52 protein-coding genes, 2 tRNA genes and 2 pseudogenes (1 of these 56 running past the window's edge) are annotated in these 55,535 nt (G+C 65.4%); 23 read left to right on the top strand and 33 right to left on the bottom strand.

Features of this window, described 5'->3' with window-relative positions; genetic code table 11:
* Nucleotides 1-73 precede the first annotated feature (73 nt).
* Nucleotides 74-1,384, bottom strand: coding sequence for a trigger factor (gene tig / locus KHY18_RS09565; RefSeq protein ID WP_213298563.1), 1,311 nt, complete (start codon nt 1,382-1,384; stop codon nt 74-76).
* 423 nt (nt 1,385-1,807) lie between these two features.
* Here tig and KHY18_RS09570 point away from each other — a divergent pair.
* A tRNA-Pro gene (locus tag KHY18_RS09570) sits at nt 1,808-1,884 on the top strand.
* A gap of 129 nt (nt 1,885-2,013) precedes the next feature.
* Here KHY18_RS09570 and KHY18_RS09575 read toward each other — a convergent pair.
* From KHY18_RS09575 to KHY18_RS09585, 3 genes are all read right to left on the bottom strand, one after another.
* Nucleotides 2,014-2,661, bottom strand: a complete 648-nt coding sequence (locus tag KHY18_RS09575; RefSeq protein ID WP_213298566.1) for a hypothetical protein — start codon at nt 2,659-2,661, stop codon at nt 2,014-2,016.
* Between the two features lie 95 nt (nt 2,662-2,756).
* Nucleotides 2,757-2,957: a hypothetical protein gene (locus tag KHY18_RS09580; protein ID WP_213298749.1), complete on the bottom strand. Its 201-nt coding sequence runs from the start codon at nt 2,955-2,957 to the stop codon at nt 2,757-2,759.
* A gap of 503 nt (nt 2,958-3,460) precedes the next feature.
* Complete coding sequence (locus KHY18_RS09585; protein ID WP_213298567.1) at nt 3,461-3,601, bottom strand: hypothetical protein; 141 nt, start codon at nt 3,599-3,601, stop codon at nt 3,461-3,463.
* A 256-nt stretch (nt 3,602-3,857) separates the two neighbouring features.
* On the opposite strand from KHY18_RS09585, the gene KHY18_RS09590 reads away from it, so the two are divergent.
* The gene (locus tag KHY18_RS09590) at nt 3,858-4,265 is read left to right on the top strand and encodes a hypothetical protein (RefSeq protein WP_213298570.1); all 408 of its coding nucleotides are present in this window, start codon (nt 3,858-3,860) and stop codon (nt 4,263-4,265) included.
* A gap of 78 nt (nt 4,266-4,343) precedes the next feature.
* On the opposite strand, the gene KHY18_RS09595 is transcribed toward KHY18_RS09590, so the two are convergent.
* From KHY18_RS09595 to KHY18_RS09605, 3 genes are all read right to left on the bottom strand, one after another.
* A tRNA-Leu gene (locus tag KHY18_RS09595) sits at nt 4,344-4,430 on the bottom strand.
* 89 nt (nt 4,431-4,519) lie between these two features.
* Nucleotides 4,520-7,741 (bottom strand): efflux RND transporter permease subunit, encoded by a 3,222-nt coding sequence (locus KHY18_RS09600; protein WP_213298572.1) that lies wholly within the window; start codon nt 7,739-7,741, stop codon nt 4,520-4,522.
* A gap of 7 nt (nt 7,742-7,748) precedes the next feature.
* Entirely contained in the window at nt 7,749-8,933 is a 1,185-nt protein-coding gene (locus KHY18_RS09605) for an efflux RND transporter periplasmic adaptor subunit (protein WP_213298575.1), read from the bottom strand.
* Between the two features lie 137 nt (nt 8,934-9,070).
* On the opposite strand from KHY18_RS09605, the gene hpnC reads away from it, so the two are divergent.
* From hpnC to hpnE, 4 genes are all read left to right on the top strand, one after another.
* Nucleotides 9,071-10,006 (top strand): squalene synthase HpnC, encoded by a 936-nt coding sequence (gene hpnC / locus KHY18_RS09610; RefSeq protein ID WP_213298579.1) that lies wholly within the window; start codon nt 9,071-9,073, stop codon nt 10,004-10,006.
* 139 nt (nt 10,007-10,145) lie between these two features.
* Nucleotides 10,146-11,429, top strand: a complete 1,284-nt coding sequence (locus tag KHY18_RS09615; protein ID WP_213298582.1) for a DEAD/DEAH box helicase — start codon at nt 10,146-10,148, stop codon at nt 11,427-11,429.
* 88 nt (nt 11,430-11,517) lie between these two features.
* Nucleotides 11,518-12,357, top strand: coding sequence for a presqualene diphosphate synthase HpnD (hpnD, locus tag KHY18_RS09620; protein ID WP_213298585.1), 840 nt, complete (start codon nt 11,518-11,520; stop codon nt 12,355-12,357).
* Nucleotides 12,354-13,640: a hydroxysqualene dehydroxylase HpnE gene (hpnE, locus tag KHY18_RS09625; RefSeq protein ID WP_349630267.1), complete on the top strand. Its 1,287-nt coding sequence runs from the start codon at nt 12,354-12,356 to the stop codon at nt 13,638-13,640. Before hpnD ends, hpnE begins: the two co-directional genes overlap by 4 nt.
* 21 nt (nt 13,641-13,661) lie before the next feature.
* On the opposite strand, the gene KHY18_RS09630 is transcribed toward hpnE, so the two are convergent.
* Nucleotides 13,662-14,480, bottom strand: coding sequence for an IclR family transcriptional regulator (locus tag KHY18_RS09630; protein WP_213298588.1), 819 nt, complete (start codon nt 14,478-14,480; stop codon nt 13,662-13,664).
* A 153-nt stretch (nt 14,481-14,633) separates the two neighbouring features.
* On the opposite strand from KHY18_RS09630, the gene KHY18_RS09635 reads away from it, so the two are divergent.
* Both KHY18_RS09635 and KHY18_RS09640 read left to right on the top strand, forming a co-directional pair.
* Nucleotides 14,634-15,662: a TRAP transporter substrate-binding protein gene (locus KHY18_RS09635; protein ID WP_213298591.1), complete on the top strand. Its 1,029-nt coding sequence runs from the start codon at nt 14,634-14,636 to the stop codon at nt 15,660-15,662.
* Nucleotides 15,663-15,686: 24 nt separating this feature from the next.
* The gene (locus KHY18_RS09640) at nt 15,687-16,373 is read left to right on the top strand and encodes a hypothetical protein (RefSeq protein WP_213298594.1); all 687 of its coding nucleotides are present in this window, start codon (nt 15,687-15,689) and stop codon (nt 16,371-16,373) included.
* Here KHY18_RS09640 and KHY18_RS09645 read toward each other — a convergent pair.
* The 4 genes from KHY18_RS09645 to KHY18_RS09660 all read right to left on the bottom strand — a co-directional run bounded on the left by KHY18_RS09645 (nt 16,370) and on the right by KHY18_RS09660 (nt 20,216).
* The gene (locus tag KHY18_RS09645) at nt 16,370-17,389 is read right to left on the bottom strand and encodes a porin (protein WP_213298597.1); all 1,020 of its coding nucleotides are present in this window, start codon (nt 17,387-17,389) and stop codon (nt 16,370-16,372) included. The two genes, KHY18_RS09640 and KHY18_RS09645, sit on opposite strands and share 4 nt — an antisense overlap.
* Nucleotides 17,390-17,538: 149 nt before the next feature.
* Complete coding sequence (locus KHY18_RS09650; RefSeq protein WP_213298600.1) at nt 17,539-18,192, bottom strand: hypothetical protein; 654 nt, start codon at nt 18,190-18,192, stop codon at nt 17,539-17,541.
* Nucleotides 18,185-19,222 carry a zinc-dependent alcohol dehydrogenase gene (locus KHY18_RS09655; protein WP_213298603.1) on the bottom strand — a complete coding sequence of 346 codons (1,038 nt, stop codon included), beginning with the start codon at nt 19,220-19,222 and terminating at the stop codon, nt 18,185-18,187. The genes KHY18_RS09650 and KHY18_RS09655 overlap by 8 nt, the downstream gene beginning before the upstream one ends.
* A 34-nt stretch (nt 19,223-19,256) precedes the next feature.
* Nucleotides 19,257-20,216, bottom strand: coding sequence for a Bug family tripartite tricarboxylate transporter substrate binding protein (locus tag KHY18_RS09660; RefSeq protein ID WP_213298606.1), 960 nt, complete (start codon nt 20,214-20,216; stop codon nt 19,257-19,259).
* A gap of 112 nt (nt 20,217-20,328) precedes the next feature.
* Between KHY18_RS09660 and KHY18_RS09665 the strand changes: the two genes are divergently transcribed.
* The gene (locus KHY18_RS09665; protein ID WP_213298609.1) at nt 20,329-21,288 is read left to right on the top strand and encodes a LysR family transcriptional regulator; all 960 of its coding nucleotides are present in this window, start codon (nt 20,329-20,331) and stop codon (nt 21,286-21,288) included.
* Nucleotides 21,289-21,341: 53 nt separating this feature from the next.
* Here KHY18_RS09665 and yddG read toward each other — a convergent pair whose 3' ends face one another.
* Genes yddG through KHY18_RS09690 form a run of 5 tightly spaced genes read right to left on the bottom strand, consistent with a single transcriptional unit; the run spans nt 21,342 to nt 24,842 of the window.
* On the bottom strand, nt 21,342-22,247 hold the full coding sequence (gene yddG, locus KHY18_RS09670; protein WP_213298611.1) for an aromatic amino acid DMT transporter YddG: 906 nt from the start codon (nt 22,245-22,247) through the stop codon (nt 21,342-21,344).
* A gap of 43 nt (nt 22,248-22,290) precedes the next feature.
* Nucleotides 22,291-22,968, bottom strand: a complete 678-nt coding sequence (locus KHY18_RS09675; protein ID WP_213298613.1) for a hypothetical protein — start codon at nt 22,966-22,968, stop codon at nt 22,291-22,293.
* Between the two features lie 25 nt (nt 22,969-22,993).
* A complete protein-coding gene (locus KHY18_RS09680; protein WP_213298615.1) occupies nt 22,994-23,206 on the bottom strand; it encodes a DUF2788 domain-containing protein in 213 nt (70 codons plus the stop codon).
* 11 nt (nt 23,207-23,217) lie between these two features.
* On the bottom strand, nt 23,218-24,075 hold the full coding sequence (locus KHY18_RS09685; RefSeq protein ID WP_213298617.1) for a DUF2189 domain-containing protein: 858 nt from the start codon (nt 24,073-24,075) through the stop codon (nt 23,218-23,220).
* A gap of 32 nt (nt 24,076-24,107) precedes the next feature.
* Nucleotides 24,108-24,842: an HAD family hydrolase gene (locus KHY18_RS09690; protein ID WP_213298619.1), complete on the bottom strand. Its 735-nt coding sequence runs from the start codon at nt 24,840-24,842 to the stop codon at nt 24,108-24,110.
* A gap of 74 nt (nt 24,843-24,916) precedes the next feature.
* Here KHY18_RS09690 and hemH point away from each other — a divergent pair, with 74 nt between their 5' ends.
* Entirely contained in the window at nt 24,917-26,014 is a 1,098-nt protein-coding gene (gene hemH / locus KHY18_RS09695; protein ID WP_213298622.1) for a ferrochelatase, read from the top strand.
* Nucleotides 26,015-26,025: 11 nt separating this feature from the next.
* On the opposite strand, the gene KHY18_RS09700 is transcribed toward hemH, so the two are convergent.
* Complete coding sequence (locus KHY18_RS09700; protein WP_283771305.1) at nt 26,026-26,511, bottom strand: Lrp/AsnC family transcriptional regulator; 486 nt, start codon at nt 26,509-26,511, stop codon at nt 26,026-26,028.
* A gap of 133 nt (nt 26,512-26,644) precedes the next feature.
* On the opposite strand from KHY18_RS09700, the gene KHY18_RS09705 reads away from it, so the two are divergent.
* The 4 genes from KHY18_RS09705 (at nt 26,645) to KHY18_RS09720 (ending at nt 29,930) form a co-directional block, all read left to right on the top strand.
* The gene (locus KHY18_RS09705; protein WP_213298628.1) at nt 26,645-27,586 is read left to right on the top strand and encodes a DMT family transporter; all 942 of its coding nucleotides are present in this window, start codon (nt 26,645-26,647) and stop codon (nt 27,584-27,586) included.
* Between the two features lie 116 nt (nt 27,587-27,702).
* Nucleotides 27,703-28,647 carry a sulfurtransferase gene (locus tag KHY18_RS09710; protein ID WP_213298631.1) on the top strand — a complete coding sequence of 315 codons (945 nt, stop codon included), beginning with the start codon at nt 27,703-27,705 and terminating at the stop codon, nt 28,645-28,647.
* A gap of 3 nt (nt 28,648-28,650) precedes the next feature.
* The gene (locus KHY18_RS09715) at nt 28,651-29,748 is read left to right on the top strand and encodes a YeeE/YedE thiosulfate transporter family protein (RefSeq protein ID WP_213298634.1); all 1,098 of its coding nucleotides are present in this window, start codon (nt 28,651-28,653) and stop codon (nt 29,746-29,748) included.
* 14 nt (nt 29,749-29,762) lie between these two features.
* Nucleotides 29,763-29,930: a hypothetical protein gene (locus tag KHY18_RS09720; RefSeq protein WP_213298636.1), complete on the top strand. Its 168-nt coding sequence runs from the start codon at nt 29,763-29,765 to the stop codon at nt 29,928-29,930.
* Between the two features lie 31 nt (nt 29,931-29,961).
* Here the strand turns inward: KHY18_RS09720 and KHY18_RS09725 are convergent, their stop codons facing one another.
* From KHY18_RS09725 to KHY18_RS09760, 8 genes are all read right to left on the bottom strand, one after another.
* A complete protein-coding gene (locus KHY18_RS09725; protein ID WP_249729024.1) occupies nt 29,962-30,852 on the bottom strand; it encodes an alpha/beta fold hydrolase in 891 nt (296 codons plus the stop codon).
* Between the two features lie 131 nt (nt 30,853-30,983).
* Entirely contained in the window at nt 30,984-32,060 is a 1,077-nt protein-coding gene (locus KHY18_RS09730; protein ID WP_213298641.1) for a branched-chain amino acid ABC transporter permease, read from the bottom strand.
* Between the two features lie 16 nt (nt 32,061-32,076).
* Nucleotides 32,077-33,060, bottom strand: coding sequence for a branched-chain amino acid ABC transporter permease (locus tag KHY18_RS09735; RefSeq protein ID WP_213298644.1), 984 nt, complete (start codon nt 33,058-33,060; stop codon nt 32,077-32,079).
* 19 nt (nt 33,061-33,079) lie between these two features.
* The gene (locus KHY18_RS09740; protein WP_213298647.1) at nt 33,080-33,811 is read right to left on the bottom strand and encodes an ABC transporter ATP-binding protein; all 732 of its coding nucleotides are present in this window, start codon (nt 33,809-33,811) and stop codon (nt 33,080-33,082) included.
* Nucleotides 33,808-34,578 carry an ABC transporter ATP-binding protein gene (locus KHY18_RS09745; RefSeq protein WP_213298650.1) on the bottom strand — a complete coding sequence of 257 codons (771 nt, stop codon included), beginning with the start codon at nt 34,576-34,578 and terminating at the stop codon, nt 33,808-33,810. The genes KHY18_RS09740 and KHY18_RS09745 overlap by 4 nt, the downstream gene beginning before the upstream one ends.
* 161 nt (nt 34,579-34,739) lie before the next feature.
* On the bottom strand, nt 34,740-35,933 hold the full coding sequence (locus KHY18_RS09750; RefSeq protein ID WP_213298653.1) for a substrate-binding domain-containing protein: 1,194 nt from the start codon (nt 35,931-35,933) through the stop codon (nt 34,740-34,742).
* Nucleotides 35,934-36,157: 224 nt separating this feature from the next.
* Entirely contained in the window at nt 36,158-37,699 is a 1,542-nt protein-coding gene (locus tag KHY18_RS09755) for a sigma-54 interaction domain-containing protein (protein WP_213298656.1), read from the bottom strand.
* 57 nt (nt 37,700-37,756) lie between these two features.
* Entirely contained in the window at nt 37,757-38,626 is an 870-nt protein-coding gene (locus KHY18_RS09760) for an amidohydrolase family protein (RefSeq protein ID WP_213298659.1), read from the bottom strand.
* A gap of 131 nt (nt 38,627-38,757) precedes the next feature.
* Here KHY18_RS09760 and KHY18_RS09765 point away from each other — a divergent pair, with 131 nt between their 5' ends.
* A complete protein-coding gene (locus KHY18_RS09765; protein ID WP_349630268.1) occupies nt 38,758-39,474 on the top strand; it encodes a hypothetical protein in 717 nt (238 codons plus the stop codon).
* 74 nt (nt 39,475-39,548) lie between these two features.
* Here KHY18_RS09765 and KHY18_RS09770 read toward each other — a convergent pair.
* Nucleotides 39,549-39,743, bottom strand: a pseudogene (locus tag KHY18_RS09770) (3'-5' exonuclease); the annotation flags it as partial.
* Nucleotides 39,744-40,269: 526 nt separating this feature from the next.
* On the opposite strand from KHY18_RS09770, the gene KHY18_RS09775 reads away from it, so the two are divergent.
* The 3 genes from KHY18_RS09775 (at nt 40,270) to KHY18_RS09785 (ending at nt 44,421) form a co-directional block, all read left to right on the top strand.
* Complete coding sequence (locus KHY18_RS09775; RefSeq protein WP_213298662.1) at nt 40,270-40,791, top strand: sigma-70 family RNA polymerase sigma factor; 522 nt, start codon at nt 40,270-40,272, stop codon at nt 40,789-40,791.
* A gap of 11 nt (nt 40,792-40,802) precedes the next feature.
* The gene (locus KHY18_RS09780; protein ID WP_213298666.1) at nt 40,803-41,804 is read left to right on the top strand and encodes a FecR domain-containing protein; all 1,002 of its coding nucleotides are present in this window, start codon (nt 40,803-40,805) and stop codon (nt 41,802-41,804) included.
* Between the two features lie 103 nt (nt 41,805-41,907).
* On the top strand, nt 41,908-44,421 hold the full coding sequence (locus KHY18_RS09785) for a TonB-dependent siderophore receptor (protein WP_213298669.1): 2,514 nt from the start codon (nt 41,908-41,910) through the stop codon (nt 44,419-44,421).
* An 87-nt stretch (nt 44,422-44,508) separates the two neighbouring features.
* Here the strand turns inward: KHY18_RS09785 and KHY18_RS09790 are convergent, their stop codons facing one another.
* Nucleotides 44,509-45,660: a GGDEF domain-containing protein gene (locus tag KHY18_RS09790; protein ID WP_213298672.1), complete on the bottom strand. Its 1,152-nt coding sequence runs from the start codon at nt 45,658-45,660 to the stop codon at nt 44,509-44,511.
* Nucleotides 45,661-45,995: 335 nt separating this feature from the next.
* Here KHY18_RS09790 and KHY18_RS09795 point away from each other — a divergent pair, with 335 nt between their 5' ends.
* Entirely contained in the window at nt 45,996-46,487 is a 492-nt protein-coding gene (locus KHY18_RS09795) for a hypothetical protein (protein WP_213298743.1), read from the top strand.
* Nucleotides 46,488-46,530: 43 nt separating this feature from the next.
* Here the strand turns inward: KHY18_RS09795 and KHY18_RS09800 are convergent, their stop codons facing one another.
* Nucleotides 46,531-46,764 (bottom strand): hypothetical protein, encoded by a 234-nt coding sequence (locus KHY18_RS09800; protein ID WP_213298675.1) that lies wholly within the window; start codon nt 46,762-46,764, stop codon nt 46,531-46,533.
* Between the two features lie 165 nt (nt 46,765-46,929).
* On the opposite strand from KHY18_RS09800, the gene KHY18_RS09805 reads away from it, so the two are divergent.
* On the top strand, nt 46,930-48,312 hold the full coding sequence (locus KHY18_RS09805) for an aminotransferase-like domain-containing protein (RefSeq protein ID WP_213298678.1): 1,383 nt from the start codon (nt 46,930-46,932) through the stop codon (nt 48,310-48,312).
* A gap of 23 nt (nt 48,313-48,335) precedes the next feature.
* Here KHY18_RS09805 and KHY18_RS09810 read toward each other — a convergent pair whose 3' ends face one another.
* From KHY18_RS09810 to KHY18_RS09825, 4 genes are all read right to left on the bottom strand, one after another.
* On the bottom strand, nt 48,336-49,109 hold the full coding sequence (locus KHY18_RS09810; protein WP_213298681.1) for an alpha/beta fold hydrolase: 774 nt from the start codon (nt 49,107-49,109) through the stop codon (nt 48,336-48,338).
* 5 nt (nt 49,110-49,114) lie between these two features.
* Nucleotides 49,115-50,101: a tripartite tricarboxylate transporter substrate binding protein gene (locus KHY18_RS09815; protein WP_249729022.1), complete on the bottom strand. Its 987-nt coding sequence runs from the start codon at nt 50,099-50,101 to the stop codon at nt 49,115-49,117.
* 12 nt (nt 50,102-50,113) lie between these two features.
* Nucleotides 50,114-50,338, bottom strand: coding sequence for a hypothetical protein (locus tag KHY18_RS09820; protein ID WP_213298684.1), 225 nt, complete (start codon nt 50,336-50,338; stop codon nt 50,114-50,116).
* 71 nt (nt 50,339-50,409) lie between these two features.
* Nucleotides 50,410-51,087, bottom strand: a complete 678-nt coding sequence (locus KHY18_RS09825) for a TetR family transcriptional regulator (protein WP_213298686.1) — start codon at nt 51,085-51,087, stop codon at nt 50,410-50,412.
* Between the two features lie 293 nt (nt 51,088-51,380).
* Here KHY18_RS09825 and KHY18_RS27050 point away from each other — a divergent pair.
* The 3 genes and pseudogenes from KHY18_RS27050 to KHY18_RS09845 form a co-directional block, all read left to right on the top strand.
* Nucleotides 51,381-52,220, top strand: a pseudogene (locus tag KHY18_RS27050) (tripartite tricarboxylate transporter substrate-binding protein).
* 20 nt (nt 52,221-52,240) lie between these two features.
* Nucleotides 52,241-54,127 carry an alkyl/aryl-sulfatase gene (locus tag KHY18_RS09840; protein ID WP_213298695.1) on the top strand — a complete coding sequence of 629 codons (1,887 nt, stop codon included), beginning with the start codon at nt 52,241-52,243 and terminating at the stop codon, nt 54,125-54,127.
* 109 nt (nt 54,128-54,236) lie between these two features.
* On the top strand, nt 54,237-55,535 hold the 5' portion of the coding sequence (locus tag KHY18_RS09845; protein ID WP_213298698.1) for a tannase/feruloyl esterase family alpha/beta hydrolase. 504 nt of this gene lie beyond the right edge of the window; only the first 1,299 of its 1,803 coding nucleotides appear in the window; the start codon lies at nt 54,237-54,239; the stop codon falls past the right edge of the window.

A 55,535-nucleotide genomic window follows, 5' to 3' on the forward strand; every position in this document is an offset into this window, starting at 1 on the left:
CTCGATTCATGCAGAGCTTTCCCGGGGTTTTCCCAAGAAGCTCGAAGCTTTCATGGGAAACAGGGCACCTGGCTTACGCTTGACCCATCAGTTCGTCGAACGACACCGACTTGTCGCTGATCTTGGCCTTGCCCAGAACGAACTCGGTCACGTTGTTTTCAACGACAACGGCTTCGACTTCGGCCAGACGTTGGCGATCGCCAAAGTACCAGCGCACGACTTCTTCGGGCTTCTCGTAGCTGGCGGACAGCTCTTCGACGTGGGCCTTGAGTTGCTCCGGCGTGGCGTGCAGTTCGTTGGCGCGCACCAGTTCGGCGACCACCAGGCCCAGGCGCACGCGGCGCTCGGCTTGGGGACGGAACACGTCTTCAGGGATTTCGGCCTTGTCGGCGTCCTTGATGCCGCGCTGCTTGAGTTCGGCGCGTGCGCCTTCGAGCAGACGAGCGACTTCAGCTTGCACGCTGGCGTTGGGCAGATCGAGTTCTGCCTTGGCGACCAGTGCATCCATCACGGCTTGTTTGTTGCGAGCCTGCAGGCGGAACTTGACTTCGCGCTCGAGGTTCTTCTTGATGTCGGCGCGCAGACCGTCGACGGTGCCGTCGGCGATGCCCAGGGACTTGGCCAGGGCTTCGTTGACTTCGGGCAGGTTCGCGGCTTCGACCTTCTTGAGGGTCACGAGGAAGTCAGCGGTCTTGCCGGCGACGTCCTTGCCGTGGTAGTCCTCGGGGAAGGCCAGGGGGAAAGTCTTGCTTTCGCCGGTCTTCATGCCGCGCACTGCGTCTTCGAATTCCTTGAGCATCTGGCCTTCGCCGACCAGGAACTGGAAGTCTTCAGCCTTGCCGCCGGCGAAAGTTTCGCCGTCGATCTTGCCTTCGAAGTCCACGGTCACGCGGTCGCCGTCGGCAGCCGCTTCGTCTTGTGCGCGCTGGGCGAACGTACGACGCTGCTTGCGCAGGATGTCGATGGTCTTGTCGATGGCGGCGTCGTCGACTTCAGCCGACAGCTTGTCGACTTCGGCGGTGGTCAGATCTTCGATCTTGACTTCGGGCAGCACTTCGAACACGGCGTCGAATTGCGCTTCGCCTTCGGGTGCGCCTTCTTTTTCAGTGATACGGGGCTGGCCGGCCACGCGCAGCTTGGCTTCGCTCACGGCCTGGGCGAAAGCTTCGCCGACCTTGTCGTTCAGCACTTCGTACTGCAGCGAGTAGCCATAGCGCTGTGCCACGACGTTCATGGGAACCTTGCCGGGACGGAAGCCGTCCATCTTGACCGTGCGGGCAACGCGCTTCAGACGCGCATCGACTTCGGACTGGATTGCGGACAAAGGCAAGCTCAGCGTGATCTTGCGCTCGAGCTTTTCGAGGGTTTCAACAGTAACGGCCATGGTTCTTCCTAATCAGGGATATGTGGACCGTGCCGGCTGCAGTGCAGCCTGCACCGTGTTCCGCAAAGTCTCACATGGATGGTGCGCGGAGACTTCCGCACACCAAGAAAATCAATAGCTTAGGCAGCGGGCGTTCAGTCCACAAGGATGAAAGCGCTTCGCGCACTAAAAATCGAATCTGCAATTATAGCGAGCCGATAAACCTCCCAGACGACAGGCCACCAAGGGAAACCCTGCGCGCGGTGAGAAGCGCGGCGCGCGGCGCAGGCTGCGGCGCGATTTCGCGCAGCGCCCTCCCCCCTTGTACGGCGCCAGAGTCCGCGGCTTTAACCCTGCCGCCCGGCGCCGCTCCAAGCCTGTTTTGGAAAAAAGCGCCGATTTGCCAAAAGCCCCGGTATGTTTGACATACAATAGCATCTTCGTCGGCGTGTAGCGCAGCCTGGTAGCGCACTTGCATGGGGTGCAAGGGGTCGAAGGTTCGAATCCTTTCTCGCCGACCATTTATTCCAAAAAAGGACTTGGCTTTGCCAAGTCCTTTTTTCGTTTGCGCTCGGTCACCGCACTTTTGCCGTGACAAAAAATGCCCAGGCAACCACCATTGCCCAGGCATTTGAACAATCCCCTGTTGCTCACTTGCTCTTGCCGGAATTCTCCTTGTCTCCGCCCTTGCCTCGGCTCTCCTCCTCGGGACGAGAACGCCCCGACCTCCACTGACTGAATTCGTCCGCGAACTTCTGGTAGCGCTCGCCGCGCCAGGCGCGGTAGTCGTCATCCAGCGCGCTCAGCTGCTCGTCGCGCCATTGGTGGTAATCAGCATCGAATTGGCGTGACTTCTCGCGCCCGCCGCGGTCTTGCGCGGCGTAGCGACCGGGGTCGTCAGGACCGGAATCACCGCGCGTGCCATATCCACCAGCAGAACTGCGCTGACGGTAGGCCTGCGGATCGTCATAGGGCTCAGGGCCACGCCGCAGCGGCCCAGGGCCGGCATGGCGCCCGGGGTCATAGCCCTGCTCGCCACCGCCATAGCCGCCGCGGCCCTCATAGCCGCGGTAGTACTCGTTGCCACCACCCCTGGACGCAGGATCTGCATCGCGATAACCATAATCACTGCGCTGGGGATAACGCTCATCCTGGCCGGCATTTTCACGGCCGTAAATTGGCGGCGGGTAGGAATAATCGCCGTCATCGCGACCGCCACGACCCGAGTGACTGGATTCACTGCGCACATTCGGCGGCCCTCGCCGATAATCACTTTCCTCATAGCTACGTGAAACCATTTGAATATCTCCAAAAGTTCATTTCACCGTCAAAAAGAAAATTCAACCTTCACGAATGATCCGGTTGAATTCGAGGTCTTGCTCCCGCCGCCGCTCTAGCTCTGGCGACCGGACTGCGAAGAAGACTTGTCGTCGTTCTTGTGACTCTGGCGTCCAGCTTCGGCATGCTGTTCGCTGGTGCCGCCGCGCGTTCCGCTCGTGCTGCCCGGCGTGGTGCGCTTGCTGTTGGCATCCGCACTCTCCGTCTTCTTCTTGTCGGTATATTGATTATGTCCATGAGGGTTATTGACAGCCATTTTCATCTCCTTGAAAGTTGAGTGCAAAGAACGATCTGCACGGTTAAATTCTATAAACCGCTTCATTTTTATTATGTCGTCAAGCACCTACTTTCTTGCCAGACAAGCGCTCCAGCAAATGGCAGATTAAATCAAAGTTGATGCCCGCAAAATTCTGGCAGGGAAAATACCGAGAACTCACTAAATACCAGTATAGGAAGCAGAAATACAAATCAAATAACCAGGAGTACGCAGGTAATGCGGTCTGCCAAAGGTGTTGAGCTTTTCAGACAGCGCCAGCAACCAGGCCGGCAGCCCAATGGCGTCTCGACAAAATGGAGGGACCGGCAACAAGGCCATGCCCGGCGTCATGGAGGTGACGCGGCATAGATGGCGGGCGCACAGCGCGAAAAGACAGCATTGCGCGCGCAGCGTCGCAATGCACGCGGCTGGCAGCGGTGGCCAGCAGCGTCGGGACCAGGCCGAGGCAACGCCCGCAAGGGCATGCCGGGGCGGCCCGCTGCTTACTTGTTCTTTTCCTTGCCGCGTGGGATCACCGAAGTGACGGGCGGCATAGGGCGATCGGAAGGACTGCCGGTTTTAGGAGCCGAAGTGTCCTTCTTGGGTTTCTTGGACATCTTCTCGTTGCGCTGTTCTTTGGACATAAATACTCCCGATGGTGTCTCGAAATAAGACTCGTAGAAGCGATGGTAAGCGACAAAAGCGCGCGATGGAATGACACGCTGCAACAGCCGAACACCCGGCCATGCAAGACCTGCTGAACGCTCTCCGAGCCCCGTCTGCGGCAAGCGCGAAGGGCTGCGTTCAAAGGCCTGCGCCCGAAACAAAAAAACGCCGACCGCGCACATGCCCGCCGCGATCTCGGTGCCAACCCCTGCTTCCGTGCGCTAAGGTAGGTGCATGAACACACAAGGTATTTCGCACTGGACCCCACACACCCTGCGAGAAGCCGCGCGCGCCGGCTCCGAAGCAGAATGCGACGCGTGCCACGCATTGCGCCGCCCAGGCTGGGAAGCCCTGCCCTCGACTTTCGACGAAGCCAGCCTCGCCCCCGTGGGCACGCTGCGCCAAACCGACGCCGACGGCGGCACGCCCGAGCCCACACTGGACGAATTTCACCCGGCGCGCACCAATTACTGGTCGGCCGATGCACCGATTGCCGCCAGCTACCACCCCTACAACCGCTGCGATGTCTGGGCCTGCAAGTCCTGCGCGCGGGTGTTTCTGCGCTATACCGAATATGGCGGCTATTACGTCGAGCAAAGAATCCGCGCGGTCGATCCCGCGCTGGTGGTCGATCCCGATTAAAAAAAAGGCCGCATCCCTGAAGGAAGCGGCCTTTTCTGAAAATGCGCGACGCGGCAAGCGTGGGCATCGTTTCTGTTCTGGTGCGCGGGGCGGGACTCGAACCCGCACAGTGTTGCCACCGTCAGGACCTAAACCTGGTGCGTCTACCAATTTCGCCACCCGCGCGGTTTGTGGGTTGGCGCAGCGCCAGACCCTAGGTCAACCGTCTATTTTACCTGCTGGATTCTGCGTTTTTTCCAATCCCTTGCAAGTTTTTAGGCCGCTGGCTCGGGCCGGCGCACGCGGAAGAACGCAGCGTACATGGCCGGCAGCGCCAGCAGCGTCAGCACCGTCGCAACCACCAGGCCGCCCATGATGGCCACGGCCATGGGGCCCCAGAACACGCTGCGCGACAGCGGAATCATGGCCAGCACGGCGGCCGCGGCGGTGAGCACGATGGGCCGCAGGCGGCCCACGGTGGCTTCGATGATGGCGTCCCAGGCCGGCATGCCGCGCGCGCGGTCGACTTCGATCTGGTCGATCAGGATCACCGAGTTGCGCTGGATCATGCCCATCAGCGCGATCACGCCCAGCAGCGCGACAAAGCCGAACGGCCGGTTGAGCAGCAGCAGCGCCGCCGCCACGCCGGCAATGCCCATGGGTCCGGTGAGGAACACCAGCAGCGCGCGGCTGAAGCTGTGCAGCTGCAGCATCAGCAGCGTGAACGTGAGGAACAGCATGACGGGCACGCCGGCGGCGATGGAAGACGAGCCTTTGGAGCTTTCCTCGACCGCGCCCGCGACTTCGATGTGATAGGCGTTCGCGCCTTCGGCGTGCCAACGCTTTTCGACTTCGCGCAGCGCGGGCAGCAGCGCCTGGGTCACGGTCGCGCCCTGCAGGCCCTCGCGCACGTCGCCCTGCACGGTGATCGCATAGCTGCGGCCTTCGCGCCACAGCACGCCGGGCTCCCAGGCCATGACGGGCTTGGCGATCTGGGTCAGCGGAATCGACTTGCCCGAACTCGTGGGCAGGTAGGCGTTGCCGATGTCGGTGATCGCATCGCGCTCGTCGAGCGGCGGACGCAGCACGATGTCGATCAGCTTGTCGCCTTCGCGGTACTGGCCGACCGTGGCGCCCGTGAGCATCACGTTGGCCGCCTGGGCGATCGACTGGCTGCTCACGCCCAGCGCGCGCGCCTTGTCCTGGTCGACTTCGAGGCGCAAGGCCTTGACCGATTCGTTCCAGTTGTCGTTGACGCCGCGCATGTCGGCGTTGTCGCGCAGCAGCTGCTTGACTTCATCGGCGCGCACGCGCAGCGTGGTCGGGTCGGGGCCCTTCACGCGAAACTGCACGGGATACGGCACGGGCGGCCCCGAAGACAGCAGCGTCACGCGGCCGCGCGCCTGCGGATAGTCCTGCGCCAGCATGCCGGGCAGTTGCAGGCGCAGCCGTTCACGCTCCGCCAGCGTCTTGGCGACGACGATGAATTGCGAGACGTTGGTCTGCGGAAAGACCTGGTCCAGCGGCAGATAGAAGCGCGGCACGCCCGAGCCGAACCAGGTGCTCACGGTCTCCACGCCGTCCTGCGCGAGCAGGCGCTTTTCGACGTCCTTGGTGGTCTGCTCGTTGGCAATGAACGAGGTGCCTTCGGGGAACCACAGGTCGACCATGATCTCGAGCCGGGTCGAGTCGGGGAAGAACTGCTGCTGCACGCGCGTCATGCCGAACAGGCCCAGCGCGAACACCAGCACGGTCGCGCCTATGGTGATCCAGCGGTGCTCCACGCACCAGTCGACGGTGCGCCGGAAGCGGTTGTAGAACGGGCTGTCGAAGACTTCATGCTGGCTCGCTGGCGGCGTCGCGCCCAGGGCCACGGCCGCCAGCGTTTCGGGCGGCGCTTCGGCCAGCGCTTCTTCGGAAGGCGCCTCGGGCGCATGCGGCGGACGCTTGAGCAGCAACATGCCCAGGTAAGGCACGAAGTACACCGAGGCCAGCCAGCTCAGCACCAGCGCCACCACGGTCACCGCAAAGATCGCGAAGGTGTACTCACCGGTCATCGACTTGGCCAGGCCGATGGGCAGAAAGCCCGCAGCCGTGATCAGCGTGCCGGTCAGCATGGGCATGGCCGTGATCTCGTAGGCGAAGGTCGCCGCGCGCAGCTTGTCGTAGCCCTCCTCCATCTTGCGCACCATCATTTCGACGGCAATGATGGCGTCGTCGACCAGCAGGCCCAACGCGATGATCAGCGAGCCCAGCGAGATCTTGTGCAAGCCAATGCCCCAGTACCACATGGCCAGGAAGGTCGCGGCCAGCACCAGCGGAATGGTGATGCCCACGACCAGGCCCGGGCGCGGATCGATGTACCAGCGCCGCCACCAGCGCTGCTCGCCGGGGCGCTTGTGCAGGCCCAGGCTGATGAAGCTCACGGCCAGCACCACGGCCACGGCCTCGATCAGCACCGCAATGAATTCGTTGACCGAGCTCGACACGGCGCGCGGCTGGTCCTGCACATTGACCAGCTGCATGCCCGCGGGCAGCTCATGGGCCATGCGCTCGCTGGCCGCATGCAAGGCCTTGCCCAGGCGGATGATGTCTCCGCCCTTGGTCATGGCCACGCCCAGCGCGATCGAGTCCTGGCCCTGATGGCGCACCTTCACCGTCGGCGGGTCGACATAACCACGGCGGATTTCGGCGATGTCGCCCAGGCGCAGCTGCGCGCCCGAAGCGCCGCGAATCGGCATGGCGCGCAGGTCTTCGACCGCATTGAACTGGCCGGCGACGCGCACCTGCACCTGCTCGGCCCCGGCCTGGACCACGCCTGCGCTCTGCAGCGCGTTCTGCTGATCGAGCTGGGCCAGCACCTGGTTCATGTCGAGGCCCAGCTGCGACAGGCGCAGCTGCGACAGCTCGATGTAGAGCTTCTCGTCCTGCACGCCGAACATCTCGACCTTGGCGACATCGGCCACGCGCAGCAGCTGCTGGCGCACGTCGTCGGCGACGTTCTTGAGTTCCGCGTAAGTGAAACCTTCGCCCTGCAGCGCATAGATCACGCCGTAGACATCGCCGAAGTCGTCGTTGAAGAACGGCCCCTGCACGCCTTGCGGCAGCGTGTAGCGGATGTCGCCTATCTTCTTGCGCACCGTGTACCAGAGGTTGGAGACGTCCGAAGGCTTGGAGTTGTCTTTCAGCTGGAAGATGATCTGCGACTCGCCGGGCTTCGAATAGCTGCGGATCTTGTCGGCATAGGGCACCTCCTGCAAGGTGCGCTCGAGCTTGTCGGTCACCTGCTCGGCGACCTGCTGGGCCGTGGCGCCGGGCCAGTAGGTGCGCACCACCATGGCGCGGAAAGTGAACGGCGGATCTTCGTCCTGGCCGAGCTGGAAATAGGCGGCAAAGCCCAGCAGCACGATGGACACCAGCAGGTAACGCGTGAGCGCCACATGCTCGAGCGCCCAGCGCGAGAGATTGAAGCCTTGTTTGGGCTGCTGTGGATTCATGGCGGACTCAGCGGGTGGCGGGAACGGGCTGTGCGGCGGCAGCCGCGGCAGCGGGCGGCACCTTGGCGGCCGACGCGGCGCGCGCGGCTTCCACGGGGCTCTGGTACACCGTCACCTTCTGGCCCGGCGCGAGCACATGGCCGCCGGTCGCGACAATGCGCATGCCCGGCGTCAGGCCTTGCGCGATCACGATCTCGTTGCCATCGGCCGTGGCCACCACCACGGGCTGGGAACGCACGGTGCTCGACGCGGCGTCGAACACCCACACGGCCGAGCCGCCGTTTTCCTGGTGCAGCGCCGTGGTCGGCAGCTTGATCACGGGCTGGCCAGTCGCACCCATTCCTTCGGGCCGCGCATGCACCGTGGCGCCCAGCGCGGGCAAGGCCTGGCCGGCCACGCGCTCCAGCGCCACCTTGACGAGATAGGTGCGCGTCACGGCATCGGCGCTGGCCGCGACTTCGCGCACCCGGCCGCTGTAGCGCTGGTCGCTGGCCCACAGGCGCACCGCCACCGCCTGGCCGGCGCGCACGCGCGCGATCTTGTCTTCGGGCACGGAGAACACCACGTCGCGCTCGCCGTCCTGGGCGATGCGCACCACGGGGCTGCCCGCGGAAACCACCTGGCCGGGCTCGGCATCTATGCCCGTGACCACGCCCGCGACATCGGCGACGAGGCGCGTGTAATCGGTCTGCAGCGACTGGCCCGCGGCCTGCGCACGCGCCTGGTCCAGGCTGGCCTGGGCCGACTTGAGCGTGGCTTCGCGGCGCTCGAGCTCGGCGCCGCTGATGAAGTTCTGCGCCTTGAGCGTGCGATAGCGCTGCACGTCGGCCGCGGCCAGATCGCGCTGCGTCGTCGCCGCGCTCACCTGAGCACGCCCGGCGTCGGCCGCAAGCCGGTAGTCCTGCGCATCGAGTTGCGCCAACAGCTGACCGGCCTTCACTTGCTGGCCCAGCTCGACCTGGCGCGACACCAGCTTGCCCGGCACGCGAAAGCCCAGCCGCGATTCGATGCGCGCGCGCACTTCGCCCGCGTATTCAATCTGCGCATCGAACGCGCCGACGCCGACTTCAAGCAGCTTGACCGCGCGCACGGGCTCGGGCGCAGGTTCGGGGCGGGAACAGGCGGCAAGCGCACAGGCAAGCACCACAGCGGAAAGCACCCCATGGGGGCGGGAAAGGATCAAGGACGGCATGCGGTGCTCAAAAAAACGGGCGCCGCGCCATCAGCGCGCCGCCACCGGGTAATCGTCGCCAAAGGGGGCAACGGCCCACAACACGATAAAACGACGAAGGTCTGCTTGCCTTCTCTTTTCTGTGGGAATGGTCACTAATGACTCAACGGTTAGTAATTATCGAAAGCCGCGCGCACTTGTCAAGCGACAATGAAGGCGTGAAACCTGCCGCCCAGCCATCCTCCCCCGCTCCGACTCTCGCTGCCCCTGTCACGCACTACGAGAATTTCCCCGTGGCCTCGCTGCTGTGCCCGCCGCACCTGCGCCAGCCCATCGCGGCCATCTACGGTTTTGCGCGCACCGCCGACGACATCGCCGATGAAGGCGATGCGACGCCGGCCGAACGCCTGGCCGAACTCGATGCCTACCGCGACGAACTGCTGGCCATTGCCGCGGGCCAGGCGCCAGGCGCGCGCTGGGCCACGGTGTTCGGGCCGCTGCAACACGCGATACGCCAGCACGGCCTGCCCGTGCCGCTGCTCGCCGATCTGCTCAGCGCCTTTTCCCAGGACATCCACAAGACCGCGGCCGGCGCCACCTATGCCGACCGCGCCGAACTGCTCGACTATTGCCGGCGCTCGGCCAACCCCGTGGGCCGGCTGCTGCTGCACCTTTACGGCGTGCACGATGAAACGGCATTGGCGCAAAGCGATGCGATCTGCAGCGCGCTGCAGCTGATCAACTTCTGGCAGGACCTGAGCGTGGACATTCCGCGCGGCCGCCATTACCTCAGCGACGCCGATTGCGTGCGCCATGGCGTGGGCCGCGCCGAACTCGCCGCGCTGGCCAGCACGCCCGCCAACCGCCAACTGGTTGTCGACAACGCGCGCTGGGCGCGTGAGTGCATGCTCCAGGGCCTGCCGCTGGTGCACCGCCTGCCCGGGCGCGCGGGCTGGGAGCTGCGCCTGGTGGTGCAAGGCGGGCTGCGCATTCTCGACAAGGTCGATGCGTTGCAAGGCGCGAGCCTGCACACCCGGCCCAAGCTGGGCAAGGCCGACTGGCTGCGCATGCTGGGGCGCTGCCTGCGCATGTAGCACCCGCGCGCAAAGGCCCTGGGCCGGGGCGTTTTGGCGTGGCTGGCGCACAATCCCCCTATTACAGGCGCTGGCCTGCGCCTGCGTGCGTCCGGCCTTTGCGCCCGGCTCTTGCGCCCACCACTTTCTTTGCCAATACATGCCTTTTTCTTCCCTCGGCCTTTCCCCGGCCCTCGCCCGCGCCGCCAGTGAACTGGGGTTTGACCAACCCACGCCCATCCAGTCGCAGGCCATTCCCGCCATCGTGCAAGGCCGCGATGTCTGGGCTTCGGCGCGCACCGGCTCGGGCAAGACCGCGGCGTTCGCGCTGCCCGCGCTGCTGCAGCACCAGAACCTGACGCTGGCCCAGCCCACCGGAGGCGCGCGCAGCGTGCACACGTTGGTCGTCGTGCCCACGCGCGAACTCGCGGCCCAGGTCGGTGAAGTGCTGCGCAGCCTGGGGCAGAACCTGTCCCAGCCGCCGAAGATCGCCGTGGTGTTCGGCGGCGTGTCGATCAACCCGCAGATGATGGCGCTGCGCGGCGGTGCCGACATCGTCGTGGCCACGCCCGGCCGCCTGCTGGATCTGGTCGAGCAGCGCGCGCTGCGCCTGTCGCAGGTGCAGCTGCTGGTGCTCGATGAGGCCGACCGCCTGCTCGACCTGGGCTTTGCCGACGAACTGCAGCGCACGCTGGCCCTTCTGCCCAAGCAGCGCCAGACGCTGTTCTTTTCCGCCACGTTCCCGCAAGAAGTGCAGGCGCTGGCGCAAAGCCTGCTGCGCGATCCGCTGCGCGTGGACATCGCCACCGACGCCAGCGAAAGCCAGGCCATCATCGAGCAGCGCGCCATCGCCGTCGACACCAGCCGGCGCACGCAACTGCTGCGCCAGATGCTCAAGGACCCGGCCTGGACGCGCGTGCTGGTGTTCGTCGCCACCAAGCACACGGCCAACATCGTGGCCGAAAAGCTCTACAAGAACGGCGTCTTCGCCACGCCTTTCCATGGCGAGCTGAGCCAGGGCGCGCGCCAGCAGGTGCTCGAGGAATTCAAGGCCGAGCGCTGGCAGGTGGTCGTGACCACCGACCTCGCGGCGCGCGGCATCGACATCGCCCAGCTGCCGGTCGTGGTGAACTACGACCTGCCGCGTTCGGCCGTCGACTACGTGCACCGCATAGGCCGCACGGGCCGCGCGGGCGAAAGCGGCCTGGCCGTGAGCTTTGTCACGCCGGCCAGCGATGCCCATTGGCAGCTGATCGAAAAACGCCAGCACCTGGCGCTGCCGCGTGAAATCGTCGAAGGCTTCGAGCCCGTCGAGGAAATCCCCGCTCCCGTGGCGGGCGCGACCGATGGCAATGGCGGAATCAAGGGCAAGCGCCCGAGCAAGAAGGACAAGCTGCGCGCCGCGGCGCAGGCATCGGCTGACGGACAGCACGACGAGTCTTGAGCCTGTCGACGGCCCCGCACGCCAAAGCCCCATCGAAGGGCCTCCACGCCAAAGACCCATCCGGGATCATGGGAGAATCAGCGCCAATATGAATCCGGCCCAGTACGTCCAAGAAAAAGCTGCCGCTTCGGGCAGCAGCTTTTATTACGCCTTTCTTTTCCTGCCCCAGCAGCGGCGCGCGGCCATCACCGCGTTCTATGCGTTCTGCCGGGAGATCGATGATGTCGTGGACGAAGTCAGCGACCCCGGCGTGGCCGCGACCAAGCTCGCCTGGTGGCGCGGCGAAGTCGCCAAGTCCTATGCGGGCGAGCCTTCGCACCCCGTGATGCAGGCGCTGATGCCCTGCAGCGCCGAATACGGCATCACGCAGGCACAGCTGCTGGCCGTGATCGACGGCTGCCAGATGGACCTGGACCAGACACGCTACCTCGACTATGTGGGCCTGCAGCGCTACTGCCATCTGGTGGCTGGCGTGGTCGGCGAAGTCGCGGCGCGCATCTTCGGCCAGACCGACGAGGCAACGACCGCCTACGCGCACAAGCTGGGCCAGGCCCTGCAGCTGACCAACATCATTCGCGACGTGGGTGAAGACGCGCTGCGCGGGCGCATCTACCTGCCGGTGAGCGAGCTGCAGCAGTTCGACGTCAAGGCCCACGAAATTCTCAAGCGCCAGTATTCGGAGCGCTTCACGGCGCTGATGCGCTTTCAGGCCGAACGCGCCCACCGCCTTTACGACGAAGCGCTGGCGATGCTGCCCGAAGCCGACCGGCGCACGCAAAAGCCCGGCCTGATGATGGCCAGCATCTACCGCACGCTGCTGCGCGAGATCGAGCACGAAGACTTCAAGGTGCTGCACCAGCGCATCAAGCTCACGCCGCTGCGCAAGCTCTGGCTCGCGTGGAAGATGCAGGCCCTGGGGCGGATGTGAGCGCGCGCGTCGCCGTCATCGGCGGCGGCTGGGCGGGCATGGCCGCGGCGGTGACGCTGGCCCAGGCGGGCCGCCAGGTCACGGTCTTCGAGTCCGCGCGCCAATGGGGCGGACGCGCGCGCGCACTCACGCTGGCCACGCCCGAAGGGCCGCTGACGCTCGACAACGGCCAACATATCCTGATCGGCGCCTACAGCGACTGCCTGGCGCTGATGCGCACTGTCGGCGTGACGGAGAACGCAGCACTGCGCCGCCTGCCGATGACGCTGCGCTACGCCGACGGCACGGGCCTGGCGTTTCCCGACTGGGCGCCGCCCTTCGATGCGCTGGCCGGCATTCTCGGCGCGCGCGGCTGGCGCTGGCGCGACCGGCTGGCGCTGCTGGCCTGGGCCACGCGCTGGCGGCTGCGCGGCTTTCGCTGCGCTGAGCATGCCAGCGTCGCCGATCTGTGCGCGTCGCTGCCCGACAAATTGATGGCCGAGTTCATCGAGCCGCTGTGCATTTCCGCGCTCAACACGCCGCCCAAGCAATCGAGCGGCGCGGTGTTCCTGCGCGTGCTGCGCGACGCGCTGTTCAGCGGCCGCGGCGGCTCGCATTTCCTGCTGCCCACCTGCGATCTGGGCCAGCTGTTTCCCACTACTGCCGCGGCCTGGCTGCAGGCGCGCGGCCATGACCTGCGCCTGGGCGCGCGCGTCGAAGCGCTGCAGGCCGACGGCAAGGCGTGGTGCGTCGATGGCGAACATTTCGATGCCGTTCTGCTGGCCACGCCCAACAGCGAAGCCGCGCGCCTCGCGGGCCAGACGCACAGCCTCAGCGACTGGTCGGCCAGCGCCGCCGGGCTCGCGCACACCGCGATCGCCACGGTCTATGCGCGCACCGCCCGGCCCGAACAGCGCCTGCCCGCCGCGCTGCCGCTGCTGGCGCTGCGCCCCGGGGCCGGCGCGCCCGCGCAGTTTGTGTTCGACCGCGGCCACCTGGGCGGACCCGCAGGGCTCATGGCCTTCGTGGTCAGCGCCAGCGAGGCCGCGCGCGCCGACACCGAAGCCCAGGTGCTGGCCCAGGCCGCGCGCGAACTGGGCTGGCACGGCATGCAGCCGCTGACCACGGTCATCGACAAGCGCGCCACGTTCGCCTGCACGCCCGGACTGCAGCGCCCGGGCCAGGCGCTCGCACCCGGCCTGCTGGCCTGCGGCGACTATGTGGACGGCCCCTACCCCGCGACGCTGGAAGGCGCGGTCAGAAGCGGGATGGCGGCGGCGCGGACGCTCGGCCTGCACGGATAGGCACGCAGACTCACTGCGCAATCACGCGCGGCTTTCCATCTGATTGCCCCAGGTGCCCACATTGGCCGACTTGAGCAGCGGCGAGGCGTCGCCGGCCACAGCCAATTCGGCCGCAGCCTCCATCAGCGCCGGGCCGAATTCGGCCATGGCGTTCTGCGAGAGCCGCATCGACGGCCCTGCGACCACGACCACGCCGGTCGTGGGCTCGCCCGAACGGCGCACAGGCGCGGCCATGGAGCTCATGCCGGCCGCATACATGTCCTGGATCACACAGTAGCCGCGCTTGCGGTGGCCGTCGAGCAGCTTCATCAGCGCCTTGATCGAGGTGGGTGCATTCGGCCCGAACTGCTTCGGACTGCCCAGGCCCTGGCGGCTGACCAGCGCGATCGCCTGGTCTTCAGGCAGCGTCATGAGCCAGGCATGGCCCGCGGCGCTGCACGACAGCTGCAGGTCTATGCCCATGTCGGGGTCATAGAGCAGGCCCGACTTCGCGCCCTGGGCCTTGGCGACCAGCGTCAGGCGTTCGCCGTCGACGATGGCCAGCCGGGCCAGCTCGCCCGTGGCCTGCGCCAGGCGCTGGATCACGGGCTGGGCGATGTCGATCACGCCCGACTTGCTCAGAAAGCTCAGCCCCATCGACGACAGCTTGGTGGTCAGCGCGTAGTCGCCTTTTTGCGGCATCTGGCGCACATAGCCATAGCCGATCAGCTCATGCAGGGTGCGGTGACAGCCGCTGCGCAGCTGATTGAGATCGGTAGAAATCTTGACCAAGGCCACGCCATCCGGGTACCCCACGAGGTACTCGAGGATGGCCAACGATTTTTCCATCGCGCCGCTCATTTCACTTCTCCTTGGCAACAAAAGTTGCGCCCATCATAACCGTTCAAAATTTGAACGATGTTGAAAATTTGAACGTCATTCAACTTTATGGATATGATGGCTTCGAATTCACTGCGCCCCCCTTTCTCATCACTACAACGCAAAGGCAGAGACATGAAGACCACCCCCTCCCTGATTCGCCGTGCCATCGTCGGTGCCGCCGGTGCCTTGCTGCTGGCGCAAGCGCCTGCGGCCATGGCGCAGGACGTGAAGGAGCGCAATCTCAAATTCGCGTTCAGCCTGGCCAAGGACCACCCGCTGGGCCAGGGCGCGCAGAAGTTCTCCGACCTGGTCGCGCAAAAGAGCGGCGGCAAGATCAAGATCTCGATCTATGCCAATGCAGTGCTGGGCGGCGATCCGCAGAACCTGTCGGCGGTGCGCGGCGGCACGCTGGACTTCACGTCGATGGCCACCGGCCTGCTCGCGGGCATGGACAAGCAGTTCATGGTGTTCGACTTCCCCTTCCTGTTCAACAACGCGCAGGAAGCCTATGCGCTGTCGGACGGCCCGGTGGGCACGCAGCTGCTCGACGGCCTGTCGAAGTTCGGTCTGGTGGGCCTGGGCATCTGGGACCTGGGCTTTCGCAACATGACCAACAGCAAGCGCCCCATCGCCAAGGTCGAAGACCTGCAAGGCCTCAAGGTGCGCGTGATCGCCGCGCCCCTCTACCTCGACATGTTCAACACGCTGGGCGCCAACCCCGTGCCCATGACCTTCGGCGAAGTCTATGGCGCGCTCGAGTCCAAGGCCATCGACGGCCAGGACAACCCCGTGGGCGTGATCGAGTCGGCGAAGTTCGCCGAAGTGCAGAAGTATCTGTCGCTGACGCGGCACATCTACACCGGCATGCCGCTGCTGATGAGCAAGAAGACCTGGGACAGCATGTCGGCCACCGAGCGCAGGATCATCACCGAGGCCGCGAACGAAGCCAAGATTGAGGAGCGCAGGATCTCGCAGATCAAGGAGGCCGAGGCCATCGACGGACTGAAAAAGTCCATGCAGGTCAACGAAGTCAGCGCCGCGGAAGTCGCGCGCCTGCGCCAGAAAGTGCAGCCCGTGGTCGACAAGTTCAGCAAGGAAGTCGGCGATGCGGTGATGCAGCAGGTGAACACAGAGCTGTCGCGCCTGCGCGCCGCGAAGTGACGCGCCCGTAACGGAAAGACCATCATGGCTCTACTTGGCAAGGCCGCGATCGCGATGTGGTGGGACATGGCCGCAGACTGGCGCGCGGAGTTCGAAGACTGGCATTCGCACGAGCATTTTCTGGAACGCATGGGCATACCGGGGTTCAGGCGCGGCTCGCGCTGGGCCGATGCCGACGGTGGCGAAGGCTTCTTCATCCTGTACGAACTGGAGCGCTACGCCACGCTGGTGTCCGAAGGCTATCTGAGCCGCCTCAATCAGCCCACACCCTGGTCGTCGCGGCTCATGCCCGAGCACAGGAACATGGTGCGCAGCCAATGCCATGTGCTCGAAAGCGCGGGCAGCGCCATGGGCCGATATCTGCTGACCGTGCGCTGCTCGCCGGCCAGCGGCGGCGCGCAGGCGCTGCGCGACTATCTGCGGCTTCAGGCCGAAGGCTTTGCGCTGCGCCCCGGCACCACGGGCGCGCATCTGCTGCAGACCCAGACGCCCGATATCGCGGCCACCACGGAGCAGAAAATCCGCGGCGGCGACCAGGCCGCCGACTGGATCTATCTGGTCTGCGGTTACGACCAGCGCGCGCTCGAAGCCAGCCTGGCCAGCGTGCTCGCGCCCGCGGCGCTCCAGGCCCATGGCGCCGAAGCCGCGCCGTTCGCGCGCATCTTCACGCTGTGCCATTCGGCGGAAAGCGCGGGCCCGCTCTCGGCTTAGAAGCTGTGCGACACGCCCGCGATCGCCTGCGCCACGCGATTGCCCGCGGCCACGGCCGGGCCCGCATTGCTCGCGCTGTTGACGGTGAAACCCGCGTTCCTGTCGTTGCGGATGATGCTGTAGCCCGTATAGAGCCGCGTGCGCTTGCTCAGCACGTAGTCGTAGCGCAGGCTCAGCGAACTGCCGCCGGTGTCGGCGCGCGCCTTGCCTTTGGCTTCGCCATAGGCCAGCCACAGCACGTTGGTGCCCAGCGGCACGGCGGCGGAAATTTCATAGGCGTTGCGCGCCAGCGAAGTTGCGTTGGGCAGGTCGTCGCGCAGCGTGTAGTAGGCCAGCGAAGTGCTGACCGGCCCGAAATCGTAGCTGCCGCCCAGGGTGGTGTAGCGCTCGGTGTTGGCCGCCGTCTTGTGGCGCTGCATGAAACTCGCGCCTATTTTCAGCTTGCCGTTGCGGTAGTCGAACGAGGGATTGACGACATTGCCAGTCGAGTCGGCCTGCTCGCCAAACGCCTTCATCAGCTTGAAGCTCAGGCCCGCGAAGTCGGGCGACTCGTAGCGCAGCGAGTTGTCCAGGCGCAGCACCGTGCCGTCGCGAAAGTAGTTGAGCGCATGACCCCAGATCAGCCCGCCTTCGGTATAGGCCGACAGCGTGGTGTGCAGCACCGAATAGTGGCGGCCCATGGTCAGCCGGCCGAAGCGGGGATTGCTGAAGCCGACGAACGCCTGGCGCCCGAAGCCCAGGCCGCCCTGGCCCAGCGCGCCCGTGTCGTTGTTGAGCCCCATCTCCAGCGTGTACAGCGCCTGGGTGCCGCCGCCCAGGTCTTCATTGCCGCGAAAGCCCACGCGCGAGCCCAGGATGATGCCGCTGTCCATCGAGGTGGTGCGCGTCGCGCCTATGCGCGTGCTCACCACACCGGTATCGACGACGCCGAACAACGTGGGCCCGGACTGCGCCTGCGCGCCCAGGGCCGCGCCCAGCAGCAGGGAAAAAGCACCGACTTGACGAATTTTTTGCATGGTTGTCTCTTTAGTAAGTTATCAAGAAAGGGCCCGCGCCAACCCGGCGGGAACGGGGAAATCAATGCGTGGGCGCGCAGCCGCGCACGGCAAAGCCGGGCGCCTGCGGCGGCGCCATGAAAGTCAGCGGGAAATGGGTCGCCCGGCGCTCAGCGCCGGGCGTGGTGCAAGGTCAGCAGGCGGTGCAGTCGCAGCACCGGTTGCAGCGCCGCGATCTCGGCCGGCAGCGCGCCCGCGAGCGCGCGCAGATGCTCCAGCGACTGCGCCTCGACCATGAGCAGATGCGTCGCTGGCGCCTCGACCGCCAACGGCGCGCCGCCATGCCAGGGCAAGGGCGCGACGGCCGTGTCTTCACGGCCCGAATGCACGCCGACCACGCCCGCGGCGGCAGCCAGCTCGCGCATTCCGGCCTGCAGCGCGACGGCGTCGCCGCCGCGTATCTGCAGGCTCATCAACGCCGTGCCGCGCACGCCCGCGGCAGATTCGATCACCTGGCAGGGAATGCGCAACAGCTCGCCGAACGAGGTGCGCATGCGCCGCGTCCAGTCTGTCGGTTGCTGCAGCAGCGCCTGGTATTCGGCCGATGCGAGCACGTCTATGGATGCCATCTCGTACAGAGTGAAGTACGGATAGACCGCATCGTCGACCGCGCGGTAGCGGCTGGCGCGCAGCATGCCGGGCACCGTGAGGCGCTCGGGCACATGCTCGCGCGCGTGCCAGTCGTTGTACTCGGCGTCGAGCGCGGGATCGAAGCCGTTCCACAGCGCCAGCCAGGCGCTGGCCGCACCCAAGGCATCACGCATGATCGCCGCCATGGTCGGGGCGCAGCAGCACCTTGCTGGCCTGCTTGCCATGCGCCAGCGCGAACGCCGCAGCCGCGTCTTCGAGCGGCAGCACATGGCTGACCATGGGCCGCATGACATCGCCGAGCGCATCGAGCAAGGCCAGCGCCTTGGGCCAGTCAGACTCAGGGGGGCGAAACGAGCCGCGCAGCTGGTGCTGGCGGCGCACCAGCGTCGTGAGGTCCAGCGCCAGCGGACGTGAATGGATTCCGGTCACGACCACGATGCCATTGCGCGCCAGCAGCGGCAAGGCTTCGTTGATGGTCTCGGGCACGCCCGTGGCCTCGAACACCACATCGAATGGCGCCTCGCCGATATGCGGCGCGCAGACAGCTGCCAGCGACTGGGCCGCGACATCGACCACGGCGTCAAAGCCCATTTGGCGCAGCACCGCCAGGCGCGGTCCATCGTCGAAGCCGCTGACCACGACCTGGGCCGCCCCGCCCTGGCGCGCGAGCACCGCAATGCCCTGCCCTATGGTGCCCGGCCCCATCACCAGCACGCGCTTGCCGCTCACATCGCCGGCGACACGCAAGGCCTGCATAGAGATCGACACCGGCTCGGCCAGCGCGGCGAGCTCGTCGCTCAGGCCTTCGGGCACGGCAACGCAATTGCGCGCCGGCACGCGCACCCAGGGTGCGAACGCTCCATCGCGCGTCATGCCCAGGCCCGTGCGCCGATCGCAGGCGTCGGCATTGCCGGCGACGCAGGCCGCGCAGCTGCCGCAGGTGACCGAGGGCCGCACGACCACGCGCCGGCCTGCGTCAACACCCGAAGCGACCACGCCCACGAACTCATGGCCCAGCGTCACGGGCAGGCTCGCGGTGATGAACGCATAGCTGGGCGTCCAGTCGTCGACATGCAGATCGCTGCCGCAGATGCCGGTGGCGAGCACGCGCACCAGCACGTCATCGTTTGACGTGATCGTCGGCAGGGCCACATCGACCAGTTCTAGGCCGGCCGCGGCCTGGATTTTTCTCAGCGCTTTCATGGTGTTCTCGGTGGCGTCAATGGATTGCGCAAGGTCAGTCAATCGTGATTCCGACCTTCTTGATGATCGCGCCCCACTTGCGCGTCTCGCGCTCGATCAGGGTGCGGAATTCGGCCGATGTGCCGCCACCTGCATGCAGGCCCTGGCGCGCAAACATCTCCACCACCGACGGGTCGGCCAGTGCGACGTTGAAGTCAGCATTGATTCGCGCAGCTACTTCAGGCGGCGTGCCTGCAGGCGCGAAGATGCCGTTCCAGGTCAGCGACTCGAAGCCCGGATAGCCCGACTCGGCGACCGTGGGCAGGTTCTTCATGCCGTCGGCGCGCTGCGCGCTGGTGACACCGATCAGCTTGATGCGCCCGGCCTGCACCAGCGGCAGCAGCGCGGGCTGGACGGTGAACAGCGCCTGCACTTCGCCAGAGACCAGTGCATTCACGGCCGGCGGCGAACCGGCGTAGGGCACATGCACGGCCTCGATGCCCGCGGTGCTCTTGAGCAGCTCCATGGTCAGGTGCGAGGAACTGCCCGCGCCCACCGAGGCATAGCTGAGCTTGTCGCCCTGCTTGCGCGCCCAGGTGACGAATTCGCTGACGTTGTTCGCGGGATGGTTGGCGGGCACGGCCAGCACGTTGGGCTGCGACGTGGTCAGCACCACGGGCAGCAGATCGCGCGCCGGGTCATAGGACATCTTCTTGTACATGAACGGACCGAACGCGATCGGGCCGTTGAAGCCCACGCCCAGCGTATAGCCGTCGGGCCTGGCCTTGGCCACGGCATCCATGCCTATCATGCCGCCCGCCCCGGGCTTGTTCTCCACCACGACAGGCTGCTTCCAGCGCACCGACAGGCGCTGGCCCAAGGTACGGGCAATCACGTCCAGGGAACTGCCCGCGGGTGCGGGCACCACCACGCGCACCGGCTTCTCGGGCCAGGCTTCGGCCATGGCCGCGGTTGCCAGGGTGCAGGCCAACAGAACTACGCCAACTCGTTTCATTTTTGTCTCCTATGTTTGTTTTTCCGAATTCTTGGTCAAGGCATCGGATACTTCAAGAATCGATTGTGTATGACATCCATACTTCAAAAGTAGAGCCAGGAGACAACGCCCCATGGAACTTCGCCATCTGCGCTACTTCGTCGCCGTCGCCGAAAGCGGCAGCCTCAGCCGCGCGGCCGAAAAACTGTTCATCGCCCAGCCGCCGCTGTCGCTGCAGATCCGCCATTTCGAAGAAGAGCTGGGCGTGGCCCTTTTCATTCGCCACCCCAAGGGCGTGCGCCTCACGCTCGCGGGCCAGGCGCTGCTGCCCGAGGCGCGCTATCTGCTGGAGCGCGCGGGCCGCATAGGCAATGTGGCGCGGCAGTCGCGCGAGAACCGGCCGGTGTCGCTGAGCATGGGCTTCGTGCCATCTTCGAGCCACACCGTGCTGCCCATACTGATACGCAAACTGCGCGCCAAATATCCGGGGCTCGAACTCGAACTGCGCGAGATGATCAGCGAAGAGCAGATCAGCGCCATTGCCGACGGACGCATCGATGTAGGCATCGCGCGCAGCGGCTCCAAGCACCCGCGCGTGCTCGCGAGCCTGCAGATGTCCGACCCGTTCTGCCTGGCAATGCCGGCGTCTGTCGACACGGCGCCCGAAGGCGCGGTCGATCTGCGCAACTACAGCGACCAGGCGTTTGTCGGCTTCTCACGCAGCCACGGCCCGGCCTACTTCGACCAGTCGATCCATCTGTGCAGCCAGGCCGGCTTCAGCCCGCGCATACGCTACGAAGCCAGCAACGTGCGCGGCGTGCTCGACCTGGTGAGCGCGGGCCTGGGCATTGCGCTGGTGCCCGCGTCCACAGTGCAGCTGGGCGTCAAGGGCCTGGCCTGGCGGCGGCTCACGCAAAAGCCGTACGGCGTGCTTTCGGTGCTGCGCCGTAAAGGCGATACCCAGCCCGCGGTGCAGACGCTGGAGACCGTGGTGGAGAAGATCTTCAAGGACTTGCGGCACAAGGTCGATGCCAAGTTGGCATCGGCATCGCGCGCACGGTCGCGGCGCGGCGAAGCCGCAGGCCTGGAGTGACGCCAATGAACTCGTGAATCATCGGATTTTGCATCGAGACTCGCCCCCTTGGCTCAGCCACCACCCCTGACCCTCACCCGCGTCGCAAACCAGCAAAGAATCGCGCCGCCGCACACCATGCAAGCGCCGAGCCAGAACGACGCCGTCAACGGCACGCCCAGCACCAGGGCCGCCAGCGCGGCGGAGAAGACCGGCGTGAAATACGACGCGCCGGCCAGAATGGTGACATTGCCATGCAGGATGCCGATATTCCAGGCCGCGTAGCCAAAGCCCATGGCGGCGGCGGCCAAGGCCAGGTAAACGGCGGTCGGCACGGTCCAGTGCATTGCGGCATCGCCGAACGCCAGATACTTCACCCACAGCACCAGCGCCGTCAGTATGAAGAACAGCGTGATGCCGTTCTTTCCCTGGGCGATGCGCGCCGTGACCGTGCAATACGCGGCCCAGATGAAAGCGCCGGCGAGCGCCAGCCCGTAGCTCAAGGGGTTGTCCTGGACGTTCGCCAGCATTCCCGACAGGTCCATGCCCTTCTCGCCCGCCAGCACCCAGAAGATGCCGGCCAGCGATGTCAGCAGCCCGGGCAGCACCAGCCAGTTCGCGCGCTGGCCGTTGAACGCGATCGCCGCGAGCATGGTGAACGTGGGCCACAGATAGTTGACCATGCCCACCTCGATCGCCTGCTGCCCCGAGTTTGCATAGCCTATGGACAGCGCCAGGCACAGCTCGTAGGAAACAAACAGCGCGCTGCCCCAGTACAGATACTTTCGCGGCATGGCGCGCAGCGGCGTGAAGCCCACGGTGAACAGCAGCAGCAGCGATGCCGCCGTGTAGATCATGGCCGCGCCGCCGGTCGCGCCCAGGCCTTCGCTGACGCTGCGAATCAGGCCCACGAGCGAGGACCACAGGACGATGGCCGCGAGACCGATCAGGGTCGCGGTTTTCTTGTCGGGAACGCGCATTCTCAGCAGCCCTGACCCGGCCCGTGGCGGCCGGGCGCCGCGCTCAGCACTGCCACAGGAACTTGCCGGAGATGCCGGAACAATGGCACTCGAACAGATAGCCGCAACCGCCGGCGAAGTTCATCTCGGTTTGATAGTCGGGGCCCGACTCCAGCTGGGCAACGAACTGCATGGGCGCCTCGCAGGCAGTGCAAGCCGGGGTGTCGTCGCTCTGAATCCAATCGGCTGCGCCGCCGATCTGCCCCAGCACTTCGCGCCGGCGCCCCTCATAGGCGGAAAACGCGTCCGAATACTCCTGCGCCACCACTGTCTGCAGGCGCGCGCCATAGCGCGTGTCGCGCACGGTTTCGCCTTCGGCGGGCGCAGTCGCGAGCTGCAGGTGATCGGCCTGCACGGTGATCACCGCATTGCCGCCGCCGTCGGCCTCGAACTGATAGCACTCGCCGGGATGGTTGGTGCACATGAAAAGCAGGTGCAGATGCAGCGCACCGGGCGGGCGAATCTGCCCCTGGAATTGCATGGGCTCGCCGCACGAACGGCAGCGCGGCCAGGCGAAACCTGCGCCTGCCGAAGGCAGGCCACCGAAGCGCGTTTCGGGCGAGGCATCGGCAGTCACGTCCCGATCGACGATCAGCAGCGCTATGGTTTTCAATGCGCTTTCGGGCGCCGGGCCGGCCGGCGTCTTCTGAAAGGCGCCGAGGATCTTCTGGAGGAAATTCATGCGTACCCGAGTGCGGCTGCAGCGCCTATTTTTCCATCCACCACTGGATCACCACCTTCGCCAGGAAGCCGATGAAACCCACGCCCAGACCGAGAAAGATCACGAACGTGCCGAACTTGCCCGCCTTCGATTGGCGCGCGAGCTGCAGGATGATGAACACCATGAAAAGAATGAACGCTCCCACCCCGTAGGTGAGAAAGAAGTGCGCAAGCTGCTCTTCTGTATACCCGAAAATCACAACGACAAGTCCTACAACGCCCTGCCCGGCTCCGGCTGCTCGCGAGAAGGAAACGCCGAGGCGTCGACCAGATCACGGTAGGCATGCCAGCTCGCATGCCCGAGCATGGGCACCACGGCCACCAGCCCGATGAGAAGCGAGCCCAGGCCCAACAGGGTAAACAACACAATCAACGCCGCCCAGAACGCCATGGGCGCCGGGTTGGTGATCACCACAGTCCAGCTCGTGAGCACGGCCTGCAGCACGGTCACACGGCGGTCCAGCAACAGCGGCATGGCCACGACGCTGGACGCAAAAATAGGCGCGGCCAGAAAACTGCCCAGCGCCATCCAGAAAACAAACAATTGCCCATCGCCAGCGAGCACGACATGCTGCAGAAAATCCAGGGGCGTCTGCACGCGCACGGGCGACAGCACGGTGATCAGCGACGCCGAAATCACCACCCAGCCCGTGGCCGCGAGCGACAGCAGCAGACCGAAGCGCACCAGGCACCAATAGCCCGCATGGCGATCCGCGCCCGCGTGGCCGCTTTGCCAGCGCGTCCAGGTGTCGCGCACCAGGCCCAGCCCTGTAGCCTCGCCGCGCTCCAGCGCACGGCTGATCGCATAGAGGCTGGTCGCCACCACCGGGCCTATCACCAGAAAGCCCGAGAGCGCACCGGCCATCAGCCAGAAGCGATTGTGCCCCACGGCCAGGATGGCTGCGCTGATCAGCGTCAATACCAGACCATGCGCGAAAGCCAGCAGCGGCGCGCGGCAGATATCGCGCCAGGCCAGCACAAGCCAGGAAAGCGGCTGCATCAGGCCTATGGAATGAACCAGGGGGAGAGGAGCGGGAGCGCGCGGGCGGGAACGCAGGGTACTGGGCATGGATCTCGGCTCGCTAACAGCATCAGAAAGAATCAGCCTTCGGCCAGACCCTGACATAACTGCGCGAGACTGGCCACCGTCACGGAAGGGCTGGCCCCACCGTGGGCCCAGTCTACGCCCGCGCGGTTGAGCCAGACTGCGTGCATACCCGCATCCATCGCGCCGCGCGCGTCGAGCAGCGCGTCGTCGCCCACATGCAGCACGTTCTCGGCAGGAACGCCAGCGGCCTGGGCCGCGAGCGCGAAGATCCGCGGGTCGGGCTTGGCCACGCCCACGCGGTGGGCGCTGATGCTTGCATGAAAGAAACGTCCGAGCCCGACGACATTCACATCGGCCGTGCCATTACTCAGCGCCACCAGCGGCCAGCGCGCGGCAAGAAACTCGAGCGCGGGCAGCGCGTCTTCGTACAGCTCGACGCGCTGGCGCTCGGCGAAGAACACGTCGAACGCGGTCTCGGCCAGGCTGGGATCGTCGCTGGCGCGCGTCAGCGCCAGGCGAATCGACTCGCGCCGCAGGCCGTTGAGGTCATGCGCGAGATCGGGCCGCAGGCCGACGATTTCGGTGCGCACCGCGCGCACCGCGGTCTGGGTCTGCAGCGACTGCGCGGTCGCCGGCGCATGGGTCTGCAGCCACTGCAGCAGCACGCGCTCGGCACGCTCTATCGTCGGCCAGATGGGCCACAGCGTGTCGTCGAGATCGAGGGTGATGGCACGGATACCGCGGGCGCGGATGCCGGAGAAAGCGTTGGAGTCGAGAGGAGCGTGCATAGGTAGCCCGAGAATACCGCAGCCATCGCGGGCCTGTGGCGGCGCGCCGGCCCGCGCCTTGGCACAATCGCCCCATGCCTTCACGCTTTGCGCCAGAACCCCCTACCCCCCACGGCAGCGCCGCGCGCACCGCCGTGCTGCTGTGCAATCTCGGCACGCCCGATGCGCCCACGCCTTCGGCCGTGCGCCGCTACCTTGCGCAGTTTCTCAGCGACGACCGCGTCGTGGAGATCCCCAAACTCGCCTGGTGGCCCATCCTGCACGGCATCATCCTGCGCACGCGCCCGGCGAAATCGGCCGCGAAGTACGCGACCGTGTGGCATCCCCAGGACGGCTCGCCGCTCGCACACTGGACTGCGCGCCAGGCGCTGCTGCTGCGCGGCTGGCTGGGCGAAGCCGGCCACAACGTGCTGGTGCGCCACGCGATGCGCTACGGCAATCCGTCGATCGCGAGCGAACTCGACGCACTCAAGGCCGAAGGCGCGACGCGCATTCTGATCCTGCCGCTGTACCCGCAATACTCGGGCACGACCACGGCCAGCGTGTTCGACGCGGTGTACGACTGGGCGCGCACGCAGCGCCATGTTCCCGAGCTGCGCTTCGTCAACCGCTACCACGACGATGCTGGCTATATCGATGCGCTGGCCCAGCGCGTCGAAGCACATTGGCGCAACGCCGGGCGCAGCGCGCATCTGGTGATGAGCTTTCACGGCGTGCCCGAGCGCACGCTGTACCTGGGCGATCCCTACCACTGCGAAAGCCAGAAGACCGGCCGCCTGCTGGCCGAGCGCCTGGGACTGACGCCATCGCAGTACACCGTCACTTTCCAATCGCGCTTCGGCAAGGCCAAGTGGCTGGAGCCCTATACCGAGCCCACGCTGATCGCCATGGCGCAGCGCGGCGTGCAAAGCGTCGACGTGGTCTGCCCGGGCTTCACCAGCGACTGCCTGGAAACGCTGGAAGAGATCAGCCAGGAAGCGCGCGAAGCGTTTCTGCATGCGGGCGGCAAGGCGTTTGCCTATATTCCCTGCGTCAACGACAGCGCGCCCTGGATCACGGCGCTGAGCCAGATCGCGCAGCAGCATCTCGCGGGCTGGCCCGTGGGCCGGCCCGCCGAGGCGGCGCTGCGCCAGACTGCGGAGCGCGCCAAGGCCATGGGCGCGAAAAGCTAGGAATGTAATCTTCAGCGCCGGCGCAGATGGCCCGTGGGCAGCGCCGTCGTGTACTTCACCTGGCTCAACGCGAAGCTGGAGCGGATGCTCGCGACGCTCGGTATCTGCGTGAGGCATTCGAGCAGCAGGGCCTGGTACTTGATCAGGTCTTCGATCACGACGCGCAGCATGAAGTCGGCCTCGCCGCTCATCAGATAGCACTCCATGACTTCGGGCCGCTGGGCAATGGCGCGCGTGAAGACTTCGAGCGACTCCTTGTCCTGCTGTTTCAGCGAGACATGCACGAACACGTTCACGGCCAGACCCAGCTTGAGCGGATCGACCAGCGAGACCGAAGCGCGCAGCACGCCGCTTTGCTTCAAATCGGTGACCCGGCGCCAGCAGGGTGACGCGGACAGGCCCACGCGCTCGGCCAGTTCGGCATTGCTCAGCTCCGCGTTTTTCTGCAATTCGTCCAGGATACGCAGGCTCGCTTCGTCGAGGGAAATGTCGCTCAAGGTATTTTTCTCCCGCATTCAAACAAGATCCGGTATTTTCTTCTCAAACCAGACAAATTCATGGTGAAGCAGACAAAGTAATTTCCGCATGACTGGGTAAAACTACCTGCAAATAGGTAGTTACCCGAAAATCATGCGCACGTCTCCCGTCTCATTGAACATTCCCCGCTCCGACAGCGCGCATTCGGCGCAAGGGCGCACCCTGCTGTGGCTGGCGGTCATGGTCGTGCTGTGGGGACTGAGCTGGCCGGCCACAAAGATCGCATTGAACTCCGTACCGCCGCTTTGGCTGGCCGCGATGCGCTTCGGCAGCGCCGCGCTATGCCTGTTTGCATTTCTCGCCATCCGCGGCCGGCTCGCGTTTCCGCCGCGCAAGGACTGGCCCATTGTCGCCAGCATGGGCCTGCTGCAGATGATGGTGTTCACCGGCCTGGGAATGATCGCCATGACGCATGTGGATACCAGCCGCGCGGTGGTCCTGGCCTACACCACGCCGCTGTGGGGTGTCGTCGCGGGCTGGATGATGTACCGCAACGCGCCCACCCGCTGGCAGCTGTTCGCGCTGGCAGTGGGTTTGGCCGGCATAGGCCTGATCTGCTCGCCCTGGGAGATGGACTGGTCGGCACCGGGCGCGATCATGGGCTCGGCCTTTCTGATCATCGGCGCGATCTGCTGGTCGGTGGTGATCATGCATATCAAGCGCCATCGCTGGACGGCGTCGCCGCTGTCGCTCGCTCCGTGGCAGATGCTGCTGGCCAGCGTGCCGCTCGCGGGCTTCGCGCTGGCACTCGAAGGCTCGCCCGCTACCATCGTGTTCGACCAGCGTCTGCTGGAGCTGCTGCTGTTCATCGGGCCGGTCGCGACCTCGGCCTGCTTCGTGATCGCCGCCGAACACGGCCGGCGCATCAGCACCTTCGCCATGTCCAACTTCACGCTGGGCGTGCCGCTGATCGGCATCATGGCGTCCATGCTGCTGCTGGGCAATCAGATGTCGGCGCTGTTTGCGGCCGGTCTGTGCCTGGTGTTTTCGGGCATGGTGCTGGCGGCCGTGGCCGCGGCGCGCACCAAGGCCTGAGGCGGCAAGCGCCCCCTTATTACCTTTGCGCATGAACTAAGAGCGCAAACATCGTTGGTCTTCGGTGCGCAAAAACCGACAATGAGGGATTCGGGATCGAATCCCTCGGAGTGACCATGAAGAAAATGCTTGCCTTTGCCGCGGCGCTGACCGCGGCCCAATGGGCTTTCGCGGCCCAACCGCTGCTGACGCCGGCGCAGCTGCACGCGATTCCCGCATCGGCGCCCACGCTGCGCGTGATCGACATCCGCGATCCGCAAGCCTATGCCAAGCAGCATATTCCCGGCGCGGTGAACGCGCCCTACGGCAAGTGGCGCGGCCCGGCGAGCAATCCCGGCGAACTGCCCGATGTCTCCAAGCTCACGCAACTCGTGCAGTCGCTGGGCCTCACGCCCGCCACCCATGCGGTGGTCGTGTCCAGCGGCGCCGATGCCACCGATTTCGGCGCCACGGCGCGCGTCTACTGGACGCTCAAGACGCTGGGGCTCAAGGAGCTGTCCATCGTCAACGGCGGCATGAAGGCCTGGGCCGACGCCAAGCTGCCGCAGGACAACGCGGCCGTGCAAGTCGCGGCCAGCGGCTGGCAGCCCCAGCTCGACAGCAGCCTGATCGCGACGCGCGAAGACATTCGCAAGAATCTCGACTTGAGCAATGCGGCGCTGGTCGATTCGCGCCCCGACGCGTTCTACCAGGGCAAGACGCGCGCGCCCGCGGCCAAGCTGTCGGGCACGCTGCCCGGCGCGCAGCAGCTCGATTTCAACCAGTGGTTTGTTCCGGGCACGTCGACCTTTGTCGACACCGCCGCCGCCAAGCAGATCGCCGCCAAGGTGCAGCGCAAGCAAGGCGAAGACATGGTCGCGTTCTGCAACACCGGCCACTGGGCCGCGACCGACTGGTTCGGCCTGAGCGAAGTCGCGGGCCTGCCCAACGTCAAGCTGTATGCGGGCTCCATGGTCGACTGGACCCAGCAGCCCGGCACGCCTGAACTCGAAAACCAGCCCAGCCGCGCCGAGTCGCTGGCCTATGACGCACGCCAATGGTGGCAGCGCAAATTCAAGTAATCCATGAAACGTCTACCCCTTGCGGCCTTGATGGCCGTTTTCTTTGGCTGGCTGCTGTGGACCGTGTCCGTGCGCCAGGCCGCGCTGTTTGCGGTCGGCATTGGCCTGGGTGCGGTGCTCGCGGGCCAGCGCTTTGGCTTCACCACGGGCTGGCGCTTGCTGATCGAAGAAAAGGATGCAAGCGGCGTCTTCGGCCAGTTGCTGCTGCTGGCCCTGGCCGCAGCCCTGGCGATGCCGCTGCTCGGCAGCTTCCCCGAACTCACGGCCGCGCTGGGCCCGCCCAGCATCAGTCTGCTGATCGGCGCCTTTGTCTTCGGCCTGTGCATGCAGATCGCCGACGGCTGCGGCAGCGGCACGCTCTACAAGGCCGGCATGGGCATTCCCATGAACGCAGCCATCCTGCCGATGTTCGCCATCGGCAGCTTTGTCGGCTCGCTGCACCTGGGCTGGTGGCTGGATCTGGGCCGCGTGCAGCCCGTGGGCCTGGTGAGCAGCTGGGGCTGGCCCGCGGCGCTGGGCGCCACACTGCTCGCACTGGCGCTGGTGGCCGTCGGCGTGCGCTGGTATGTGGGCCAAGCCAATGCCAAGCTGCAGCGCGCCACGCAGCCACTGTGGCAGCGCAAATGGGTCGTGGGCGCGGTGCTGCTGGCCATTCTGGCCACGGCCAACTTGGTCATTGCCGGCCAGCCCTGGGGCGTGGTCTATGGCTTCGGCCTGTGGGCCGCGAAAGTGGCCAACGCCACGGGCGCGGTGGACCTGGCGCAGAACTGGTTCTGGAGCCAGCCCGGCAATGCCGCGCGCCTGCAGGAAACCGTGCTGCTCGACGTCACCAGCATCACCAACATCGGCATCCTGGCCGGCGCGCTGTGGATCGCGGCGAACAAGCCGCCCTCGTCCAAGGCGCTGACGGGAACACAATGGATCGTGGCGCTGGTCGCCGGCCTGGTGCTGGGCTATAGCTCGCGCCTGGCATTCGGCTGCAATGTGGGCGCGATGCTGTCGGGCATCAGCACGGGCAGCATCCATGGCTGGATCTGGGTGCCGCTGGCCTTCGTCGGCACCGTCTTCGGCCTGCGCATACGCCGGCGCTTCGGCTTCTGAAAGGGCTGCACACCATGACGCAACAAACCACTTTGCGCATCGCCTTCTGGGCCGTGCTGGTCGCTTTCCTGGCCTGGGACTACACCCACTCCGCGCCCGTCGATCTGCGCTACGAAGCGCCCCTCATCGCCGCGGGCTCGGGGCAGGCTTCGCAGGGCGGGCATTGTTCGATGCCGGATTAGGTAGGCCAACAGCCCCGCTTGCGGGGCTTTTTTACGCCCCCTGCGCGCCCAGAGGCCGTTCAGTCCTGAGCCCGTCGAAGGATCGAAGCGCGCTCTCCCCCGCCCGCAAAACCCCCTTCACCGCCTGCCACTGCTTGAGCACATTGAGCGCCGGCGCATGGCCGCAGCCCGACACTTCGAGCCATTGCAACAGCCCGCGCGCGCCCGGCCCGCGCGCCAGCATCTGCTGTGCCGTCGACGCCAGCACCAGGTCAGACGCTTCGCCGCGCAGCAGCAGCACGGGCACCTGAATGGCGTCGTAATGCGGCCAGATCAGATAGTCGTTTTCGTGGCCCGTGAACTGCTCGATCATGCGCGGGTCGTAGTGCGGCGTAACGCGGCCGTCGGGCAGGCGGCGCATGCTGCTCTCCGTCAGCGCACGCCACTGCGCTTCGGGCAGCCAGCCATAGGGCGCATAGGCGCTGCGGAAAAACGCTTCGAGTTCGGCCATGGTGGCAAACACCGGCGGCTGGCCCGCATAGCCCTTGATGCGTTCGAGCGCGGGCGCGGCGAGTTCGGGCGCGTTGTCGTTGAGCACCAGGCTGCATATGCGCTGCGCCAGCGTGGGCTCGAACAAGCCCGACGCGCACACCGTGCCGATGGCACCGCCCATCGACGTGCCCACCCAATGGATCTGCTCCAGGCCAAGCGCATCGGCCAGTTCGCACGCAAGCCGCGCATAAAAGCGCAGCTGGTATTCATAGCCCGGCGCGCGGCTCCATTCGCTCAGGCCGCGGCCCAGCGTGTCGGGGCAGATCACGCGGTAGCCCTGCGCGGCCAGATAGCGGGCCAAGGGATCCATATCGCGCCCGGTGCGCGCCAGACCATGCCAGGCGATCACCGTGGGCAGGGCCGACGCGCCACCCGCGGGCACCCAATCCATGTAATGGATCTCATACCCCGCGCATTGCGCATAGCGCGAAGCCGGTGCGGGCACGCGGCCCAGTTGAACGGCCCAGCCGGCCTGCTCGTCGGCCGAGGGAATCGCGCATTCGAGCCGGGTTGCTGCATTGTTCATGGCGCGCTCCTGCGCAGCGCCGCGGCGCGCAGGCGCCCGACGATGCCCGTGGGAAAGTAATAGACCGACAGCACGAACAGCACGCCCAGCCACAGCAGCCAGCGGTCGGGGCTCAATAGCGCAGCCAGCCAGGGCAGGCCTGCTGCGGCTTCGCTGCCCATGCGCAGCAGGTCTTGCAGATAGCTCTGCGCGATCAGAAACAGCACCGCGCCTATCGCGCTGCCGTAGATCGTGCCCATGCCGCCTATGACCACGATCAGCAGACAGTCCATCATGATCTCGAACGACAGCGACGTCTCGGGCCCGTTGTAGCGCAGCCAGAGCGCGAGCATCGCGCCCGCAAGGCAGGCGAACAGCGCCGACAGCACGCTCGACAAGGTGCGGTAGACCACGACGCGGTAGCCCAGCGCCTCGGCGCGAAACTCGTTCTCGCGAATCGCCTGCAGCACGCGCCCGAACGGCGAATTGACGATGCGCAGCAGCGCCAGGATCAACACCAGCGCGACGACGAACAGCAGGTAGTAAGTGATGAGCTTGCCGTCGATCATGCGGCCCAGGAACTCGCTGTCGAACGGCTCGAAGCTCGGTGACAGCCACTCGGGCAGCTTGAACGTGAGCCCGTCTTCGCCGCCGGTCCACTCCGACAATTGCGAAGCCAGCGTCTGGAACGCCGCGGCCACGGCCAGCGTGATCATCGCGAAGAAGATAGCGCGCACGCGCAGCGAGAACAGCCCCACGGCCAGCGACAGCAGCAGGCTGAGCAGCAGCGCGCAGCCTATGCCCAGCGCCAGCGCGCTCCACGTCGGGCCCAGCCGGCCCGCGGCGATCGCCACGCCGTACGCGCCTATGCCAAAGAACATGGTGTGGGCAAAGCTCACGATGCCGGTATAGCCCAGCAGCAGATCGAAGCTCGCGACCAGCACCACGAAGATCAGCACCTTGGCGGCGACGTTCAGCGCCTTGACGCCGGGAAACAGAAATGGCGCCACCGCCAGGCCCACCAGAATGGCGAGCAGAATCACCGCCAGCGGTCGGCTGCGCGGCATATCGCCGGAAAGCAATCGGTTCAACATGCTTGTGACTCCTGGTTCAACGGTTGGCGACCGGGTACACGCCCTGGGGCCGCCACAGCAGGATGGCGACCATCAGCGCGATGTTCGAGAACAGCGCCACCTTGGGCACCAGAAAGCCGGTGTAGTTGGCCATCAGCCCGACCAGCAGCGCGCCTATCAGCGCCCCGCCCGTGGAGCCCAGGCCGCCGATGATGATCACGATGAAGATCAGCACATTCACCTGCGCGCCCATCTGCGGAATCACGTTCTGCTGGTACAGCCCCCACATCACGCCGCCCAGGCCCGCAAGCGCCGAGCCGACGACGAACACGCCCACGAACAGCCGCCGAATGCGGTAGCCCAGGGCTTCCACCATTTCGCGGTCCTGCACGCCCGCGCGAATCAGCAGGCCGACCTTGGTGCGCGCCAGCGTGTAGGCCAGCGCGGCGAACACCGCCAGGCCTACCAGCACCGCGACCACGCGGTATTTCTCCACGGCCGCATCGCCCAGCAGCCAGGCGCCGCGCATGCCTTCGGGCAGCGGCAGCGGAATCTGCTGCGGGCCCCAGATGACCTTGATCAGCTCCTCGCCGATGATCATTCCGCCCATGGTGATCAGGATCTGCTTGAGGTGCTGGCCATACACGGGCCGCACGATGAAGCGCTCGAAGGCCAGTCCCACGGCCGCGGCGACGAGCATCGCGATCAGCATGGCAGGCAGCACGGCCAGCAGGTTGCGCCATAGGTCGGCCGAGCCCGTGTAATCGCCCATCGCGCCGAGCACGCTGGCCGCGACGAAGGCGCCCAGCGCGATGAACACGCCATGGCCGAAGTTCAGCACGTCCATCAGGCCGAACACCAGCGTCAGGCCCGAAGCGATGATGAAGATGATCATGCCCATCGCCAGCCCGGCCACGGTGAGCGTGAGCCAGGTGCTGGGCGAGCCCACGAGCGGCAGCGTAACCAGCGCCAATGCCGGCACCAGCGCCAGCGGTTTCCAGTCCAGTTCCTTGAGATTCATGTGTGCTCCTTGCCGCGCGTCACAGCGCCAGACCCAGCAGCGATTGCTGCAAGGCGGTATCGGCCGCGAGATCGGCCATGCGGCCCGCGTGCACCACGCGGCCGTTGTCCATCACGGCCACGCTGTCGCCCAGGCGCGTGGCGAAGGCCAGGTTCTGCTCGACCAGCAGGATCGTCACGCCCGCGGCCTTGAGCTGCTCGAACGCCGCGATCATGTTCTGGATGATGGCCGGCGCCAGGCCCTTGCTGGGCTCGTCGATGATCAGCAGATCGCGCGGCTCGACGATGGCGCGCGCCACGGCCACCATCTGCTTTTGCCCACCCGACAGCTTGCCCGCGGGGTGGTTCCAGAACTTCTCCACGGCCGGAAACAGGCCGAAGATCCACTGCAGCCGCGCCTCGTCCATCTGCGCCGCGTGGCTCGCCTGGCGCGCGGCCAGCAGCAGGTTTTCCTTGACACTCAAGTCGGCAAAAATCCCCATGTTTTCGGGCACATAGGCCACGCTGCGCTGGGCGATGGCGGGCGTGGCCAGGCGCGTGATGTCCTGGCCGTCGAGCTGCACGCTGCCCTGCGACGCCTGCCACAGGCCCATGATGGTGCGCAGCGTCGTGGTCTTGCCCGCGCCGTTGCGCCCCAGCAGCATGGTGAGTTCGCCGCGCGGCACTTCGAGATCGACGCCGTGCAGGATGTGGTACGCGCCGATATGCGTGTGCACGCCGCGCAGGGACAGCATGGAAGCGGTGGAATTCATGCGGCCTCCTCTTGCGGCGCTATGCCCAGGTAAGCCTGCTGCACCACGGGCGAAGCCATGACTTCGGCCGGCAGGCCGTCGGCCACCAGCGTGCCGTTCGTCAGCACGATGATGCGGTCGGCGAGTTCGCGCACCACGTCCATCTTGTGTTCGACCAGCAGAATGATCTTGCTGCGGTCGGCTTTCAGGTCGCGTATCAGATCGAGAATCACCGGCGCCTCGTCATGGCCCATGCCGGCCGTGGGTTCGTCGAACATGTAGACCTCGGGCTCCAGCGCCATCAGCAGCGCGACTTCGAGCTTGCGCTGATCGCCATGCGGCAGGCTGGCCACGGGCTCGGCGCGCCGCGGCCACAGCGCCACCTGCTCCAGCACTTCCTGGGCACGCGCCGTGAGCTGGCCGTGGTCGCTCCAGATGCTCCACAGATTGAGCCCGCGCCTATGCTTGCCCGGCAGCCGCGCCTGCACCGCGAGCCGCACGTTTTCCAGCACGCTCAGATTCGGAAACAGATTGGTGAGCTGGAACGCCCGGCCCAGCCCCGCATGCGTGCGCGCCGAAGGCGCAAGCCCCGTCAGCTCCCGGTCACCGAGCAGCACGCGCCCGGCCGTGGCCTTGAGCTGGCCCGAGATCAGATTGAAGAACGTCGTCTTGCCCGCGCCATTGGGGCCGACGATGGCCGTGAGCGTGCCCGGCGCAAAGCGGCAGCTCACATCGTTGACGGCCACATGGCCGCCAAAACGAATCGTCAGGTTCTGGGTTTCAAGCATAAAAAGGATGTGGCGGGCCGCAACGCCTGCGGGCAGGCGTTGGCGGCGGTGGGTCCGGATAGAGCGCGTTTCAGGGCAGTGCTTCTAAATCACAACTGCCGTTCGCCCTGAGCTTGTCGAAGGGCGTTTCAGGGCGAGCCCCTAAAACGCCATCAGCCTAATCAACGCCCATTCCGAATCGGAATCTGCATTTCCTCAGGCTTGATCTCCCGCACCAGCTCCGGCACGCCCCAGGCAAATGCCGGGTCGTTCTTCACGCGGAAGTGGTACATGCTCTGCATGGCCTGGTGGTCTTCCTTGCGGAAGGTCATCGTGCCCTTGGGCGTGTCGAACGACATGCCTTCCATGGCCTTGATCAGCGTGTTCGACTTGGTGTCGCCATTGGTCTTCTTGAGCGCGGTCACCAGCGCCATCGCCGCCGAGAAGCCGCCCGCCGTGAAGAAGTCCGGCGGCGTCTTGAACTGCTTGTAGTGCATGGACACCAGCGCGTCATTGACCGGGTTCTTCGGTATGCCGAAGTAGTAGTAGCTCGCGCCTTCCATGCCCGGCAGGTTCTTGTACGCGGCCATGGCGGGCAGGATATTGCCGCCCGAAGCGATCTCTATGCCATAGCGCTTGAGATCCAGATCGGCGATCTTGAACGGATTGCCCGCGCCGGCCCAGACGATCCAGATGATCTTCTTGCCCGGCTGGTCCTTGAGCTTGTCGATCAGCCGCTGCGCGCCGGCCGTGAAGTCGGTGGTCGCGGCCGGCAGGTATTCCTCGTGCACCAGCTTGCCCTTCTTCACCGCGTCCTTGAACGCCTTGACGCCGTCGCGGCCGAACGCGTTGTCCTGGGCCAGCGTGGCAATCGTCACGCCCGCGCGATCGATCGCCACGGCATTGCTGATCGCGTCCTGGCTCGAATTGCGGCCGGTGCGAAAGATGTACTTGTTCCACTTGTCGCCCGTGATCGAGTCGGCCACCGCGGGCTCGACCAGCAGGATCTTCTTGTACTCCTCGGCCACGGGCAGCATCGCCAGCGCCACGCCCGAAGCGCTGGGGCCGACCGCGATGTCGGCCTTGTCGTCCGAATACGCCGTCGCCAGCTGGCTCTTGCCCAGATCGGGCTTGCCCTGGTCGTCCTTCTCTATCACCACCAGCTTCTTGCCGGCCACGGTCATGCTGCCGCCGGTCGCGTACTCCAGGCCCATCATCAGGCCCGCCTGGGTCTGCTTGCCATAGGCTTCGAGCGGGCCGGTCTTGCTGTAGACATGGGCAATGCGGATCTCGCCCGACTGCGCCAGGGCGGCTTGCGCGCCTGTCAAAGCCAGCGCACAGAGAACGGCGGAATGAACCAGGGTACGGCGTTGCATGGTGCTTGTCTCCTTTTGAATAGTGGACAAGACAGAGCAGGCTTTGTGCCAGGCTGCACTCGTTGGGCACCACACGCGCAAGCCCTTGATTTCGTTCAGCACGCGATAAGCATCATCCTTGGCAAACTGCGATATGCCTGTTTTCCAGACAACAACAACCGACTGAAATTCAGACAGATGTCTGTTTTCGACACAGGGTTTGCACCAAAGTGCAGCAGCCGCTTTCAGGCCGTCTGATCGATGCGCGCGTACAAGGTGGCACGCGAAATCTGCAACTGGCGCGCGGTCGCGAGCTTGTTGCCGCCATTGGCCGCGAGCGATGCGGCAATCGCCTGCTGTTCGAGTTCAGCCACCTGCACATGCAGGGGCCGCAGCAGGCGCTGGCTGTCGTCTGGCGATGCGTCGGTGCCTGGCAGACCCGCGGCGAAATCGGTCAGCGCCGGCTTGGGCTCCACGCCCGCGGCGCGCAGCACTTCACCCAGCAAACGCGCATCGACCACGCCGCTGTCGCCGCGCATCGCGGCCTGCTCCAGCACATTGCGCAGTTCGCGGATATTGCCGCGCCACTCCTGCGCCGCGAGCAGCGCCAGCGCATCGGCATGCCACTCGGGCGGAGGCATGTCGTTGCGCAGACCCATGTCGTCGCTGAGCACTTCGACCAGCGCGGGAATGTCGGCGCGGCGCTCGCGCAGCGGCGGCACGCGAATCGGCAGCACATGCAGACGATAGAACAGGTCTTCGCGAAACTGGCCCGCGCGCACCATCGCCGGCAGATCACGCGACGTGGCCGCGACCACGCGCACATTCAGCGGCAGCAGCTGGTTCGAGCCCAGAGGCTCGATCTCGCCTTCCTGCAAGGCACGCAGCAGCTTGGCCTGCAGGCTCGCGGGCATGTCGCCGATCTCGTCGAGAAACAGCGTGCCGCCATCGGCCAGCTTGAACTTGCCGTCGCGCCCGCGCCGGTCGGCGCCGGTGTAGGCGCCGGGCGCGACGCCAAAGAATTCGGCTTCCAGCAGCGTATCGGGAATGGCCGCGATATTGAGCCCCACGAACGGGCCCGCGGCGCGCGGCGAGGCGGCATGAATCGCATGCGCCAGCAGCTCCTTGCCCGTGCCGGTCTCGCCCAGCAGCAGCACCGGGCTCGAAGACTGCGCGGCACGCCGCGCCTGGCGTTTGACTTCGGTGGCGGCAGGACTCGCGCCGACAAAGCTCGCGAACGTATGCTTGGCCTGGCGCAGCCCGGCGCCGGCCTGGGCCAGCGCGCGGCCGCGCTGCGCGGCGAGTTCGCGGCGTGCATCGTCGAGGTCGCGCTGCAGGCGCGCGAACTTGCTGATCAGCGGCTGCAGCGTGGTCTCGGGGTGATCGAACAGCACGATGCCGATCGCGCCTATCACCAGGCCTGCGTCGTCATGCAGCGGCAGCCGGCTGACGACGAACGTGCCGGCCTGGTTTGTGAGCAGATCGATCAGCACCGGCTGGCCGGTCTCGAGCACGCGGCGCATCTGCGTGTTGGGAATCACCTCCTCGACCATATGCCCGAGGAAGTCGTCGACCGAGGCCACACCCAGCGCCGGCAGAAAGCGCCGATAGCCTTCGTTGACCCAGACCACGCGCCCCGAACGATCGGCCAGGAACATGCCCTGGCTCATGCTCGAGAACAGATGGAACATCGAGCGCGCCGCGAGCGCCAGGATGCTGTCGGCGTCGAGCGGCAGCCCATGGGCCGCGGGCGGAGGGGGTTCGCGAAGCGCAGGCGTCTCAGACATGAGCGCGATGGTAACGCCTGCGCAAGGCAGGCCCCCGGGGCAGCGCCCCGCTGCGCGTCAGGCCTTGTCGAAACCCAGCAGGCGCACGGCATTGCCCTTCAAGATGCCGGGCATGACTTCAGGCTTGAAACCAGCGACTTCGAAGTCTTTCATCCAGCGCTCGGGCGTGATCAGCGGAAAGTCGCTGCCGAACAGCACGCGGTCCTTGAGCAGCGTGTTCGCGTACTGCACCAGCTGCTTGGGAAAGTACTTGGGGCTCCAGCCCGACAGATCGATCCAGACATTGGGCTTGTGCATCGCCACCGACAGCGCCTCGTCCTGCCACGGAAAGCTGGGGTGGGCCATGACGATCTGCATGTCACCAAAATCGACGGCCACGTTGTCGAGCAGCATCGGGTTGCTGTACGACAGCCGCAGCCCGCCGCCGCAGCGCATGCCGCTGCCAATGCCGCTGTGGCCCGTGTGAAAGATCGCGGGCAGCTTGTGCGCATTGATCACTTCATAGATCGGCCAGGCCATGCGGTCGTAGGGATCGTAGCCCTGCACGGTGGGATGGAACTTGAAGCCCTTGACACCCTCCTCCTTGATCAGCCGCTCGGCTTCGCGCGCGCCCATCTTGCCCTTGTGCGGATCGACACTGGCGAACGCCACCATCATGTCGCTGTTGGCGCGCGCGGCTTCGGCGATCTCCTCGTTGGGAATGCGCCGACGCCCCATCTGCGACTCGGCATCCACGGTGAACATCACCAGCCCCAGCTTGCGCTCGCGGTAATACGCCACAGTCTCGGCAATCGTCGGCCGCGCCGAACTGCCGAAGTACTTGTCGGCCGCGCGATCGAACTCCTCGCCGTAGTTGTCGAACGGGTTGCGGCAGCTGACTTCGGCATGGGTATGGAAGTCGATGGCGACCAGATCTTGGTGGTTCATGGCATGGCTTTCGTGGTCGCGGGAATGGCTGTCAGGCACTAAGGCCAGGCCATTCACCTGGCTGGAAATAGATATATTTCATAACTATATTCCAAGCATTTTCCACGTCAGCAGGGGAAACCCTGGGTCGGGTGTTGCTGCTGCTGCGGAACGCCCAACTCAGCGGCACCGCTGGAAATTCCACGGTCGATACAATCCAGTTCAACGAACGTCTGCTTTCCGTGTTGGCGAAAATGCCGATGCTACAAACGATGACCATACCAACGCTGCTTCGCGCACTGACTATTGGGGTGCTCGTCATAATTCTTTCGGCGTGCGCGCGCACCCGACATTACACCGAGACGTTCTCAACGCTGGGCATGTCATCGGATTCGAGCATGTTCGTGGTGCTCGGCGACCAATATCACTACATTTTTGAAACCGATTCGATCATGGCGTCGTCGTTGAGTGCCGGCTTCCGTCGCCACCTGACCGCCGAGATGATCAGGCCTTTCAATGTCGGTGCGGGGGGCAAGACCGCCGGTTACGTCAGGCTCCAATTGGCGCCGGAAGCGACTGCGCAGGATAAGGCCCAGGCCAGGAAGCTGGGCTATGGTGAAACGCAAGACGGCCTCATCTACTACACCGCCTTCATGGTGGGCAACCGCTATGTACCACGCCAGGATACGACGCCCGCCAGCGCGATGGCACTGAGCAAGCGCTATCAAGTCGAAGTGATGGATTCCCAAGGCAGCGCCGACGCCATGCGGCTGCTTTCGCCGATTTACATGGCTGCAGGCGTGGGCCTGGTCGTAGCCAATCCGGCCGTTCTTCTGGTGACTCTTCCCGTCGGAGGATTGAAACCTTGAACGGCTTCAGAAAACCAACAGCCTGCTTTGAGACGACCGAGCGGCAAGCCGCCAATCAGTGCACCATCCATCGTCTATTGCGGCGCTGCAATCAGCGCCTTCGCAAAGGCTCCCGTCCCTGCGACGGTTAGCACCAGCTTCTGTGTCGCCCGGGTTGCGGCCACATAGAACAACTTGGCCTCGTCTGCCGGATCTTCGCCGTCACGGGGCATTTGGCCAATCCCGGCGACTGCCACCACTGGAAACTCCAGACCTTTGCTCGCATGCATCCGACGTCCCCCCGAATTTGAGCAGCAGCCGCATTTTGGACAAGTGCCCATGCAAAACAATGACCTGGCGACTGCGTAAAACGAAAGATCAGTGACTTCCCCCCCCCCCGCTCTAGGCCCGCAGGCCCCCTGGAGACTGCTGCCTCAAGTCCAGCCCGAGTCCCGTCCGCTGCCCTTGAAACAAGAGAAAGCTCGCTGGACAGAAAGCACCGCTGAAGCTCAAGGACATCTGGGCCCCCCCCCTGTGACTGCCAGTTCTCCTATGCGAGGCTGTGTGCCGGGATGCTTCACCCCAGACAACAGTGCAAAGCGCGTCGGAATGCGCCAGGCGACTGAGCTTCTGCGGCAAGTCACTCTGCTTTCGTTTTCTCCGGGCGTGGAGGCCTGATCGCCACCCTTGATCTGATCACCGACGGCAAGCATTGCAGTCGTCCTTTGTCTGCCTGCCGATGGTTGCTCATCGCATGAAGCGATGCATGCACAGTAAAATACGATTAATTCTCATTTGGCAAATCCAAGCCACCCCATGCCCGCCTCCCCTCACGTCGCCATCGGTCTGCCCGACCACCCTGTGGGTCTTCTCTACCAGGAGCACCACGGCTGGCTTGTCGCGCTGCTGCGCCGCAAGCTCCAATGCCGGGACGGCGCGGCGGACATGGCGCACGACACCTTTTTGCGCGTGGTGCTCAAAGCCGATGTACTGCCCGAGTTGCGCGAGCCGCGCGCGTATCTCGCCACGGTGGCACGTGGTCTGCTGAATGACCACTGGCGACGGCGCACGCTGGAGCAGGCCTGGCTGGACACGCTGGCGATCTTGCCGCAGGACCTCGCGCCATCGCCGGAAGATACGCTGTCCATGCTCCAGACCTTGCAGCGACTCGACGACATGCTCAGCAGCCTCGCGCCCAAGGCCAGGCAAGTGTTTCTGCTTTCACAACTGCAGGGCCTGGGCTATGCCGAGATCGCCAAGCAGACAGGCATCAGCGAACGCACGGTCAAGCGCTATATGGGGCAAGGATTCGAGCTGTGCCTGACGCTCATGGATTGAAGTCTTCGGCCATGGCAACGACCTCCTCCGACGCCACCGTCATCCGTGCCGCCGCACAGTGGCTGGTGCGACTGCATTCGGGCCAGGCCGGCCCCGACGATGTGGCCGCCTGCAACCACTGGCGCGCCGCCGATCCTGCACATGAAAGGGCATGGCAGAAAGCCGAGCGCCTGGCGCGCGACTTCGGCTCGGTGCCGCCCGCGCTGGGCATGCCGGTGCTTTCGCGCCAGGCGACCAGCGTCAACCGCCGCGCTCTGATACGTACCCTGGCGGCACTGGGTGTCGCCGTTCCCGCCATGTGGTCGGGATGGCGGCATGCGCCATGGCAAGGCTGGGTCGCCGACTATGCCACCGCGAAGGGCGAACGCCGCGAAATCGTGCTGACCGACGGCAGCCGCCTGACCCTCAACACCGACAGCGCCGTGGACGTAGTGTGGAGCGACAGCCTGCGGCTGGTGCGTCTGCAGCGTGGCGAAATCCATGTGCGCACCGCGCCCGACAGCGCCGATCGGCCCTTCGTCGTCGATACACCGCAAAGCCGCCTGCGCGCGCTGGGCACACGGTTTCTGGTGCGCCTGCCGTCGGCGCAGGACACCCTGCTGACCGTACTGGAGCATCGTGTGGAGGCGTCGCCGCACAATGGCGGCGCCAGAGTCATCGTGGGCGCGGGCCAGCATGCGCATATCACCCAGGATGGGGTGGGTGCGGTCCAGCCCCATTTCGCGCTGCCCGGCAGCGCGCCCGATGGAGAACCCGGATGGCTGCAGGGCGTGCTCTATGCCGACGGCATGCGGCTCGCCGATTTCCTGGCCGAACTCTCGCGCTATCGCCCTGGCGTGATCCGCTGCGCACCGGAGGTGGCGGGACTGCTGATCTCCGGCGGCTTCCAGTTGGCCGATACCGATTACGTGCTGGCCACGGTGCAGGAAATCTTGCCCGTGGATGTGACGCTGCGCACCCGCTGGTGGGTCATGGTCACGCCGCGCGGCAATGCCGCGTCGAACGCTTCCTGAATTTTTTTGCTGGCGGTTGGCACTTTTGCACTGCGCTGTTCGGCAAGTGGTGGATCGCCCCAATCAAGGGGGCTTGCATTCACCGAAGGAAGTGACCGACCGCATGAAGACATCTCTCACATCAAGCTTGACCATAGGCGCGCTGCGCCCCGTGGCCCTGGCCACCTGGCTTGCCGCCACGGCAGGCGCCGTGGCGCTCGCGCCGCCAGTTGCTCATGCGCAGCAATCCGGCAGCCCGGCTGCCGTGCGCAGCTACAGCATCGCCGCGGGCCCTCTGGGGCCGGCACTGTCGACGTTCGCCGGCCAATCAGACATCACGTTGGCGTTCACTCCGGACCAAGCCAACAACCTGCGCACCCCGGGCCTGCAAGGCACATACAGCATCACGCAGGCCTTGGCACAGTTGCTGGCCGGCACCGGCCTGCAAGCCGTGGCGCGTGAGGGCGGTGCCTACACGCTGCGCAGCGCTCCGGTGGTGGCCGCGGCCACAGCCACCACGGTGCCAAGCCTGGCGGAAGTGCGCGTGGCCGCACAGACCGTGTACAACGACGGCACCACAGAAGGCACGGGCAGCTATACCGCCGTCGGCACTAGCACTCTGGCGACAGGCCTGGGCCTGTCGCTGCGAGAGACACCGCAGTCCATCACTGTGTTCACACGTGCACAGATCGAAGACCAGGCGTTGTACAACCTGCCTGCCGTGCTCAAGCAGACACCCGGGATCAACTTTGAACAGGCCGACAGCGAGCGCTTCAGCATTTTTTCCCGCGGTTTTGGTGTCGACAGTTTCCTGGTGGACGGCATGCCGATGTCCAGTCATGCGGCCGGTGCCTATGAGCTGCTCTACCAAAGCCAAATGGATATGGTGGCGTTTGACCGTGTGGAGATCGTCAAGGGCGCCACTGGCCTGATGCGCGGCGCGGGCTCGCCCTCGGCGTCCGTCAACATGGTACGCAAGAGGCCCACAAAAGAGTTGCAGGCCACGGCGCAGGCAACGCTGGGCACGTGGAACCTGCGGCGCCTGGAAGGGGATATATCCGGCCCCCTCAATGAAGCCGCAAGCGTACGCGGCCGTGTGGCGATGGTCGACGAAAAGGCCGACTCCCATGTCGACCGCTACAACCGTGACAAGAAATCCGTGTTCGCCGTGGTGGAGGCAGACATCACGTCGGCAACGACGCTTTCGGTGAGCGCCAACCACATGGACAACACCGTCAACGGCATGCCGTTCAACGGTGCCGTGCCGATGTTCTACCGCGACGGTACGCGTATCGATCTTCCACGCACCTGGTCACAGGTGCCGTCGTGGTCGCGCTGGCATTCAAAGAGTACGTTTCTAGGGGCTGACCTGGAACATCATCTGGATTCGGGATGGATCGCCAAGCTCTCCTATTCGAACCAGCAAAGCGACAGCACGCTCACCGGCTTGACATGGGACGGCTACCCTGACCGCAACGGCAGTGGCAGAACCGGCTGGCGTGATGCGTATCTGGATGACACGCGGCGCGACAGCTGGCGGCTGAATGTCTCGGGCCCGTTTGATCTGCTGGGGCGCAGGCACGAAGCCATGTTCGGTGCCGGTACGGTCGACTCCACCCTGACGACCGACGCGTACTACGACTGGGACGGGTACTCGCCGACCAATTTCTTTGCAGAAGCAGCCGGTGTCCCGTCACTGGCACAGACCGAGCGCGTCTGGGTGGATACGACCGTGCTGCATACGCGTGAGAAAAACGCCTATGGCGCGCTTCGCCTGCGTCCGACCGATGCGCTCTCGGTCATTCTCGGAACCCGGGTCAGAAACTGGTCGACAGACAACTCTTCCACGACGCGCAATGTGACCCCCAATACCGTCACCACGACGGCATACAAGCACAACAACGTATTGACGTCCTACGTCGGTGCCGTGCTGGACCTCAATACCCATTACTCGGTGTATGCGAGCTATACCGATATTTTCACGCCGCAGAACTATCGTGATGCACGTGGTGATTTGATCGGCCCGGTGGATGGCAGCGCTTATGAGGCCGGCCTGAAAGGGGAGTTCTACGACAAGAAACTCAACACCACGATGGCGGTCTATCGCGTCAAGCAAAATAATCTGGGCGAGAGCACCGATGAGACATTCAACGGCCAGCCGGTGTATGTCGGTATTCCCGGAGCGGTGGCAACGGGTATTGAAGCCGAAATTGCGGGAGAACTGCAGCCCGGATGGCAGATCCAGGCAGGCATTGGACACAACACTGTTCGCGATGCCAACGGCAATGCAGCGTTGACGAACAGCGCGCGCAATACGTTCAAGCTGTTCACAACGTATCGCCTGCCGGGCCAGTGGGCGCAACTGACGCTGGGCGGTGGTGTACGCTGGCAAAGCAGCACCTACCGGGATGGTGCGGGCCCGAACAATGACAGGATCTTGGGGACGCCAGACGATCGCCTCGAGCAGCCGGCTTACAGCGTGGTGGACCTGATGGCGAACTACAAAATTTCGCCGAAGATGTCCCTGGTGCTGAACTTGAACAATCTGTTCGACAAGTCATACATCACGACTTTGCGGCAAGGGGCCCAATACGGCAGTCCCAGGTCCATCAGTGCAAGTCTCAGGGTCCGCTACTGATTCGACGAGGACAGACCACGCCGCTGAAGGTGAAGGACAGCCGTAACTACAGCGCCGGTCAAGGCCGGGGGATCATCAGAACAGCCGCTAGGCCGGGAACGGCACAAGCTCCATCCGGTCCCGCCCCTTGCGCTTCGATGCGTAAAGGGCTTCGTCGGCGCGCTTGAGCCAGTGCGACAGCTCCGTGTCGGGCTGGTCGAACAGGCTTGCGCCTATGCTCAGGGACACCGGCTCCGGCGTCGCGAACATCGCGCGCGCCTGCTGCGCGAACGCCTCGCGCAAGTCCTGGCCCAGCGCCTGCGCGCCGGCGCCCGAGACGCCGCGCAGCAGAATCACGAACTCGTCCCCGCCCAGCCGCGCGGCCAACGCGCCGTGGGGCAGCGCGCCGCGGATGATGTCGCTCAAGGCCATCAGCAGGCGGTCGCCGGCATCGTGACCGTGCAGGTCGTTGACCTGCTTGAAATGGTCGATGTCGATCAGCAGCAGCGCGCCAGGGCGGGCCGGCGAGGCCTGCTTCAGCAGCTCCGGTGCGCGCAGATAGAGCGCGCGGCGATTGTCGAGGGCCGTGAGCGGGTCGCGGGCGGCGATCTGCGCGATGCGTTCCTCACGCCGATGGCGCTCGGTGCCGGTCATGGACATCGCGAGCAGCATGATCGCCATCACGCCTTCCACCAGCGAGATGGGAATCATCGCGCCGCGGAAACTGGCCAGGTTGACGAAGGCGTCCGGCACCAGGGTCGATCCGGCCTTGGCGAGGTAGAAAATGCCGTGCGCCAGCAGGACGAAACGCAGTTGCGCCGCACTCACGCTCAGCGCGACGCCATGCGCGTGCAGCAGCAGGCCGGCGCGCAAGGTGATGACTGCGATCAGCAGCGACTGCACGCCCAGCATCGCCTTGGACCACCAGGGGCTGTCGGGCAGAAACAGCATCGCCAGCCAGACAGCGGCCACCAGCCACCAGGCGTTCGGCAACCGCACACGCGTGAACCCGGCGACGCCCGCCAGGAAAAACCAGTGGGCGCAGATCAGCATGCCGTTGGGGAACCAGATGCCGAACAACACATAGCCGCGCGAACGCAGCAGGGCCAGCACGCAGCCCACGGAGATGATGGCAAACCCCGTGCTCCAGAGCAGCAGAGAGCGTTCGCGCACGCTATTCCATTCGGCGGCCAGGTACAGCGCCGAGGCGGCAGCCATGGCCGCGGTGATGACGAGCAGGGTGAAGGGGTCGAGAACCATGGATGATGAATGTATCGGCTCAGGCGGGCTGCGCGCGGCCAGGAGCAGTGCGCGGGAGCGTATCAGCTGCTCGGCGGCGACGGTCGGGCCGTCGCCTTGAAATCGGGCGCGGTCGCGCGCGAGGCAAATTGTCGCAGGACGCGGATTCTCCGGCATCTCCTGTGGGCCGGGCCGTCGGGCGCAAGCAACGGATGGTCATGGATGAAATCCGCTGCGTCGCCCTCATCAGGGCCTATGCCGCCCGGAACGCCCGCCCCTGGGATAAACCCAGCCGCACAAAACTGTATAAAAAACCAATAGACTTTGGACTTGATCGCATCAGAAAAAGTCCAGACATGTCAGCAGAACTCGAGCAAGAAGAAGTCTCAATCTTCGAAGACCGCCTTTGGCATCACAAGGGTTGGGAAGCCCGCGTCATCAAGAATGAAGACGACGATGGCTGGGCTGTGGCCATGACCCAGGACGGCCAGGCGGAACCAGCCCTGATCGGCCCATGGACCATGGGGCGTGACAAGAAGAGCCCCAAGCCGCTTGACGTGTCAGCCTTCAACACGCTGGTGAAGACTGCCAGCGAAATAATACGCCGCAACGAGCAGCACCTCGCAGCGCTGCTGCACAAAGATATAGAGATCGAAGTCCGCGGATTGCGTGTGACGGTGGCTCTCGATATCGAGCCCGATGAAGAGAGCGCCAGCGCGACGCTCACGGCCACCGCAGCGGACGGCAGCCAGTTGGCCCAGATACGTGTCAGGCCCGACCATAGCCTCACTCGTTCATCTGCACAGCGCTGGGCAGACGCCGGCTACCCGCGTGAAAGCGAAGACTGAACCTCGCAAGCAGGTGCTTGGCTTCAGAGCGTCAGGCTTTTGATCAAGGAAGGCTCAAGTCCAGACCGAGCATCCTGGCAAGCGCGAAGGCGCCGAACCCCAGGCCCAGCAGCAACAGCATGAAGATGGCAACCACCTTGCCGCCAGCGAGCAGCACCGCGCGCCTGTCGGCCCCCTTCTTCCCCTGGTCGTAATGCCACTTGACGGCGAAGAACATGCACGTGCTGAGCGTGAGAACCTTGAACAGAACGAAACCTACAGGTATCCAATCGATCATTTTGAGAATTTCCAGCCTATGACTTGACACTGTCTATCGTGAGGAGCGCCACCTCCCGGATGAGAGGCGAAACGCCAGCGCCAGCCATACAAGAATGGTGTCGCTGCACCATACTACTTAAAAGCAATTTCCATACATTGAGCGCAAACGTGGGCGTTGAAATCCATGCAAGATGACCATTTGCCAGTCTGGCTGCCGCGATTGGCCCTGCAGGGCGGCCCACGTTTTCTGCAGATTGCGGATGCGCTGCAGGCGGCGGTGGAAGACGGATCGCTGAAACCGGGTGACCGCCTGCCTCCGCAGCGCCATTTGGCAGCACAACTGGATGTCGACCTGACGACGATCACGCGCGCATACGACGAAGCCAGACGCCGCCACTTGCTCGAGGGACGCGGCGCGCGCGGCACTTATGTCGCGGCGCCTAAAGTCGAATTGACTTCGGTGCTCGATCTGAGCATGAACACCCCGCCACCACCGGAGGGCGTGGACTTCGACGACATGTTGAAGCAAGGTCTGTCGCAAGTATTGATGCGGGCAGACACTGAACTGCTGATGACTTACCACCTGGGTGGCGGAAGCGACTCCGACCGCAAGGCCGGGGCCAAATGGCTGGAGCCCATGTTTGGAGCGCTGGATTCTCGGCAGGTCGTGGTCTGCCCAGGGGCGCAGGCAGCGATCGCCGCCTTGATTCTTGCGCTGACGGCGCCTGGCGATGTGATCCTGGCGGAGCCGGCAAGTTACCCCGGCCTGCGTACCGCAGCAACCCAATTCGGCCGGCGCATCATGGCAGTGGAAACCGACCAGCAAGGCATGGTGCCTGAGGCGCTTGAGCAAGCCTGCCGCCAGCACCAACCTGGGCTGGTCTACCTCAATCCGACATTGCAGAACCCTACCGCCATCACCATGGGAGAACGCCGGCGCCAGGAGATCGCCAGCATCGCCAGGCGCTGCAATGTACGCATCGTCGAGGACGACCCCTACTGGCTTCTTGCCGAGGCCCCGCCGCCGCCCATCGCCACGTTGGCGCCGGAACAGGTGTACTACATCTCTACCCTGTCGAAATGCCTGACGCCCGGCTTGCGCGTCGCCTTCGTGCTGATACGTGACCCGCATGAACGCGAACGTTTCCTGGTCGCGCTACGCTCCTTTGCGCTGATGGTCGCACCCCTGACGGCAGCACTCGCCACGCAGTGGATCTTCGACGGCACGGCGGACCGATTGATGGCCGGCATACGCCAGGAGGCGCGACTGCGCCACCGCATGGCCAGGGATATCCTGGCCGGGCGCTACAGCGGCGCTGGCGACGGCCTGCATGTCTGGCTCGAGTTGCCGGGATATTGGAGCTCCTCGCAGCTTGCGCGCGCCGCCGAAAGCGAAGGCATAGCCGTCACGCCGGCGCAGGCATTCGCCACCGGCAGCGTATCCGTGAATGCCATCCGTATCTCCTTGGGCAGCATCAAGGACCGCGCACGCTTACGGGCGGGCCTTCAACGGCTGTCTCAGCTGCTGGCGCGGCGGCCCGAGTCTCCCAACGCGGCGGTGGTTTAGCGGCCCGGGAAACTCGGTAGGTCTCACTTCGGCGGCGACTGCTCCGCCTTCTCCAGAAAGTCGAGCACGCCCTGCAGGTAGGCGCTGCGATGCGATTCACCGCGCCACTCTTCGATGAGCTGCACGCGCGGCGCCAGTGTCGCCAGTTCGCGCGAGATCTCGGCCGGGTGGTGCACATCGTTGCCTGCAAGCACCAGCAATGGCGTGGGCGTGTTGCGCACGAAGTCGCGCGAGACGCTGAAGACGAAGTCCTCGCCACCGAACAGGTTCTGCTCCAGCGCCTGAAGGTGCGCAGGCGCAACGCCGGCCAGACGGTCCGCCGCGCCGTCCACCCAGACCTGGAAGTTGTGGCTGCGCAAGAGCGCATTGCGTGGCGACCAGCCTATGGGCTGCTGCAGCACGGCCGAAGCCACGCGCTGCGGCGCCAGCTCGGCCAGGCGCAAGGCGAACGACGAGCCTATGCACGCCCCCAGCACATGGAAGCGCTCTATGCCCAGCGCATCCAGCAGGCCCAGCTGATCGGCGGCAAAGCTGTCCCAGTTGTCCTGCGGGCCCACGGGCGCGAACGACTGGCCGGCGTTGCGCTGGTCCATGGCGATGACCCGGCGCGCACGCGCCAGTTCCACGGTCGGGTCGGGCCAGTTGCGCGCGCGGCCGTCGTGCGTGTGGCGCCACAGGCCTATGCGCGAACGCAGGCCGCCCGGCGCCAGCAGCAGCACGGGCAGTCGCGGCGCGGCGTCGGCATCCGGGCCGTAGGTTTCGTAGTGGAGCCGTGCTCCGAGGTGAAGGGTAGGCATGTGCGTCACTCCACTCGGGCACCGAGGCTCTTGAGCAGCGGCGGAAAGGTGGCGACATCGCGGTCCAGCTGGCGCGCGAACGCCTGCGACGAACTGCCCACGGGCTCGAAGCCTTGGCGCGCGAGCTGCGTGCGAAACTCCGGATCGGCCAGCACACTGGTGACGGCCTGCTGCACGCGGTCCACCACGGCCTGCGGCGTGCCGGCAGGCGCGAGCAAGCCGAACCAGCCGTTTTCGAGATCGATGGTGATGCCCGCTTGCGCCAGAGTAGGTACGTCCGGAGCCAGGCTGCTGCGCCGCTCCTGCACCACGGCCAGTGCGCGCAGGCGCCCTGCCTGAATATGTGGCTGGGCCGCGGGCAGCGCCACGATGGCCGCGTCGGTCTCGCCCCCCAGCAAACCCACCAGTGCCGGCCCGGCGCCCTTGTAGGGAATGTGGCGCCAGTCGCCTCCCTGGGCGCGGTGCAGCTTCACCAGCGCGAGGTGATTGCCGTTGCCAAAGCCCGGCGTTCCCACGCTGATGCCGCCGGCGCCGCGCGCCTGGGCGGCCAGCGTCGCCATGTCGCGTGCCGTCGCATCGCTGCGCACCACGATGACGGTGGGTGAACTGGCGATGATGCTCACGGGCACGAAGCTGCGCACGGGGTCGTAGCGCACTTTGCCCTCGAACAGCGTGACATTGGCCACCAGCGCATTGCTGGTCAGCAGCAGCGTGTGGCCGTCGGGCTTCTCGCCCGCCACCAGTTCATGGGCCAGATTGCCGCCCGCGCCCGCACGGTTCTCGACCACAAAACTGGCACCAAGCCGCGGGCCCAGCGCATTCGCCAGCCCCCGGCCCAGCACATCCATTGCGCCACCCGGCGCCAATGGCAGCACCAGGCGCACATTGCGGTCATTGCCAATGGCAGCTCCCGCCGTCGTGCTGCCGGCCGCCGCCGCGAGGGCCGCCGCGGTGCGCAGCCAGGCACGCCGCGTTGCGATTGCATTCATCATGGCCACTCCCGCTCAGGCCGCCGTGGCCGGCACAAGGTGGATGATCATGGGCGCGATGGCGACTGGAGCAAGCGGGAAAGAAATCGAGAAACGCATACCGGAAACGTGCAGAAAGACAAACAGACATTCATCTTGCGATAGACCTGCGCGCCCGGGCAACGAAGCTTTTCGCGCTTGTTTATGCGTTTCGGGAAGCAAGCGCAATGCCGCCCATTCATCGGCTGCGGCCAGCGCCATCAGGCCTCGTTGCAATGCATCTGTAGATGCCGCGATGGCCGTTCGCCGCCCCGCCGTAGGCCCGGTCTACGTCAACTCTCGGCTTGAAGGTATGCCAGCACCATCCTGGTCAACTCCCGCGTCATGGCCTGGTCCTGAAAACGCAGCGGCCCGGGGTCGTTGAGCGTGGCATGGACCAGCGTGCCCACCAGCATCTGATAGGCGGCCTGCACGCGCAGCACGCGCTGGGACGCGTCGACATGCGCGATGAGCGGCACGAGCAGGGCCACCAACTCCTTGCGGTACATGTCACCCAGCTGCCTGAAGGGCTCCCAGCTGCCATCGGCCGCCTGGCGCAATGCCGAGCGGTAGATGCCGGCATTGGTCTGGTAGCGCCCGACGATCCACAGCGTCAACTCCTCGCACACTGTCTGCAGACCGGGCTCCTTTGCAGCGAGGATACGGGCGCTGAACTCGTTGAAGGCCACCTGCGAGCGCAGGCTGGTCACGCGCTGCAATACGCGAAAGTAGCTCTTATTGTCTTCGAAGCGGCCGTAGAACGCACCGATGGTGACGCCGGCCTCCTCGCACAGGTCTTCCAGTGAAAGCGCTTCGAAAACCCGGTGTTCCAGCAGCCGCAAACCCGCGTCTACGAGTGCCTGGGCCGTGCGCACGCTGCGCTCCTGTACGCCGGGTTTGACTTCCGGCAGCAAGCCTTCGCGCAGCCACTGGGCGAAGCGCGCGTCCACCCCTTCTGCAAGCCGCATCATCGCGGCGCCAAGCGCGTTTTTCGCACTTGCTTACTCGTAAACGGCATATCGGATTTCTAAAAATATAGTCAATACTATAATTTTGCAGGCGGTCATGAACCCTCACAAAACGGCCGCGGGCCGTCATGGATCAGGGGTGCGCCAGCAAAGCCACCCCATCGTTTGAACTGATCATGACACACACTCGTCGCGCCGCCCTCACCGCTCTGGCGGGCATTTCGTGGGCTGCCAGCCAGGGTACCCTGGCTGCCTCGCAACCCATTCGCCTGGTGATTCCCTACGGCGGCGGCGGCATGGGAACGATCTTCGCCAACCTGGTCACCGAGATCCTCACGGTGGAACTCGGCACCTCCGTCTATGCAGACTACAAACCGGGCGCCAATGGCGCCGTGGGCACCGAACTGGTGGCGCGTTCCGCACCGGACGGCCGCACGCTGGTGATGGTGACCACCAGCGCACTGAGCATCAACCCGGCCTTCATGCCCGCGTTGCGCTACGACCCGCTGCAGGACTTCGCGCCGGTGGGCATGGTCTGGCTGGCCCGCAATGTGCTGTACGGCAACCCGCAGACCGCCCCCACGCTTGCCGCTCTGGTCAAGCTCGGCAAGTCGCGGCTGCTGAACTATGGCTCGCTGGGTGTCGGCTCGCTGGCCCACCTGACGGCGGAAATGCTCTTGCGCAAGGCGGGCATCGAGGCGGTACATGTCCCGTACAAAGGCCAGGGCCAGGTGATGGCCGAAGTCGCGGGCGGCCGACTCGACTTTGCGTTCACCGACCCTTAGGGTCTCCCATTGGCGGCGGCCGGGCGCGTGGCGGCGCTGGCCGTCACCGGGCCCACGCGCCTGCCCTCCGCTCCCCAGCTGGCGACGCTGGAGGAGCAAGGCTTTGCCGGCGTGGGCGCGCTCAGCTGGATAGGCATCGCCGCGCCCGCGGGCACGCCGGCGGCCATGCTCGAGCGCGTCAGCGCCGCGCTGGCAAAGGGATTCAGCTCCGCAGCCATGAAAGCCAAGGTGCTGGAGCTGGGCTGCGAAGTCGCGCCCGACATGAGCCCGCGCCACCTGCGGGAAACACTGGCACGCGAAGTGCCGCAGTGGAAGCGTTTTCAAGCCGAGACGCGCATCTCGATCAACTAAAGCACAACGAGCCCTCAACGATGCATCCAGCCCACCCCGCCACCCTTGCCGCGCACGCACAAACGGCGTCCGAACTCAATTTCAACGACACCCGTGATTTTGCTGACGCCCGACGCGGCTTCATAGGCACCATTGAGGATGCCCACATCGAAGCCGATGCCGGCGGCGTGGCATGGACCATGCGCCAGCATGCCTTTGTGCAAGGCGATGCACCGCACACTGTGAACCCTAGCCTCTGGCGTCTCTCCAAGCTCAATGCGATCCACGGCCTGTTCGAGGTGACTGCCGGCATCTACCAGGTGCGAGGCTTCTGCCTGGCCAACGTCACCTTCGTCGAAGGCACGGCGGGCGTGATCGTGATCGACCCGCTGACGTTCACTGAGCATGCCCGCGCGGCGCTCGCCCTGTACCGCCGCCACCGCGGAGACCGGCCGGTCACGGCCGTCATCTATACCCACAGCCACCGCGACCACTACGGCGGCGTGCGCGGAGTCATCACGCCCGAGGAAGTGAAAACGCGCGGCGTGCCCATCATTGCGCCCAATGGCTTCACGCAGGAGGCGTTCTCCGAAAGCATTCTTGCGGGCGTGCCCATGCGCCGGCGCTCGCTGTTCCAGTTCGGCACTTCGCTGGAACCCGGCCCCATGGGCCACATCGACAGCGGCCTGGGCAAGGCGGTGGGCCGCGGCGGAGATGGCTTCATCGCGCCGAACATGGTGATCACGGCGACCCGCGAGCACCACCATGTCGATGGCGTAGAGATCACGTTCCAGATGACGCCCGGCGCCGAGGCCCCCGCGGAAATGAACCTGTTCTTCCCCCGGCACCGCGCATTGAATCTTGCGGAAAACGCCTGCCACACCATGCACAACCTGTGCCCGCTGCGCGGCGCCAAGACGCGCGATGCACTGGCCTGGGCGCGCTACCTCGACGAAGCACTGGACCAGTTCGCTGCGCATGCCGACGTGGTGCTGGCGCAGCACCACTGGCCCGTGTGGGGCGCGGCGCGCATCGGCGAGTTTCTCGGCGGCCAGCGCGACCTGTACCGCTATCTCCATGACCAGACGCTGCGCCTGATGAGCCATGGCCTGACGCCGCATGAAATCGCCGACACGCTGATGATGCCGAACAAGCTCTCGCAGCAATGGTTCGCGCGCGGCTACTACGGCGCCGTGGCGCACAATGTGCAGGCTATCTATGCGCACTACCTGGGCCCGTATGACGGCAACCCGGCACGGCTCAACCCCTTGGCGCCGGACAAGGCCGCCCAGCGTTATGTCGACTACATGGGCGGCGCCGACGCGGTGATCGCGCGCGCGCGCCAGGACTTTGCAGCCGGCGAATTCCGCTGGGTCGTCCAGGTGCTGGACCATGTGGTGTTTGCCGATCCGGGTAATTGGCCGGCCCGCGAACTCGCCGCCAATGCGATGGAACAACTCGGTTACCAGGCCGAGTCGGCCACCTGGCGCAACAGCTATCTGCTGGGCGCGCGCGAGCTGCGCCAGCGCCATAAACCCAAGGTGCCGCAGGGCATCGCCATCAGCCCCGATGTCGTGGCCGAACTTCCGCTGGCCAGCTTCCTCGAATTTCTGGCCATTCGCGTCAACGGGCTGCAGGCGCAAGACCTCAAGGCGCGCTTCGATTGGCAGCTCGATGACGGCGATTGCCAACGCCTGACCTTGTCGAACGGCGCACTCAACCATCTGGCGGGCAGCCACGGCAGCGCCGCGGACGCCACCATCCGCACTTCTCGCGCTCAGTTGGCCCGCTGGCTGCAAGCCCCGCTGCTGCTGCTGGACGACCTGGCGTCCGAGCATCTACGCATCGACGGCAACAAGGCCCTGGTGGCCGCCTTCCTGCAGACGCTCGAGGTCTTCGACCCCATGTTCAATATCGTGCAAGCCTAGGCCAGGCCGCGCCCTTTTCGTGGGCCGGCCTGCATTCCTGTCGTACTCAGGGTGGACAGACTTCGCACCACTTCGTCGCTACGCTGGCCAGACAACAACAGGAGACGACATGTCGGCTGACAGCTACGCAAAAATAGCGGCGGTACTTTCTTCAATCGCACTGATCGCCGGCTGCGGCGCAGGCGGGGCGAGCCTGGCACCACCCGCGAACGCAGGCACAGGAAACACCCCGCTTCCTGCGGGGCCCGGCGCCCGAACGACGCTCGATGCCGCCGCGTGCGCCGCGCTCGCCGGGCACTCGCTGGGTGACGGCTCTGCACAGCAAGGCTTGGGGAAAGTGGCTACGGCGGTCTGGACTGCAGGGGAGAAAGCGTCCAACCCTGCCCAGTCCACACCGGATCATTGCCTTGTAGAAGGAACGATGAACGCCAGGACCAACGGCCTGGATGGCAGCGAGGGCTCGGCAGCGACATCCGGCGCCGCCGCATACGGCATCGACTTCCGCATCAGACTGCCCGCAGCATGGAACACCAAGACTTTTTTTGAAGGCATCGGAGGAACCGCGGGCTCCTTGAACGCCGCGCGCGGCGACTTGCGCGTCGCAGGCGCGCAAGACAACGCGCTCATGCGCGGCTACGCGGTCGTCGCCACGGACACCGGACATCGAACGATGCCGGGCACCAACGGCAGCTTTCGGTTTGGCTTCGACCCACAGGCACGGCTCGAATACGGGCACTTGTTTTTGCCCATCGTTGCCAATGCATTCAAGACGGTGGTGCAAGCGGCCTACCTGCAGGCGCCCCGCCGCTCTTACTTTATTGGCAGCTCGGGCGGCGGGCGCCAAGGCATGAAAGCCACCCAGATGTACCCCGATCTATTCGATGCGGTGGCCGTCGTGGTTCCCGGGTTTCGCGTTGCCTCGGCGACGATTGCGAACATGGTCATGGTGCAGGAGCAGGCCTCCATCTCGCGCACCGGCGTGGACGCGGTGACGCCCGATATAGCGACCGCATTCAGCCGCGCTGAACTCAATTTTGCGGCCGGCAAGATCCTCGAGCAATGCGATGCGCTGGATGGGGTCGCCGATGGGATGATCTTCAGCCCTTCGCGCTGCGCCTTCGACTCCCAGCGCTTGCTTTGCAGCGCAGCCAACCCCGCCTCGGGCTGCTTCAGCCAGCCGAAGATCGACGTCTTCAAGCGCATCCACGACGGCATTCCCCAATACTCGCCCTGGAGCTTCGATCCAGGCCTGGCCGCGGACAACGGCTGGCCCAGCCATCGTCTGGGCGCGGTGAACACCGTGGCGGGGGCGCCCAACACCGCAAACATCGCGGGACAAATGGCAGGCCACCTGGCGTTTGATCTGGTGATTCCGCCTGTCGAAGACCCGTTCGCCAATCCCTACCTG

The sequence above is a fragment of the Acidovorax sp. CCYZU-2555 genome, assembly GCF_018413525.1.
GTDB lineage: Bacteria > Pseudomonadota > Gammaproteobacteria > Burkholderiales > Burkholderiaceae_C > Comamonas.

Excerpts from the sequence above, each read along its gene's own strand:
- tig (WP_213298563.1), bottom strand. The coding sequence starts at position 1,384 with ATGGCCGTTACTGTTGAAACCCTCGAAAAGCTCGAGCGCAAGATCACG.
- KHY18_RS09575 (WP_213298566.1), bottom strand. The coding sequence starts at position 2,661 with ATGGTTTCACGTAGCTATGAGGAAAGTGATTATCGGCGAGGGCCGCCG.
- KHY18_RS09580 (WP_213298749.1), bottom strand. The coding sequence starts at position 2,957 with ATGGCTGTCAATAACCCTCATGGACATAATCAATATACCGACAAGAAG.
- KHY18_RS09585 (WP_213298567.1), bottom strand. The coding sequence starts at position 3,601 with ATGTCCAAAGAACAGCGCAACGAGAAGATGTCCAAGAAACCCAAGAAG.
- KHY18_RS09590 (WP_213298570.1), top strand. The coding sequence starts at position 3,858 with ATGAACACACAAGGTATTTCGCACTGGACCCCACACACCCTGCGAGAA.
- KHY18_RS09600 (WP_213298572.1), bottom strand. The coding sequence starts at position 7,741 with ATGAATCCACAGCAGCCCAAACAAGGCTTCAATCTCTCGCGCTGGGCG.
- KHY18_RS09605 (WP_213298575.1), bottom strand. The coding sequence starts at position 8,933 with ATGCCGTCCTTGATCCTTTCCCGCCCCCATGGGGTGCTTTCCGCTGTG.
- hpnC (WP_213298579.1), top strand. The coding sequence starts at position 9,071 with ATGACTCAACGGTTAGTAATTATCGAAAGCCGCGCGCACTTGTCAAGC.
- KHY18_RS09615 (WP_213298582.1), top strand. The coding sequence starts at position 10,146 with ATGCCTTTTTCTTCCCTCGGCCTTTCCCCGGCCCTCGCCCGCGCCGCC.
- hpnD (WP_213298585.1), top strand. The coding sequence starts at position 11,518 with ATGAATCCGGCCCAGTACGTCCAAGAAAAAGCTGCCGCTTCGGGCAGC.
- KHY18_RS09630 (WP_213298588.1), bottom strand. The coding sequence starts at position 14,480 with ATGAGCGGCGCGATGGAAAAATCGTTGGCCATCCTCGAGTACCTCGTG.
- KHY18_RS09635 (WP_213298591.1), top strand. The coding sequence starts at position 14,634 with ATGAAGACCACCCCCTCCCTGATTCGCCGTGCCATCGTCGGTGCCGCC.
- KHY18_RS09640 (WP_213298594.1), top strand. The coding sequence starts at position 15,687 with ATGGCTCTACTTGGCAAGGCCGCGATCGCGATGTGGTGGGACATGGCC.
- KHY18_RS09645 (WP_213298597.1), bottom strand. The coding sequence starts at position 17,389 with ATGCAAAAAATTCGTCAAGTCGGTGCTTTTTCCCTGCTGCTGGGCGCG.
- KHY18_RS09650 (WP_213298600.1), bottom strand. The coding sequence starts at position 18,192 with ATGCGTGATGCCTTGGGTGCGGCCAGCGCCTGGCTGGCGCTGTGGAAC.
- KHY18_RS09655 (WP_213298603.1), bottom strand. The coding sequence starts at position 19,222 with ATGAAAGCGCTGAGAAAAATCCAGGCCGCGGCCGGCCTAGAACTGGTC.
- KHY18_RS09660 (WP_213298606.1), bottom strand. The coding sequence starts at position 20,216 with ATGAAACGAGTTGGCGTAGTTCTGTTGGCCTGCACCCTGGCAACCGCG.
- KHY18_RS09665 (WP_213298609.1), top strand. The coding sequence starts at position 20,329 with ATGGAACTTCGCCATCTGCGCTACTTCGTCGCCGTCGCCGAAAGCGGC.
- yddG (WP_213298611.1), bottom strand. The coding sequence starts at position 22,247 with ATGCGCGTTCCCGACAAGAAAACCGCGACCCTGATCGGTCTCGCGGCC.
- KHY18_RS09675 (WP_213298613.1), bottom strand. The coding sequence starts at position 22,968 with ATGAATTTCCTCCAGAAGATCCTCGGCGCCTTTCAGAAGACGCCGGCC.
- KHY18_RS09685 (WP_213298617.1), bottom strand. The coding sequence starts at position 24,075 with ATGCCCAGTACCCTGCGTTCCCGCCCGCGCGCTCCCGCTCCTCTCCCC.
- KHY18_RS09690 (WP_213298619.1), bottom strand. The coding sequence starts at position 24,842 with ATGCACGCTCCTCTCGACTCCAACGCTTTCTCCGGCATCCGCGCCCGC.
- hemH (WP_213298622.1), top strand. The coding sequence starts at position 24,917 with ATGCCTTCACGCTTTGCGCCAGAACCCCCTACCCCCCACGGCAGCGCC.
- KHY18_RS09705 (WP_213298628.1), top strand. The coding sequence starts at position 26,645 with ATGCGCACGTCTCCCGTCTCATTGAACATTCCCCGCTCCGACAGCGCG.
- KHY18_RS09710 (WP_213298631.1), top strand. The coding sequence starts at position 27,703 with ATGAAGAAAATGCTTGCCTTTGCCGCGGCGCTGACCGCGGCCCAATGG.
- KHY18_RS09715 (WP_213298634.1), top strand. The coding sequence starts at position 28,651 with ATGAAACGTCTACCCCTTGCGGCCTTGATGGCCGTTTTCTTTGGCTGG.
- KHY18_RS09720 (WP_213298636.1), top strand. The coding sequence starts at position 29,763 with ATGACGCAACAAACCACTTTGCGCATCGCCTTCTGGGCCGTGCTGGTC.
- KHY18_RS09725 (WP_249729024.1), bottom strand. The coding sequence starts at position 30,852 with ATGGATTGGGTGCCCGCGGGTGGCGCGTCGGCCCTGCCCACGGTGATC.
- KHY18_RS09730 (WP_213298641.1), bottom strand. The coding sequence starts at position 32,060 with ATGTTGAACCGATTGCTTTCCGGCGATATGCCGCGCAGCCGACCGCTG.
- KHY18_RS09735 (WP_213298644.1), bottom strand. The coding sequence starts at position 33,060 with ATGAATCTCAAGGAACTGGACTGGAAACCGCTGGCGCTGGTGCCGGCA.
- KHY18_RS09740 (WP_213298647.1), bottom strand. The coding sequence starts at position 33,811 with ATGAATTCCACCGCTTCCATGCTGTCCCTGCGCGGCGTGCACACGCAT.
- KHY18_RS09745 (WP_213298650.1), bottom strand. The coding sequence starts at position 34,578 with ATGCTTGAAACCCAGAACCTGACGATTCGTTTTGGCGGCCATGTGGCC.
- KHY18_RS09750 (WP_213298653.1), bottom strand. The coding sequence starts at position 35,933 with ATGCAACGCCGTACCCTGGTTCATTCCGCCGTTCTCTGTGCGCTGGCT.
- KHY18_RS09755 (WP_213298656.1), bottom strand. The coding sequence starts at position 37,699 with ATGTCTGAGACGCCTGCGCTTCGCGAACCCCCTCCGCCCGCGGCCCAT.
- KHY18_RS09760 (WP_213298659.1), bottom strand. The coding sequence starts at position 38,626 with ATGAACCACCAAGATCTGGTCGCCATCGACTTCCATACCCATGCCGAA.
- KHY18_RS09775 (WP_213298662.1), top strand. The coding sequence starts at position 40,270 with ATGCCCGCCTCCCCTCACGTCGCCATCGGTCTGCCCGACCACCCTGTG.
- KHY18_RS09780 (WP_213298666.1), top strand. The coding sequence starts at position 40,803 with ATGGCAACGACCTCCTCCGACGCCACCGTCATCCGTGCCGCCGCACAG.
- KHY18_RS09785 (WP_213298669.1), top strand. The coding sequence starts at position 41,908 with ATGAAGACATCTCTCACATCAAGCTTGACCATAGGCGCGCTGCGCCCC.
- KHY18_RS09790 (WP_213298672.1), bottom strand. The coding sequence starts at position 45,660 with ATGGTTCTCGACCCCTTCACCCTGCTCGTCATCACCGCGGCCATGGCT.
- KHY18_RS09795 (WP_213298743.1), top strand. The coding sequence starts at position 45,996 with ATGTCAGCAGAACTCGAGCAAGAAGAAGTCTCAATCTTCGAAGACCGC.
- KHY18_RS09800 (WP_213298675.1), bottom strand. The coding sequence starts at position 46,764 with ATGATCGATTGGATACCTGTAGGTTTCGTTCTGTTCAAGGTTCTCACG.
- KHY18_RS09805 (WP_213298678.1), top strand. The coding sequence starts at position 46,930 with ATGCAAGATGACCATTTGCCAGTCTGGCTGCCGCGATTGGCCCTGCAG.
- KHY18_RS09810 (WP_213298681.1), bottom strand. The coding sequence starts at position 49,109 with ATGCCTACCCTTCACCTCGGAGCACGGCTCCACTACGAAACCTACGGC.
- KHY18_RS09815 (WP_249729022.1), bottom strand. The coding sequence starts at position 50,101 with ATGATGAATGCAATCGCAACGCGGCGTGCCTGGCTGCGCACCGCGGCG.
- KHY18_RS09820 (WP_213298684.1), bottom strand. The coding sequence starts at position 50,338 with ATGGCGCTGGCCGCAGCCGATGAATGGGCGGCATTGCGCTTGCTTCCC.
- KHY18_RS09825 (WP_213298686.1), bottom strand. The coding sequence starts at position 51,087 with ATGATGCGGCTTGCAGAAGGGGTGGACGCGCGCTTCGCCCAGTGGCTG.
- KHY18_RS09840 (WP_213298695.1), top strand. The coding sequence starts at position 52,241 with ATGCATCCAGCCCACCCCGCCACCCTTGCCGCGCACGCACAAACGGCG.